37 protein-coding genes and 1 CRISPR repeat array (1 of these 38 running past the window's edge) are annotated in these 57,671 nt (G+C 66.5%); of the genes, 18 read left to right on the plus strand and 19 right to left on the minus strand.

Annotation, left to right across the window (positions count from 1 at the left end; all coding sequences use genetic code 11):
* Positions 1-718 precede the first annotated feature (718 nt).
* On the minus strand, positions 719-1,261 hold the full coding sequence (locus tag DB30_RS03220) for a hypothetical protein (RefSeq protein WP_052546490.1): 543 nt from the start codon (positions 1,259-1,261) through the stop codon (positions 719-721).
* A gap of 198 nt (positions 1,262-1,459) precedes the next feature.
* Here DB30_RS03220 and DB30_RS03225 point away from each other — a divergent pair, with 198 nt between their 5' ends.
* The 5 genes from DB30_RS03225 (at position 1,460) to DB30_RS03245 (ending at position 8,900) form a co-directional block, all read left to right on the plus strand.
* Positions 1,460-2,071 (plus strand): c-type cytochrome, encoded by a 612-nt coding sequence (locus DB30_RS03225; protein ID WP_146657943.1) that lies wholly within the window; start codon positions 1,460-1,462, stop codon positions 2,069-2,071.
* Positions 2,072-2,885: 814 nt separating this feature from the next.
* Positions 2,886-3,839, plus strand: coding sequence for a Yae1 family protein (locus DB30_RS03230; protein WP_240480152.1), 954 nt, complete (start codon positions 2,886-2,888; stop codon positions 3,837-3,839).
* Positions 3,840-4,002: 163 nt separating this feature from the next.
* Positions 4,003-4,491 carry a PaaI family thioesterase gene (locus tag DB30_RS03235; RefSeq protein WP_052546493.1) on the plus strand — a complete coding sequence of 163 codons (489 nt, stop codon included), beginning with the start codon at positions 4,003-4,005 and terminating at the stop codon, positions 4,489-4,491.
* A 93-nt stretch (positions 4,492-4,584) separates the two neighbouring features.
* On the plus strand, positions 4,585-5,709 hold the full coding sequence (locus DB30_RS03240) for an efflux RND transporter periplasmic adaptor subunit (protein ID WP_052546494.1): 1,125 nt from the start codon (positions 4,585-4,587) through the stop codon (positions 5,707-5,709).
* A complete protein-coding gene (locus tag DB30_RS03245; protein ID WP_052546495.1) occupies positions 5,706-8,900 on the plus strand; it encodes an efflux RND transporter permease subunit in 3,195 nt (1,064 codons plus the stop codon). The genes DB30_RS03240 and DB30_RS03245 overlap by 4 nt, the downstream gene beginning before the upstream one ends.
* A gap of 35 nt (positions 8,901-8,935) precedes the next feature.
* On the opposite strand, the gene DB30_RS41190 is transcribed toward DB30_RS03245, so the two are convergent.
* From DB30_RS41190 to DB30_RS03275, 6 genes are all read right to left on the minus strand, one after another.
* Positions 8,936-9,484: a hypothetical protein gene (locus DB30_RS41190; protein WP_052546496.1), complete on the minus strand. Its 549-nt coding sequence runs from the start codon at positions 9,482-9,484 to the stop codon at positions 8,936-8,938.
* A gap of 95 nt (positions 9,485-9,579) precedes the next feature.
* Positions 9,580-10,173 (minus strand): hypothetical protein, encoded by a 594-nt coding sequence (locus DB30_RS03255; protein WP_146657944.1) that lies wholly within the window; start codon positions 10,171-10,173, stop codon positions 9,580-9,582.
* Between the two features lie 103 nt (positions 10,174-10,276).
* Entirely contained in the window at positions 10,277-11,776 is a 1,500-nt protein-coding gene (locus DB30_RS41195; protein WP_052546498.1) for a hypothetical protein, read from the minus strand.
* A gap of 109 nt (positions 11,777-11,885) precedes the next feature.
* A complete protein-coding gene (locus DB30_RS03265; protein ID WP_052546499.1) occupies positions 11,886-12,626 on the minus strand; it encodes a transglutaminase family protein in 741 nt (246 codons plus the stop codon).
* Between the two features lies 1 nt (position 12,627).
* On the minus strand, positions 12,628-13,203 hold the full coding sequence (gene def, locus DB30_RS03270; RefSeq protein WP_052546500.1) for a peptide deformylase: 576 nt from the start codon (positions 13,201-13,203) through the stop codon (positions 12,628-12,630).
* Between the two features lie 89 nt (positions 13,204-13,292).
* Entirely contained in the window at positions 13,293-15,794 is a 2,502-nt protein-coding gene (locus DB30_RS03275; RefSeq protein WP_052546501.1) for a WD40 repeat domain-containing protein, read from the minus strand.
* A 434-nt stretch (positions 15,795-16,228) separates the two neighbouring features.
* Positions 16,229-24,975: a CRISPR direct-repeat array (repeat unit 36 nt; unit sequence GCTTCAACGGGGCCGCCCTCAATCGAGGGCGGAAAG).
* A 354-nt stretch (positions 24,976-25,329) separates the two neighbouring features.
* Between DB30_RS03275 and cas4g/cas1g the strand changes: the two genes are divergently transcribed.
* The 6 genes from cas4g/cas1g (at position 25,330) to csb2 (ending at position 34,482) form a co-directional block, all read left to right on the plus strand.
* Positions 25,330-27,057, plus strand: coding sequence for a CRISPR-associated endonuclease Cas4g/Cas1g (cas4g/cas1g, locus tag DB30_RS03285; RefSeq protein ID WP_146657946.1), 1,728 nt, complete (start codon positions 25,330-25,332; stop codon positions 27,055-27,057).
* A gap of 1 nt (position 27,058) precedes the next feature.
* Entirely contained in the window at positions 27,059-27,358 is a 300-nt protein-coding gene (gene cas2 / locus DB30_RS03290; RefSeq protein WP_052546503.1) for a CRISPR-associated endonuclease Cas2, read from the plus strand.
* Between the two features lie 63 nt (positions 27,359-27,421).
* On the plus strand, positions 27,422-29,770 hold the full coding sequence (gene cas3g, locus DB30_RS03295) for a type I-G CRISPR-associated helicase/endonuclease Cas3g (RefSeq protein WP_052546504.1): 2,349 nt from the start codon (positions 27,422-27,424) through the stop codon (positions 29,768-29,770).
* On the plus strand, positions 29,763-31,925 hold the full coding sequence (gene cas8g1, locus DB30_RS03300) for a type I-G CRISPR-associated protein Cas8g1/Csx17 (RefSeq protein WP_146657947.1): 2,163 nt from the start codon (positions 29,763-29,765) through the stop codon (positions 31,923-31,925). Before cas3g ends, cas8g1 begins: the two co-directional genes overlap by 8 nt.
* On the plus strand, positions 31,922-32,938 hold the full coding sequence (cas7g, locus tag DB30_RS03305; RefSeq protein WP_052546506.1) for a type I-G CRISPR-associated RAMP protein Csb1/Cas7g: 1,017 nt from the start codon (positions 31,922-31,924) through the stop codon (positions 32,936-32,938). The genes cas8g1 and cas7g overlap by 4 nt, the downstream gene beginning before the upstream one ends.
* Positions 32,939-32,946: 8 nt before the next feature.
* A complete protein-coding gene (gene csb2, locus DB30_RS03310) occupies positions 32,947-34,482 on the plus strand; it encodes a type I-G CRISPR-associated protein Csb2 (RefSeq protein ID WP_052546507.1) in 1,536 nt (511 codons plus the stop codon).
* Between the two features lie 12 nt (positions 34,483-34,494).
* Here csb2 and DB30_RS03315 read toward each other — a convergent pair whose 3' ends face one another.
* The 5 genes from DB30_RS03315 to DB30_RS03335 all read right to left on the minus strand — a co-directional run bounded on the left by DB30_RS03315 (position 34,495) and on the right by DB30_RS03335 (position 40,861).
* Complete coding sequence (locus tag DB30_RS03315; RefSeq protein ID WP_146657948.1) at positions 34,495-35,802, minus strand: hypothetical protein; 1,308 nt, start codon at positions 35,800-35,802, stop codon at positions 34,495-34,497.
* A 118-nt stretch (positions 35,803-35,920) separates the two neighbouring features.
* Positions 35,921-36,757: an SDR family NAD(P)-dependent oxidoreductase gene (locus DB30_RS03320; protein WP_052546509.1), complete on the minus strand. Its 837-nt coding sequence runs from the start codon at positions 36,755-36,757 to the stop codon at positions 35,921-35,923.
* A gap of 3 nt (positions 36,758-36,760) precedes the next feature.
* A complete protein-coding gene (locus DB30_RS03325) occupies positions 36,761-37,747 on the minus strand; it encodes an SGNH/GDSL hydrolase family protein (RefSeq protein ID WP_052546510.1) in 987 nt (328 codons plus the stop codon).
* 6 nt (positions 37,748-37,753) lie between these two features.
* Positions 37,754-39,670: an ABC transporter ATP-binding protein gene (locus DB30_RS03330; protein ID WP_240480154.1), complete on the minus strand. Its 1,917-nt coding sequence runs from the start codon at positions 39,668-39,670 to the stop codon at positions 37,754-37,756.
* A 60-nt stretch (positions 39,671-39,730) separates the two neighbouring features.
* Positions 39,731-40,861 (minus strand): MFS transporter, encoded by a 1,131-nt coding sequence (locus DB30_RS03335; RefSeq protein WP_052546511.1) that lies wholly within the window; start codon positions 40,859-40,861, stop codon positions 39,731-39,733.
* Between the two features lie 169 nt (positions 40,862-41,030).
* Between DB30_RS03335 and DB30_RS03340 the strand changes: the two genes are divergently transcribed.
* Complete coding sequence (locus DB30_RS03340) at positions 41,031-42,074, plus strand: hypothetical protein (RefSeq protein ID WP_165703607.1); 1,044 nt, start codon at positions 41,031-41,033, stop codon at positions 42,072-42,074.
* Here the strand turns inward: DB30_RS03340 and DB30_RS03345 are convergent.
* The 5 genes from DB30_RS03345 to DB30_RS03365 all read right to left on the minus strand — a co-directional run bounded on the left by DB30_RS03345 (position 42,071) and on the right by DB30_RS03365 (position 46,382).
* On the minus strand, positions 42,071-42,448 hold the full coding sequence (locus tag DB30_RS03345; protein ID WP_052546513.1) for a hypothetical protein: 378 nt from the start codon (positions 42,446-42,448) through the stop codon (positions 42,071-42,073). The two genes, DB30_RS03340 and DB30_RS03345, sit on opposite strands and share 4 nt — an antisense overlap.
* A gap of 56 nt (positions 42,449-42,504) precedes the next feature.
* Positions 42,505-43,413, minus strand: a complete 909-nt coding sequence (locus tag DB30_RS03350) for a PAS domain-containing protein (protein ID WP_165703608.1) — start codon at positions 43,411-43,413, stop codon at positions 42,505-42,507.
* Between the two features lie 76 nt (positions 43,414-43,489).
* Positions 43,490-44,350 (minus strand): hypothetical protein, encoded by an 861-nt coding sequence (locus tag DB30_RS03355; RefSeq protein ID WP_052546515.1) that lies wholly within the window; start codon positions 44,348-44,350, stop codon positions 43,490-43,492.
* Complete coding sequence (locus tag DB30_RS03360; protein ID WP_146657950.1) at positions 44,347-45,126, minus strand: hypothetical protein; 780 nt, start codon at positions 45,124-45,126, stop codon at positions 44,347-44,349. The genes DB30_RS03355 and DB30_RS03360 overlap by 4 nt, the downstream gene beginning before the upstream one ends.
* Positions 45,127-45,137: 11 nt before the next feature.
* A complete protein-coding gene (locus DB30_RS03365) occupies positions 45,138-46,382 on the minus strand; it encodes a retropepsin-like aspartic protease family protein (protein WP_052546517.1) in 1,245 nt (414 codons plus the stop codon).
* Positions 46,383-46,661: 279 nt separating this feature from the next.
* Here DB30_RS03365 and DB30_RS03370 point away from each other — a divergent pair, with 279 nt between their 5' ends.
* Positions 46,662-47,786 (plus strand): response regulator, encoded by a 1,125-nt coding sequence (locus DB30_RS03370; protein ID WP_052546518.1) that lies wholly within the window; start codon positions 46,662-46,664, stop codon positions 47,784-47,786.
* Here DB30_RS03370 and DB30_RS03375 read toward each other — a convergent pair.
* Positions 47,783-49,234 carry a sensor histidine kinase gene (locus DB30_RS03375; protein ID WP_052546519.1) on the minus strand — a complete coding sequence of 484 codons (1,452 nt, stop codon included), beginning with the start codon at positions 49,232-49,234 and terminating at the stop codon, positions 47,783-47,785. The two genes, DB30_RS03370 and DB30_RS03375, sit on opposite strands and share 4 nt — an antisense overlap.
* Before the next feature lie 260 nt (positions 49,235-49,494).
* Between DB30_RS03375 and DB30_RS03380 the strand changes: the two genes are divergently transcribed.
* The 5 genes from DB30_RS03380 to DB30_RS03400 all read left to right on the plus strand — a co-directional run bounded on the left by DB30_RS03380 (position 49,495) and on the right by DB30_RS03400 (position 57,450).
* The gene (locus DB30_RS03380) at positions 49,495-51,960 is read left to right on the plus strand and encodes a family 2 encapsulin nanocompartment cargo protein terpene cyclase (protein WP_165703610.1); all 2,466 of its coding nucleotides are present in this window, start codon (positions 49,495-49,497) and stop codon (positions 51,958-51,960) included.
* Between the two features lie 93 nt (positions 51,961-52,053).
* Complete coding sequence (locus DB30_RS03385; RefSeq protein ID WP_052546520.1) at positions 52,054-53,451, plus strand: family 2B encapsulin nanocompartment shell protein; 1,398 nt, start codon at positions 52,054-52,056, stop codon at positions 53,449-53,451.
* Positions 53,452-53,556: 105 nt separating this feature from the next.
* Entirely contained in the window at positions 53,557-54,924 is a 1,368-nt protein-coding gene (locus DB30_RS03390; protein ID WP_052546521.1) for a family 2B encapsulin nanocompartment shell protein, read from the plus strand.
* A 37-nt stretch (positions 54,925-54,961) separates the two neighbouring features.
* Positions 54,962-56,656: a mechanosensitive ion channel family protein gene (locus DB30_RS03395; protein ID WP_052546522.1), complete on the plus strand. Its 1,695-nt coding sequence runs from the start codon at positions 54,962-54,964 to the stop codon at positions 56,654-56,656.
* A gap of 155 nt (positions 56,657-56,811) precedes the next feature.
* Positions 56,812-57,450 (plus strand): response regulator transcription factor, encoded by a 639-nt coding sequence (locus DB30_RS03400; protein WP_276204326.1) that lies wholly within the window; start codon positions 56,812-56,814, stop codon positions 57,448-57,450.
* 79 nt (positions 57,451-57,529) lie between these two features.
* On the opposite strand, the gene DB30_RS03405 is transcribed toward DB30_RS03400, so the two are convergent.
* A protein-coding gene (locus DB30_RS03405) for a hypothetical protein (protein ID WP_052546523.1) crosses the window boundary here: on the minus strand, positions 57,530-57,671 show its 3' portion. 74 nt of this gene lie beyond the right edge of the window; the window shows 142 of its 216 coding nt (coding positions 75-216); its start codon lies off the right edge, out of view; the stop codon is at positions 57,530-57,532.

The following is a 57,671-nucleotide window of genomic DNA, read 5'->3' on the forward strand; positions in this document are numbered from 1 at the left end:
GAACGAGAGACCGAGCAGGCTCGCCCGGCGGCGGAGAGTTCTCGAGACAGAGGTTCTCGACATTCGCGCACAGTACTCCAACAGTGAATCGCCAGGAAATACGTGGTCACCGGGATGAGCCGAGAACGACCGACGAGGTGTTCCCGGAGGTCTTGACGAGCGAGTCAGAGGCTGGTGTTGGCGTAGCTTTCTCCCACCGACCGTGACCATGAAGCAGCACGCGACCGCGTCGATGCCTGGCGCGTCGCAGACTGGTGGGTCCAGAACGCCAAAGAGCTCGCTCGATGGGGTGGTTGGGTTGTGCGCGGCGTGTCGGTCGCTGGCGCTCCCTCGATGGGCTGGTTCTGCTGTGCGCGGGGGCATGTGGGCCCACACTGATCGGTACTAGTACCCTGCCGCAGTGAATTTGATGGTTTGAGGCGCCGGGCCTGGCGTCCCTGGCGCGAAGCGAGGAAGGAGTGTGTCGGGCACACTCGACTGACGAGCGACAAAGCCAGGGGCGTCAGGAACTAGCCTCAAACCATCAAATTCACTGCGGCAGGGTACTAGCGGCTATCAGACACCTTCGCGGCGCTGCGGAGGCGCTCGCCAAACCTCCGAAGCGATCGATCGCGCTCGCGGATCACCTGTGCAAGTTGGCAAGACCACCCTCGAGCCCCGCACACGCCATTGTCAACTGCAACACCCGGTCATACGCGTCGCAGACGGGTCTGTCAGTTTAACACACGCGTCTGCACGGCTCACAGAGGTGTCTGTCAAGCTCGGGAACGCGTGTGCGAGCGTCGCGAAGACCCATGTCAGCCGCCCACGGGAATCGGTTCGGATCCAAGACCGCGAAGCAGTCGTAGCCGGACCCACACCCACAGCCGCCAATGTTGACGATCCGATCATCGAGGAGCTTGCCCGATCCCTCGAGCTTCAGCGCACTCGCGAAGTTGGCGGGGACGGTTGCGATTGTCTGGCCGTCGCAGGTGCCGATGTCCGTGTCCGCAGGCGGGTCGAAGTCGCCCTCATAGCTGACCCAGTAGTAGGTGAGATCGAAGACGCCGAGCGAGGCGCCTGGCTCACCCGGGCTCGTGTCCGTGGGGTCCGTCGCGTCGGACGAGGTCGTGTCGGTCGAGGTCGTGTCATCTGTCGATGTCGAGCTCGTGTCGCTCGTGAGCCCGTCTGTCGAGGTGCCCGCCGACTCACTGTCGCCGTGGGCCGTGGCGCAGGCGAGCGGGACCCAAAAGACGAGCAAAGCGAGGGAGGCCGGCCGCATGTGACGAGCGTAAGCTGGTGGCTGCGATAGCTCTCAATGAGCCATGAACGCCGTTCTGTGGGACTTGGAGCCCGCGTGGGAGAACTGGAGAAACCACCAGGGTGGCTGCGACGTCCCCCCGGCGACGCCGTCCGTGATCGTTGCTTGTCCGCACGCGACGCGGCGGACTACCCTGGGACCCCCCACCGAGAAGAGAAGATGAACCGACTCGCACTCCGATCCCTGGTCCTCGCGGCCACCGCCCTCGTCTTGACCACCTCTGCCTGTGATTCGGGCGCCACCAAGGCCGATGGCAAGAAAGACGCCGCCGCAGCCGATGCAGGCAAGGCCGACGCAGACAAGGCCGCCGCCGACAAGGCGGCCGCCGACAAGGCCGCCGCTGACGCGGCCGCCGCGGCGGGCGAGACCACTGGCGCCGAGGGCGATGGGTCCGATGACGGCGGCGAGACTGGCGAAGCAGCTCCGGCCGCTGGCGAAGAGGGCGGCGATGCGCCCCCGGCCGACGACAAGCCGGCTGGCGACACCGCCGAGAAGAAACCACCCGCCGAGAAGGCGCCTGCCGTCGCGAAGATCGACGGCAAGCCGCTGTTCGAGAGCAAGTGCAAGTCCTGCCACGGTATTGATGGCGCGGGCGACACGACGATCGGCAAGAAGGTCGAAATTCCCTCGTTGGTCAAGACCAAGCTTGGCCAAGGGAAGATTGTCTCGATAATCACCAACGGCGTGCCCGACACGAAGATGAAGGGCTACAAGGACAAGCTCTCGAAGGAAGAGATCGACGCGGTCGCTACCTACGTGAAGAAGCTGTAGTCGGCGCTTGGACGAAGGCTGCGGAGGAGACACGCGTCGGCGGGCGCGTGTGGGCTCCGTGGCCACGTCGGCGCAGCTCTAGAACATGATGGCCGGGCGACGATTGCTTGCGTTTGCCTGACGCTGCCGATCCTCGTTGGGATCGACGGCGTCAGGCGAAGGCCCAAGAGCGAAGGAAGCTACATTTGGTTGTCGGAACCTCCTCGATGACGAACAGCTCATGGACTTGGAGAAGCCATCAACGCCGTCGAGTGTATGCGGCAGATCCCAGGCCCGGCGCAGCTCCACATCGAAGCCATTGCTTGCGATGGGGTGGTTGAAGCAGCTTGGTTCGGGGTGGCTCGGATCCGGGCCAGCCTCGTTTGTGAACATCATCCGAGCACGGTGGCCCAGATTCGAGCCACCCGTGTTTGCGAACATCACCCGAGTAGGGTGGCCCAGATCCGGGCCACCCTCGGTTTTATCTGCATCATTAGATCAGAGTGGCCCAGATCCGGGCCACCCTCGTTTTATCTGCATCATTAGATCAGAGTGGCCCGAATCCGGGCCATCCTCGTTGTGCCTACATCATTGGGCCAAAGTGGCCCGGATTCGGGCCACTCTCAGTCAATCGGCGAAGTGTCATTGAGGTAGGTGGCCCGAATCTGGGCCACTTTGTTCCTCGATCAATGGTGGCCCGAATTCGGGCCACTGCTGATCCTGCAAATTGCCCCCACTTCACTTGCATTCACACACCAAGGCGTGTCATCCAAGACACATGCCTAGTCCCATTCACCAAGGCCTGCTGTATCTGGTCAAGCGCCACCCCGAGCTCGTGTTTTCGCTCGCTCGCAACTTCGATGATCCGATCCCAGATTCCTGCAAAAACTTCGAGGCGGCCGCCAACGAGCTCCCCGAACCCGCGCGCCTCGACAACATCGTCTATGCAGACCACGTGGTCGCAGCCGTGCTCGAGCCCACCCAGACCCGCTCTGGGCGCCGAAAACCGGTCCGTGTCGCCGGTCTCGCCCTCGAGATCCAGACCTACGACGACAAGCGCAAGTACTACACCTGGCTCAGCTACGCCGCAGGTGTCCGCCGCCTGTTCGAGTGCCGCGGATGGACAATGGTGTTCGCGCCGGATCCCGGGGTTCGACGTCGCGCCCAGAATATGTTCTTGAAAGAACCCCGCGCATCACCGTGGTTTGTTGATCCAAGTATGTTGCCACCCATTACACAATGGCAACTTGCGCTCGCCGACATTCCCCTTGCCGTGCTCACATCAGTGTTTCAGGCACGATCAGAGCACGCTGTGCCTTGTGCATGTGCCACTCTCGAAGCGCTCGCCAAATCGGACCTGGATTTTGACGAACGTCGGATCTATCATGACCTCGTGCTCGCCAGTCTGAAACAAGAACAGCTCGATCGAATCCCGCAAGAGATTCGGGACATTGACGAAGCGGACCCGCTCGGCCCCATGGAGCTGACCGGCGCTTACTACGTCCGCGGCCATCGGGAAGGCCGCGACGCCGGCCTCGAAGAAGGCGTTCAAAAGGGTCGTGAAGAGGGGCTACAAGAAGGCGTCCAAAAAGGCGTCCAAAAAGGCCTGCAACTCAAAGCGCGCCAAGTACTACAGCGTGTGCTCCGCCGCCGTGGCCTCGAACTCGATGACCTTCGGCAACAGCAGATCGAACGCTGCACCGATCTCACGCTGCTCGAGCACTGGCTCGATCAAGCGTTGACCGCCCGCACACTCGCCGAGGTCTTCGACCCGCCCTCACCTGGCTGAGAGGCTGAGAGGCTGAGAGGCTGAGCGGCTTAGCTCACAGCGTTGGCCGGAGCACAGGCGCGTTGTTGGCGACACATCGGGCAACGACGAGGCGGTCGCACCCACGGTCGAGGCGCGGCCATGGCACCAGACCAGCTCACCAGAATGTCCTAAACTGCGTGCCGTGACCGAGCTACCTCAGCTTCCCGCTTCCACTGTCGACGAGCTCAACGCGATCCGTGGTGGCTTCAACCAGCTGATCGGCCTGCGCTTCGTGAGCGCCAGCTACGACGAGGTCGTCGCCGAGCTCGAGCTCGACTCGACCCATCTCCAACCGTACGGGCTCGTGCACGGCGGGGTGTACTCGTCAATGGTCGAGACGCTCGCGTCGGTTGGCGCGGCGCTCAACCTCGAGCCGCTGGGTCGGCACACGGTCGGGCTCGACAACCACACCTCGTTCTTGCGGGCTGTGCGGTCCGGTGCCTTGGTCGGTCGTGCCCGGCCGCTGGCTCGTGGTCGGCGCACCCAGGTGTGGGAGGTCAACATCACGCACGAGGGGGAGCTTGTCGCGACGGGTCGGGTGCGCCTGCTGGGGATTGAAAAGGGCAGCACGGTCGCAGGCGAAGTGGTGACGGTCACGTCCGGTAACGGCGCGCTTCCAAAGTCCATGTAACGTGGGTTGCAATGCCGCGTAGAGGGCGACACAACTGCCCCCGACGTGCCAAGCCTGCGAATTGCGCTGACTGCTACGCTGATCCTGCTTGCAATGACGAGCGCGGTCGGCTGCGGTGTAGATGAGACGCCCGCGACCCAACAAGAGCAGCCGCCTGCTCCCGTCGAGGTCGCGTCGGCTCGTTCTGGGCAGCTGGTCGACGAGTGGGTGTTCATCGGCGAGGTCCGCTCGTTGCGCTCGGCCCAGCTCGCGCTGGGGGCCGGCGGTGAGATCGTGATGATCGAGGTGCGCGAGGGCGATCGGGTCGAGGCCGGCGCGCTGTTGGTCGAGATCGACAAGCGCCAGGCCAGCGCGCAGCTCTCGGCCGCGGTGTCGAGCCGACGCGAGAGCGAGCGTGAGCTGGACCAGGCCCGCCGCGAGGCAGACCGCGCGACTGCGCTGGGCGACGAGATCGTCCCCAGCGAGGAGATCGAGCGGCAAGGTGCGCGCGCGGACACCCTCGAGGCTCGCAAGCGTCGACTGGCCGCAGAGATCCGCGCAGCCCAAGCGCAGCTGTCCGACTATAAGCTCGCGGCTCCGTTCGCGGGCGTCGTCTCGGCCCGCTACGCCGATCTCGGCCAATGGCTCAACGCTGGGGAGACGGTGCTCGAGTTGGTAGCGACCGACGATCTCGAGATCCTCGTCGACGTCCGCCCCGAGCTCGCGTCGCATCTTCAGGTAGGCACGGATGTCGTCCTGCGCCCGGCGGGTGGGTTGCTGGGTGTTGGCACCCACGGGCCCGCGACGGGTGCGGCCGAGGTGCTCGCGGTGGTTCCCTCGCTCGATCGTGGCACCCGTACGCTCAAGGTTCGGCTGCGGCCGAGTGAAGCGCGGGCATGGTTGCTGCCTGGCGCGCCCGTCGACGTGGGCTTCGCTGTCCAGCATCAGACCGGTGAGCCGGGTCCGGCCGCGGACGCGGTGATCGTGCCCCGCGATGCCCTGGTGCTCGGGGCGATCGACACGCGCGTCGTCGTCGTCGTTGAAGGCAGCACGAGGTCGGTCTCCGTCGAGATCCTGGCCAGCACCGCCGACGAGGCGTTGGTGCTTGGCGAGGGCTTGGCGGCCGGCGCGGTCGTCGTGACCCGCGGGAACGAGCGCCTGCGACCCGGACAGGCGGTGCGAGCGATCAACGCAGACGGCGGTGACGCGGGCGCGGCTGATGAAGGGCCGGCCTCGTGAGCGAGCCGTCCTCGTCACCCTCGGCCGCGCCCAGCGCGAACTCGCTGCTCGCAACCATCATCGGGCGGCCGGTGACCGTGAGCGTGGGCCTGATCTTGGTGGTCCTCGCCGGGCTGCTGTCGATCGCCCGACTGCCGATCCAGCTCACCCCCGACGTGATGATCCCCTCGGTCACGGTGACCACGAGCTGGCCGGGCTCGAGCCCCGCCGAGGTCGAGGCCGAGCTGCTCGAGGATCAAGAAGAGGCGCTCAAGTCCGTCGTTGGCCTGACGCGCATGGAGTCCGAGGCCAAGCCCGACCAGGCTCAGATCACGCTCGAGTTCGAGGTTGGCACGGATCTCGACGTCGCGTTGGTGCGGGTCTCGAACGCGCTGACCGAGGTCGCTTCGTATCCCGAGGCCGCGGATCAACCCGTGGTCGCAACAGCAAGCAGCTCGGGCCCGCCACTGTCGATCATCGCCATTCGGGCCCCACCTGGCGAGACCAACAAAGACAAGCAAGCGGTCGCGCAGTATCGGACCTGGGTCGAGGACGACATCCTGCCGCGCTTCGAACGGATCCCGGGCGTCGCCAGCATCCGTCACATTGGTGGGCGTGACACCGAAGTTCACATTGACCTCGACGCGGGCGAGCTCGCGGCGCGCAACATTCGGATCTCCACGGTCGCCGAGCGCGTGCGCGGTGAGCTGGTCGACGTGTCGGCTGGTGACGTCACGCTTGGCAAGCGCCGGCTGCTGGTCCGCACGCTCCTGACCCCCAGCGAGGCCAAGCAGCTCGAGCAGGTCGTGATCGGGGCCGGCGCAGGCGGGACCCCGATCCTACTGGGCGACGTGGCCAGCGTGACGGTCGCGCTGCGCAAGCCCTTCGGCGTGGCGATGACCGACGATCGTCCGTCCATGGTGTTGCTCTTGTTCCGCGAGGCCGGGTCCAACGTGCTCGAGGTCTCGCAGCAGATCCGCGACACCGTTGACGAGCTGCAGCTCGAGAAGATGGGCCCCGAGGGGCTCACGATCGAGGTCCTCGACGATCAGACGGACTACATTCAGGGCGCGCTGGGGCTGGTCCGCCAGAACCTGGTGATCGGCAGCGGCCTGGCGATCCTGGTCTTGTGGTTGTTCCTGCGCAGCGTTGGCTCGGCCGGGTTGATCGGCCTGTCGATCCCCGTGTGTGTGTTTGGGACCGCGCTGGGCATGGCGGTGCTCGGGCGCACCGTCAACGTGGTCTCGCTGGCCGGCACCGCGTTCGCGGTAGGCATGGTCGTCGACAACTCGATCGTGGTGCTCGAGAGCATCGAGACGTGGCGCGAGCGCGTCGACACCATGTCCGAGGCCGCGCTGCGCGGGGTGGGTGAGGTCTGGGGCGCGCTGGTGGCCAGCACCGCCACGACCGCCGCCGTGTTCATCCCGGTGATCCTGTGGCAGGACGAGGTTGGCGAGCTGCTGCGCGACGTGGCGGCGGCGATCTCGGTCGCGGTGGTGGTGTCGCTGGTGGTCTCGGTGTTGGCGATCCCCAGCTTGGCGGCGCGCTTCTTGAAGACCAAGGCCGAGCGCGCGCGCGCGGGCGGTGGCGAGCCGCCCACCACGGTGGACGAGACCGGCGGATTGGGCCAGCGCATGCGCGCGCTGGTCGGGCGCCAGGTCGCGTGGCTCACGGCCAACTCGATGCGCGCGCTCGCGGTGTTCGTGGCGGCCGTCGGCGCTTCGGTCACGCTGGGCCTGTTGTTGCTCCCGCCAATGGAGTACCTGCCAACCGGCAACCGCAACTTGGTGTTTGGCATCATCACGCCGCCGCCCGGCTACTCGATCCCGGAGGTCGAGCAGATCGGCGAGCAGTTTCAGACCACCATCCGCGAGCACATCAACGTCGAAAAGGACGGCGTCCCGGCGATCCGGCGCAGCTTCTTCGTGGGTGATCCCAACCAGGTCTTCTGCGGCGCGGCGGCGGTTGACGAGACCCGCGCGAACGAGCTGGCGGGCTTTTATCGGCAGGTCCAAGCCGGGGTGCCGGGCACCTACGCGTTCGCCAGCCAGGCCTCGCTGTTCGCCAACCGGCTCGGGGGCGGTCGCGCGGTCGAGGTCGATCTCTCGGGCTCGGATCTACGCGAGCTCGTGGGCGCTGGGCTGGCGTTGATGGGGGCGATCCGCGAGGACATCCCGGGTGTCCAGCTGCGGCCGATCCCCTCGCTCGAGCTTGGCGCCCCGGAGCTGCAGGTGACCCCCAACCGCGGTGAGACGGCGAGCCTGCGCATGGGCGGCGCCGAGCTTGGCCAGGCCGTCGACACCTTGGTCGATGGCTCGATCATCGGCGAGTGGGGCAAAGAAGGCGAGTCCAAGATCGACGTGGTCCTGCGTGCGCTGGTGGCTCGCGCGCCCGGCGGTGACGCGGATCAGCTGACACCGAACGAGCTCGCCGCGGCGCCGGTCACCACGCCGACGGGTCAGGTGGTCCCGCTCGGGACCCTCGCGCAGATCCACGAGCGGCTTGGGCCCACGCAGATCCGCCGGATCGAGCGCTCGCGCTCGATCACCTTGCAGGTCACCCCTCCTGAGGATCTCGCGCTCGAGTCCGCGATGCAGCTGATCCGCACGCGCGTGGACCAGATGCAGCAGAGCGAGGCGATACCCGCTGGCGTGGGCGTTAAATTGTCGGGCACGGCCGGCAAGCTCGAGCAGACCAAGGGCCGCTTCGCGGAGGTGTTGCTGCTCGCCGTGGTGATCTCGTATCTGCTGCTCGCGGCCTTGTTCGAGGACTTCATCGCGCCCCTGGCCGTGCTCGTGACCGTGCCCTTGGCCGGCGCGGGCGGGGTGTTTGGCCTGTTGATCGTCGATCGCTTCTTGGGTGATCAGCCCTTCGACTTGATGACCGCGATGGGCTTCCTGATCTTGATCGGGGTCGTGGTCAACAATGCGATCTTGGTCGTCGACGGCGCGCTGGCGCGACTGCGCGAGGGCAGCCCGCTCGCGCTCGCGGTCCCCGGCGCCGTCGAAGCGCGGGTCCGGCCGATCTTCATGAGCGCCCTGACGTCGCTGGCCGGGTTGGTGCCCATGGTCGTGTTCCCGGGCTCTGGCTCCGAGCTGTATCGCGGCGTTGGGGCGGTCGTGTTGGGCGGATTGGCGCTGTCGACGGTGCTCACGCTCTACGTGGTGCCGTGCGCGTTCAAGCTGGTGTGGCGTCTGCGAGGGGGTCGCTGAGGCCGTGCGCGACCGGGTGCTTGGCGATCAGCTGATCAGTCGCAGGCTTCTTTGACCATGTACATCATCTGACCGTCGTCGCCGCAAAACCAGTTGTCGCCGTTGTTGTCGCAGCAGCCCTCGTACGAGAGCTCGCCACATTCGTTGCCTTCGACCAACCCCGGGGGGCACACGATCGGGTGGTTGCCCCCGGGATCCTCACCGTTTCCGCCGCAGGCGTAGAAGGCCTCGGCTTCAACCCAACCACAGCTCGCTGGCGGGTCGCCGTCGCCGTCGCCAGTGGTTGGGTCTGGATCACCATCACCATCACCGTCGCCGTCGCCGTCGCCGTCGCCCGTAGTGGTTGGATCCGGGTCGCCATCGCCATCGCCGGGGTCACCGTCGCCGTCGCCGCTCATCGAGGTTGGCGTGTCGGAGTCCGAAGTCTCGGTCTCGTCCCCGTCGCCGTTGGTGTTGCTGCCGTTGTTGGTGAACGTCGCCGAGGTCGTCGTGAGCGAGGCGAACTGATCCGTGTCGTCCCCGGACACGCACGCGCCGAGCGAGAGGAGCAAAATTGAGGCAAGGGAAAGGTTGCGCTGGGTCATGTGAATCACGGTGATCGACGGGGAACCTAGCCCACGAGCGGCGCGCGACTCAAGCCAGCGCTGCGTTTGGCCCCATGAGCAGCTGAGCGCTGCGCTCAGAACACGACTTGCAGCCCCAAGCTGCCCCCCGCCTGCAGCCGCCCTGGCCGTTGGTCGAAGTAGTAGCTCGCGTCCGCCCGCAAGTAGAGCGACAGCCGAGGTGCCTTGCGAAACGGAAAGCGCAGGCCCAGCCCCGCTTGGGCGCCGTGACGCGACGCGATCTCGGTCGAGGCCATGCCATCGAACGAGAACCCGTGATCGCCGGATTTGCCACAGCCGCAGTCGAGGTCCGCGCCCCCGTCGAAGTTGGCCTCGACCAGGTGGGTGTAGCCAAGTGAGTAGCTTGGCCGCACCCACGAGAACATCCGCAGCTCGTGACGGACGCCCAAGAGCCCCTGCGCAGCCACGCCGACCGGGAGCGCGTGCGCCCCCGCCCCGAGCTCACCAGTGACGTACAGGCCTCGAACCACCCGCACGCCAAGTCCAAGCTGCAGCGAAGCACCGACCGCTGGCGCGGCGTCGAGGAACCGGCCGTAGACCCGCGGGCCAACGTGGATCTCCATGCGGCGATGGTCGAGATCCGCGAGCCGAGCTTCGGGGCCGACAGGAGGCGTGAGGAGTAGGCTAGCGAGCGCGAGTCCAGGCAGCATGAACCCTCGAACACCGAGGGCGCCGAGCTGCGTCACCTTGGGCCCAATGAATCTGCGCTGCCTGGCTCACGACACGCATGTCGGTGTGCTGCGGCTGTGATGCTCAGGGCACCGGCGCTGGCTCGGGCGAGTCTTCGCTGGGCGCGGTCGGCTCGGGTTCGGGCTCGGGTTCGGGCGCGGGCGGTTCGGGCTCGGGTTCGGGTTCGGGTTCGGGCTGCGGCTGCGGCTGCGGCGTGGGTGCAGCCTCCTCCAGCAGCTTCAGCGCCTCCGAGGGCAGCAGCTTCCCACCGTCGCGCAGCTCCCAGCTCTGCTCGCGCGCAGCCTGGGCCGCCAGCGCTTGCTTCTTCGAGTAGCGCATCGCCTTGCCAAACTCTTTGGCGACCATCTGCAGCACCACCCGCGCCGAGGTCTCGTTGAACTGATAGCGAAACACCAGCTGTCGCTTGTTTCGCTCGAGGGTCATGCCCGAGATGATCCCGCCCGCGACATCCCAAACGCCGACCTTCGTCAGATCCACCTCGAGCTGATCGGTCCAGTAGGTCTGCGCCTTCTCGGCGTGGTCGGTCTCCAAGAAGTCGAGCTTGATCACCAGCTCGGGGTTGTTGGCCGCCTCCCACATGAGCTCCGCGCGGCTGGGGATCTCAATCGGAAAGTCGGGGCCGACGCGGACCATGCCGCGGATGTCCTCGACCACCAGCTGAATCCCGGCCTTGGGCTCTGCGTAGGTGTAGCGCTTGATCTTCGCAATGTTGGCGACGAAGTTGCCCGAGGTGTTGCCCTTGCTGGCGTCGGGGCCGGCGATGACCTGCTCGACGAAGGCCTCGCGCAGATACAGCGCGACGTCGTCCCCGGGCAGCAACACGAACTGGCGATCGTCAGTGTTCTCGGCCTCGATGTCGGGGTTTTTGTAGCGCGGGTCGCCGACCCGCACCCCCTCTTCCTCGCGCCAGTCGACCACCAAGCCCTGCTTGGCGCACGCGCGATCGATGCCTGCCGCCATCTCGGCGTGGCCAAACTTGTACTGCACCGCGACGAAGGCCTGGGTCTGATCCGTGGCGTCGGGGCTGCCCATGACCACGTACTCGAAGTCCTCCCAGATGTTGAAGCCAGCGTCGTCGACCAGCAGCCGAAAGTCTCGCAGCGGCGCCATGATCTCTGTTGCCGCGTCACGAAACGGGAGCTTCTTGATCCGGCTGTTGGCCAGCACCAGCGTCCACGTGGCGTTGGGGGGCACGAGCGCCTTGATCTTCGAGGTCTTGTGCCCGAACTTGGGCTTGGGCTCCGGGTCGGGCTCGGGCTCGGGCAGCGAAGCCTCGGCGTCTGGATCTGGTGGTTGCTCGACCGGTGGCGGCGTTGCCTCTTCGGGCTCGGGTGGGTCTTCGGGCGGCGGCTCGGGCTCGTCATCGACCTCACCTTGGGCCTTGTCGGGCTCGATCTGCTTGACGTCGAACTCGATGAAGTCGATGTCGTAGTCGGGCAGCTCCTCGCTGAACTCGACCGGTTCGTGCTGGACGTTGAAGGCCCACACGAAGGCGACCACGAACACCGCGTGGGCGAGGAGCGACAGGGCGCCGGACAGGCTGTATCGGGTCTGCTCGCGCACGAAGGTCAGCAGAATAGCAAACCGCCACGTTCGCGCCCGGGCACCCGCTCACACCCGGGGTTTTCGCGCCAATTGGCGCGAGGAGTTGACCCAGCGGGGCCACGCCGGATCAGTTCAGGAGGTGGCGCTGGGGTGGGTGCTGCTCGAGCATCTCGCGGATCTGCGGGACCTCGGGGTGCAGGGCGGCGAGCAGCTCGAGGGTATCCGCGACCCGCTCGAGCTCGTCGGCCATGCCGAAGTGGCGGCGCAGGTTCTCCAGCATGCGCGTCAGGATCAGCCGGGAGTGGCATGGACGCAGGTGCACGTGGAGCTCGGGCGAGTCGGGCTCCACGTGGTGACCGACGACGCTGGTGAACAACGCGGCGAGCTCGTCGAGCAGCAACCGCCGGCCGCCGCGGAAGGGATCCCACACCTGGGGCTCGGCCCCGGCTTCTTCGGGCTGCAGCCCAACTAAAAAGTGGCCAGGGAAGCTCAGCCCGTGCAGCTCGACCCCGCAGCGCTCGGCGAGGTGGATCGCCAGCACCGACAAGCTGATCGGCAGACCCAGGCGGCGCTCGAGCACCCGATCCATCAGGCTGTTGCGTGGGTCCTCGTAGCTGCGAATGTTGCCGCGGAACCGGTTGCGGCGCAGAAACTCGAGCACGCCCTCGGTGACATCGACGGCGCCCGCTCGGCCGGCGCAGTGATCCACGACCGCGTGCTCGATCTCGGTCTGGGCCACGCGGGCTTCGGCCCAGGTGTCGCCGTCTTGCAGCGCGGCCGCGTAGAGCATCGCCGAGTCGAACAGCGGCACTGCGGCCTCCGAAGGACCGACCAAGTCGGTGAAGCGGTGGAGTAGATCGACGCGCAACTCAGGCTCCCCAGCGTTCTACGATCTGCTTGACGCGCTCGCGGACCGCGGCCTCGTAGTATTGATGGAAGGTGTCCCAGGTGCACAGCGTGGTCGGATCTTCCACGCGATCGACGAACAGCTTGCCCCACAGGTGATCGACCTCGTGCTGGAAGGTGCCCGCGCTGATCCCACGGACCTCGAAGTCGAGCGGCTGGCCTTCGCGGTCGAGGGCGCGCACACGCAGCTGGGCGTGGCGCCGCACCACCCCACGCAAGTTGGGGACCGACAGGCAGCCCTCGAAATTTTCAAACGTGTCGTCCCCGAGCGGCTCGAGCTTGGGGTTGATCAACACCGTCAGCGGGATGTTGGGCTTGTAGGGGTAGCGGGGGTTGTCCTTGACCTCGATCGCGCACGCTTGAACGGGCTCGAACACCTGGTTGGCCGCGAGCCCGGCCCCCTTGGCGTGGCGCATGGTGGCGATTAGATCGTCGATGAAGCCCTGAAATTCGGGGGTCTTCAGCTCTTCAGCAGAGACCTCGCGTGCGTGCTGGCGCAGCACTGGTTCGCCGATCTGGGCGATGGGTCGGATCGTCACGCGCCGAGTCTAGCAGGGGTTCTTGGCGCGTCGCGCTTGATTTGACCAAGGGTCGGCGTGGGAAGCGGCGCACCTCGCTGCGTCGTTCTCTATTTGCTGGTGTCGGGGCTCGCTTCGGGTTCCGTCGTGGCTGGCATGGCTGGCATGTCCGGCATGTCCGGTGGTGGCTGGCTTGGTGCGCCACAGTTCGCGCCCGCGAAGAATTGCGCGAAGAACTCGGGACCACGCTCGAGCGGCCAGCGCTCGACGGTCTCGGCAGCGAGCACCCCCGCAGACGTGCCGTCGAGGATCCGGCACACAGGCATGGCCGTGCCGGGTCGCCACACCGCGACGAGATCCTCGGTGCGCAGCGCCTGCTCGGACGAGCCGACCCAGCGCGCGAGGGCGGTGGTGTCGGCCACGTAGAGATCGACTGTGGCGTCATCGACGAGCCGGTGGATCGTCAAGCCGCGATCGTCGAGCTCGACGAACACGCCCGCGCCCCCGTCTTGTGCGGTGCCACCGAGCACGGCCAGCTCCCACACGCGACCGCCCTCACCCGCGTGGATCGGCACCGCCTCGGTCGCGTGGCGATCGAGGCGCGCGATCGATCCGTCCAAGAACCCGATGACGAGGGTTGGGTCGGCGTCGCGCAGTGGCACCCACGCGAGCGTTGTCGCGGCGCCGGGGAGCTCGATCGAGGTCACCGTACCGGCGGTGTCGATCCGCTCGAGGGTGCCGCCGCCAAATGGCTGCACGACCGCGAGGGTGCCGTCGTTGGCGATCGCGGCCAGGGTCCCGGCGTCGACCGTCTGACCGGCCTGCGGCGCGGCGGCCTGCACGACTGGCTTGCGCGCGTGCAGATCCACGATGTGTCGCTCGAAGCTCGAGACGTGGGCCGACCACAGCCCGTTGGCGGAGAAGCGAGGCGCGCCAGCGAGGGCGTCGGGGCCCGCGGTCCAGCCCAGCGAGGCGCCCGGCGCCAGCCAGCTCTGCGCCGCCGCCCCGGGGGCCCACGCGAGCACGAGCGAGCCATCTGGGCTGAGGCCGATGTCCAGGCTGGTGGCGTCGTCCGAGATGCCCAGCACCTGCGCGGCCCCGTCGGGCACCCGGAGCACGCGGACCAGCGCCTGCGAAGTCTCGCCGTAGCTCGTCGCGCTGGTCGTCAGGATCTGCGCCTGCGCGTCGAGCTGGATCATGAAGGGATACACAGGTGGGCCGGGCACGGGCTGCTCACCCTCCTGCGGCTGAGATGGCAGCACCTGCCACGGGGCCTCGACGCGGATCGATCGGTGGCCGGCGGCGTCCAGCGACCACAGCCGATAGCTGGTCCGCGGCTCGAGCGTGGCGGTGACGAGCTGCGCGCTGCCGCTGGCGCCAGCGAGCAGATCCGGGTGCTCTTCAGCGGGGGCCATCCAGCCAGCCTCGGCGGGTCGGGCCCAGGCCACGACCGCGAGGTTGCCCAGGCCGTCGCCGATCGCGGCGTGGTGATGATCGATCGCCAGCTCGCGGTTCTCGCCCGCTCGCCAGCCTCGCTCGGGGGGCTGTTCGGCCCAGCCCGGGAAGTGATCCAGGATCAGCACCTCTTCCTTGGGCCCCAGCGCAAAGTCGCCGGTTGGCAGGTTGGGCTGGGCGGTGCTCGCTGGCGTGGGGTTGCCGCTGGCGTCGGTCCAAAACGCCCATGGCTTGACCAGCGCGAGCGGGTAGTGGGCTTGGTCTTCCAGCCGGCGGCCGATCAGCCCGGCGTTGTTGCGGTCGTAGATCTCTCGGTAGATCACGCCCCCGCGCGAGACCACGCCCAGGTCGCTGTCGATCGGCGCGCTCGGGACCAGCTGGCGCGCGCGCTGCTGGCTGGGCTGCCAGACTTCTACGTAGTCCGCGGCCGCGCCGGGAAAATCGAGGGCGGCCGCGGCTCGCAGCGCCGCTTGCTCTTCCGGCGGGACCGCCTGCATGCCGCCGTCGTCGAAGCTCGCCAGCGGGTGCGTGGCGATGCCCTCGCGCAGCGCCCACTGGCGCAGCTCGGCCGCGGCGATCACACCGCCGCTTGGCGACAACGCCAGCCCCGTGACGAACGCGTGGCCGACCATCGACCAGACCAGCTGGGGCTGTGGCTCGCGGGTCCACATTTGGATGTGATGGCCGTCGCTGACCACCAGGTGCGGACCGGCGACGGCCATCGCCGTGATCGGGCTGCTTGGGCCGTTTGGGTTGCCCAGCGTGAACGCGCGCGATGGCTGGGTCGCGTGGGCCGGCCACTCGAGCACGCGGCCGTCGAAGCCCGCCGTGTACCAGACGCCGTCGGGCGCGACTTGGAGCGCGGCGAGGCCACCCGGGTGCGCGCGCGAGGCCGCGAGCAGCTTGCCGTTGGCCCAGATCCGAACCCAGCCGTCGGCGTCGCCGCTGGCGAGGCGCCACTGCTCGTCGGCGCGAGGGGGGAGGAGGGCGAGATCGACGATCGCGGCGCTGTGGAAGGGGAGGGCGATCTCGGTTGGGCGTAGGGTTGGGGTGGTGGTGGCGAGGGTGGGGGCGCTGGTCTGGGTCGCCGTGACGGTGGGCGTGCAGCCCAGCGAGGTGAGCGTGAGGGCGAGGAGCAGACGGCGGGGGCGGGGCACGGATCGAGACTAGCTCCAAATCAGCGCTGAGATTGGCAAAGCTGAATGATTTTGGGCTGGTACGAGCCGCCAGGAGCCACACGGGCTGTGCCTTCGAGCCGGAGCTGCGGCCGCGCTCGCGTTCGCCGAGGCGGAGGTCCACGACCCCTCGGCCTGCCCAGCGGATCCTCGAGGTGCTCGAGGCCGCCGAGGGACCGTCCAAGCGACGGGCTCAGGACGAGTGCCGCATGCGCTCGGCCTCGGTTGGCGACGCGCTCACCGAGTTCGTCGACGGTGGGGCCGTGGTCGAGACCGAGCTTGAGTATCGGGGCGCGCGCTGACGGTTCCACGTGCGGGGTTTCGGTGAGTTCCCTGGGAGTCGTGGGGGCACGGGAAACGGAAACATCGATTGGCTTGGAGACGACATCAAATAGCTCGCTCGCTCTCACCTGCGAGCTTCAACGGGGCCGCCCTCCATCGAGGGCGGAAAGGTGGCGAAGGCCATGAAGGCGAAGAAGCAGTGCTGCTTCAACGGGGCCGCCCTCAATCGAGGGCGGAAAGGTCATCTTCGCCCGAGAGGGAGTCGAGCGAGCCAACGCTTCAACGGGGCCGCCCTCAATCGAGGGCGGAAAGATGGAGGCTGCGGAGCAAGACTGGAGTCAGGTGGCGCGCTTCAACGGGGCCGCCCTCAATCGAGGGCGGAAAGCCGTTGCCGGGTCGCTGTCTTGGGGCTCGCCGAGCAAGCTTCAACAAGACCGCCCTCAATCGAGGGCGGAAAGGGGGGCCAAGATCAGGCTCAAGGCTGGCGGGGTGCTTCAACGGGGCCGCCCTCAATCGAGGGCGGAAAGCCGGTCATCCCCTCGAGCTCACAGCCGCGGCAGCCGCCGTGCTTCAACGGGGCCGCCCTCAATCGAGGGCGGAAAGCCGGTCATCCCCTCGAGCTCACAGCCGCGGCAGCCGCCGTGCTTCAACGGGGCCGCCCTCAATCGAGGGCGGAAAGATAGTGACGATCCACGACAAGCACGAGGCACTGCAATGGGCTTCAACGGGGCCGCCCTCAATCGAGGGCGGAAAGCCGTGCTCGCGCCGAGTGAGCGCGGCGGCGGCATCGTCATTGCTTCAACGGGGCCGCCCTCAATCGAGGGCGGAAAGCTGGTCCAGCGGGATAGCCAAGGTCTCGACCGCGAGCGCCCAGCTTCAACGGGGCCGCCCTCAATCGAGGGCGGAAAGCCACTCGCGGTAGCCTCCGAGCGATGGGGATGACGCTTCAACGGGGCCGCCCTCAATCGAGGGCGGAAAGACTCGTGGAGTTTCCCAATGTCGGCCTCTACTCCGCTTCAACGGGGCCGCCCTCAATCGAGGGCGGAAAGGGGCGGGCTCGTGTCCGACTATGACCTCGCGCTCACGGGCTTCAACGGGGCCGCCCTCAATCGAGGGCGGAAAGTCGAGTGCGCGCCGCTCGGGGTGCTCGGTGGGATCGCGGCTTCAACGGGGCCGCCCTCAATCGAGGGCGGAAAGGAATGAGCCCGACCATGGGAGGCGGCAAGTCGATATCGTCGCTTCAACGGGGCCGCCCTCAATCGAGGGCGGAAAGGCGTGCATGACCGCCGAGCAAGCGGCCGGGCTCCGGCTTCAACGGGGCCGCCCTCAATCGAGGGCGGAAAGCGGCGGCCACCTGTGGGCGCAACGGCGAAGCGACTCGCCGCTTCAACGGGGCCGCCCTCAATCGAGGGCGGAAAGGCGGTCAGCGGCCGAGTGCTGTGGGTAATCGAGGCGCTTCAACGGGGCCGCCCTCAATCGAGGGCGGAAAGCCGGCCGCGTCTACAAGCGAGGCGACGAGATCCCACGCTTCAACGGGGCCGCCCTCAATCGAGGGCGGAAAGGCCAGGCTGCGCAGCGGGAGACCGCCACGCCGCGAGCTTCAACGGGGCCGCCCTCAATCGAGGGCGGAAAGCCAAAATCGTCCTGCGTGGCCTCGTCGGCGCCGTCGCTTCAACGGGGCCGCCCTCAATCGAGGGCGGAAAGAGATCCTCGAGCGAGCGCGATCGATGAACTGGTTGTTCGCTTCAACGGGGCCGCCCTCAATCGAGGGCGGAAAGCAGCGTGCGCCCGTACTTGCGCGCGGCTCCTGGCCTCGCTTCAACGGGGCCGCCCTCAATCGAGGGCGGAAAGACGGCTCACCCATGGCTGAGCCCGTACAAACTCTGGGCCCATCGCTTCAACGGGGCCGCCCTCAATCGAGGGCGGAAAGATCGCCGAGGAACCTCGACCGCGGCCACTCCACCGCCCCGCTTCAACGGGGCCGCCCTCAATCGAGGGCGGAAAGGGTGCTCGCTGCTCGCGTGGGTCCGACAGTGGGGTGCTTCAACGGGGCCGCCCTCAATCGAGGGCGGAAAGCGCTCGGGGCCTGACCGGCCAGGCCGTATGGCTCGCTTCAACGGGGCCGCCCTCAATCGAGGGCGGAAAGAAACGAGCGCCGCAGCGCCTCCCGCTCCGCGGTTGAGCGGCTTCAACGGGGCCGCCCTCAATCGAGGGCGGAAAGGACAAGCGGGTCCGGCACGGCGTCCACCTGCTCGGGCGTGCTTCAACGGGGCCGCCCTCAATCGAGGGCGGAAAGATAGCGGTGCTGAGCGGTCATGTTGCGGGCCTGTTCGTGCGGCTTCAACGGGGCCGCCCTCAATCGAGGGCGGAAAGATGGAGAGGCCACGACGGGCATGCGCGACATCGTCTGGCTTCAACGGGGCCGCCCTCAATCGAGGGCGGAAAGGGCAACGATCCGCAACCGTCCGGGATCGAGCTCATGTACGGCTTCAACGGGGCCGCCCTCAATCGAGGGCGGAAAGTGCCTCACTGTCTTGGTCCGACCCGTCGAGATTCGCTTCAACGGGGCCGCCCTCAATCGAGGGCGGAAAGGCGATCCCGGGCTCGTGTGTGATGGGGGCACGTGCGCAGCTTCAACGGGGCCGCCCTCAATCGAGGGCGGAAAGGTACGACCGCGGTGGCCGACGGATCCAAGGTGGTCGCTTCAACGGGGCCGCCCTCAATCGAGGGCGGAAAGGCCTTGCTTGAAGTCGCGTACTGGATCGAAGACGGCGAAGCTTCAACGGGGCCGCCCTCAATCGAGGGCGGAAAGAGGCAACGACGCGACGGCTCTCGAGGATTCGCGACATGCTTCAACGGGGCCGCCCTCAATCGAGGGCGGAAAGCCCGGCACGAACGGCGCGCGCGGTGGCGGTGGGATGCTTCAACGGGGCCGCCCTCAATCGAGGGCGGAAAGTATGAACTCGCTGGCCACACTCGACGCCCTCGACGTCGCTTCAACGGGGCCGCCCTCAATCGAGGGCGGAAAGAAACCAGGCCGCGTGGCCGCCGTCCGCGTCAGTGTAGCTTCAACGGGGCCGCCCTCAATCGAGGGCGGAAAGGCGCTGATCAGGGCCTTCCTCACCTGGATCTTTGGCGCTTCAACGGGGCCGCCCTCAATCGAGGGCGGAAAGCCGCGGTCGGGATCCGGGCGTGCCGGCGAGCGTCTGGCTTCAACGGGGCCGCCCTCAATCGAGGGCGGAAAGCGAGAAGCCCTGTCTGTGTGAGCCGGGGGACGGCTACGTGCTTCAACGGGGCCGCCCTCAATCGAGGGCGGAAAGGGGTGTGGCCTCGATCGAAAATCGTTCCGTGGCCAGAAGCTTCAACGGGGCCGCCCTCAATCGAGGGCGGAAAGACCTCGCAGAGCTGTCGTAGGCAGGCGCGCCGAGTGCCGTGCTTCAACGGGGCCGCCCTCAATCGAGGGCGGAAAGGGGGCCTGACCCGGCGAAGTACGCGGGCGTTACCGCGCTTCAACGGGGCCGCCCTCAATCGAGGGCGGAAAGCCTGGTCCGGCTTGTCGTCGTCACCAGCGTCGTCATCCTCGCTTCAACGGGGCCGCCCTCAATCGAGGGCGGAAAGCCTGGTCCGGCTTGTCGTCGTCACCAGCGTCGTCATCCTCGCTTCAACGGGGCCGCCCTCAATCGAGGGCGGAAAGCCTGGTCCGGCTTGTCGTCGTCACCAGCGTCGTCATCCTCGCTTCAACGGGGCCGCCCTCAATCGAGGGCGGAAAGCCTGGTCCGGCTTGTCGTCGTCACCAGCGTCGTCATCCTCGCTTCAACGGGGCCGCCCTCAATCGAGGGCGGAAAGGCCTCGCGGCTCCGCTGACCGTGCCCGAGGTGCTGCGCTTCAACGGGGCCGCCCTCAATCGAGGGCGGAAAGGATCCCGGCGTCTGACAGCCGCGCGCCGCCGGTCAGCTTCAACGGGGCCGCCCTCAATCGAGGGCGGAAAGCGGGTCCAGGGCGTTGTCCACCGGCGACTGGCTGGCTTCAACGGGGCCGCCCTCAATCGAGGGCGGAAAGCGGTAGTGCTCGCCACGGTACACGACGTCCACGTGCAAGCTTCAACGGGGCCGCCCTCAATCGAGGGCGGAAAGCGGCAATCCCTATCACCCAAGCCCAGACGGACCACAGGGCTTCAACGGGGCCGCCCTCAATCGAGGGCGGAAAGTGCCGGGCTTCGTGAGAGCTTCGTCAGTGAGCGCGGCTTCAACGGGGCCGCCCTCAATCGAGGGCGGAAAGGGAAAAGCTGTGCGTGGTCCCCCCGGTCTGCCACGGCCGCTTCAACGGGGCCGCCCTCAATCGAGGGCGGAAAGCCAGTTAGTGGTGACGATGCGTACCGTGGACCGTGCGGCTTCAACGGGGCCGCCCTCAATCGAGGGCGGAAAGGAGCCTCGGGTCGCTCCGGGGACCGGTTCGTTTCGTCGCTTCAACGGGGCCGCCCTCAATCGAGGGCGGAAAGGGCCACCAGTGTTCCCACCGGGACTCCAGCATCTCGAACTGCTTCAACGGGGCCGCCCTCAATCGAGGGCGGAAAGCGGGATCCGCGACGTCGAGAACGGCGTCGTCTACCTGCTTCAACGGGGCCGCCCTCAATCGAGGGCGGAAAGGAGGACGGCGCGATCGCCAAGTACCACGAGGCGTGTAGCACGCTTCAACGGGGCCGCCCTCAATCGAGGGCGGAAAGGAGAACCAGACCGGCATCACGCCGGTCCGACCGTCGAAGCTTCAACGGGGCCGCCCTCAATCGAGGGCGGAAAGTGCCCGATCCCGCGGTCCAGTCGATACGATCGCGCGAGGTGCTTCAACGGGGCCGCCCTCAATCGAGGGCGGAAAGCGAGGCCATGCTGGTCACGCGAGCGGCACCACTCTAGCTTCAACGGGGCCGCCCTCAATCGAGGGCGGAAAGGAGCGGTGGCGGAAGATCTGCCGATGGTGGGGCCGCGCTTCAACGGGGCCGCCCTCAATCGAGGGCGGAAAGGCGTCGGCCTGCGCGGCGCCCCAGCTCCCGGGCTCAAGCTTCAACGGGGCCGCCCTCAATCGAGGGCGGAAAGGACACACGCCGGCTGCGATGGCGAGGTGCATCGGCTCAGTCGCTTCAACGGGGCCGCCCTCAATCGAGGGCGGAAAGAGGCCGTGGACCCTCGCCACCTCGGGCTGATCCTCGGGCAGCTGCTTCAACGGGGCCGCCCTCAATCGAGGGCGGAAAGCAGAGCAGAAAGCAAGCTCGCAGCCAAACTATTTTGCTTTGCTTCAACGGGGCCGCCCTCAATCGAGGGCGGAAAGTGACCTTTACGAAGCGTTCAAAGCCAAGGGCTATTACAAGCTTCAACGGGGCCGCCCTCAATCGAGGGCGGAAAGTAGCGGGGACGTTGCCCCGGTCGGGGTGCGTGTAGATGCTTCAACGGGGCCGCCCTCAATCGAGGGCGGAAAGCTGGTAGCTTGCCCACTGCTCGGGCGACATCATCTTGCAGCTTCAACGGGGCCGCCCTCAATCGAGGGCGGAAAGTCGAGCGGCTCGAGAAGCTGGCGCGCGAGCGGTCGGGCTCGCTTCAACGGGGCCGCCCTCAATCGAGGGCGGAAAGCCTGCGCAGCGGGCGAATCATACTGTTGCTTGTCGCCGCTTCAACGGGGCCGCCCTCAATCGAGGGCGGAAAGAGCACCACCCGGCGTGGGCGCGTTGCAGTAGGTACGCGAGCTTCAACGGGGCCGCCCTCAATCGAGGGCGGAAAGCTCCGACAGCAGGATCAGAGGCTGGCCAACCGTCCCAGCTTCAACGGGGCCGCCCTCAATCGAGGGCGGAAAGCCATGGTCTGCCGCCGCGAGCAGACGCACCGCAGCGCTTCAACGGGGCCGCCCTCAATCGAGGGCGGAAAGGACTTGCGCGCGGGGCTGCTCGAGGCCAGCACCGCGACGTGCTTCAACGGGGCCGCCCTCAATCGAGGGCGGAAAGATCCCGTCGGGCTCCACCCAGTACACGGGGCCGTCGAGCTTCAACGGGGCCGCCCTCAATCGAGGGCGGAAAGAGCTCGAGAAGAACTCGCGGAGTTCCTCGCGCCTCACATGGCTTCAACGGGGCCGCCCTCAATCGAGGGCGGAAAGACATGAACAGCGGGCGCCGTGTGCCACCTGGTGTTGACCTGGGCTTCAACGGGGCCGCCCTCAATCGAGGGCGGAAAGCCACGCTGCACCAACGACGGACCCGAGCTGGTACCTGCTTCAACGGGGCCGCCCTCAATCGAGGGCGGAAAGAGCCTGGGTCTCGACGTCGTCGCGGCGCCAAGCGGGCTGCTTCAACGGGGCCGCCCTCAATCGAGGGCGGAAAGTGGTCTGCCGTCCGTCATGCACTGGGTCGATACGGCGATGCTTCAACGGGGCCGCCCTCAATCGAGGGCGGAAAGACCCTGCCTAACGGATCGATCAAGGCGCTCACGCTCGTGGACGTGCTTCAACGGGGCCGCCCTCAATCGAGGGCGGAAAGAATGACTAGGTACTTCATGGTGCTCCTAGCAAATGCTTCAACGGGGCCGCCCTCAATCGAGGGCGGAAAGAGGAAGCGCGAGGTAGCGGCACAAAAGCGGCTAGCCGCTTCAACGGGGCCGCCCTCAATCGAGGGCGGAAAGCGAGCGGAAGATGCCGCGCCCGCGCATGGCCGCGCTGCTTCAACGGGGCCGCCCTCAATCGAGGGCGGAAAGCTCGAGCAGCTGCGCGCCGCCGCCCGCGTCGGTCGGCTTCAACGGGGCCGCCCTCAATCGAGGGCGGAAAGGGGACGGGCAACGGCCGCACGCTCGAGGTCACGGCGGATCTGCTTCAACGGGGCCGCCCTCAATCGAGGGCGGAAAGGGGCTGGCGCAAGCACGTCTATGGCCATGGGCTGTGGACAGCTTCAACGGGGCCGCCCTCAATCGAGGGCGGAAAGCCTGCTGGCGAACCGCACTTAGCAACACGTTTTCGTGCTTCAACGGGGCCGCCCTCAATCGAGGGCGGAAAGGACCGACCCTGCTCGATACGTTCCACGTCACGGTGGCCCCCGCTTCAACGGGGCCGCCCTCAATCGAGGGCGGAAAGTCGGCGTCGTGCGCTGCTGCATCCACTGGCCGGCTGGGCTTCAACGGGGCCGCCCTCAATCGAGGGCGGAAAGTTCACCTTCCATGCAACAACTGGGAGACCTGCTCTGTGGGCTTCAACGGGGCCGCCCTCAATCGAGGGCGGAAAGAACGTCTGGCGGGGATCGATCCCCGCGGGGATGAGGCTTCAACGGGGCCGCCCTCAATCGAGGGCGGAAAGGCCTCGACGTACGCTCGTCCTGGAACCAATGCCCTCTAGATGCTTCAACGGGGCCGCCCTCAATCGAGGGCGGAAAGGTGAGGGGCGAAACCCGCGGGTCAGGCTGCCCAAGCCGCTTCAACGGGGCCGCCCTCAATCGAGGGCGGAAAGGTTACCTCATCGTCGATCTCGACGCCCTCACGCGCGCTTCAACGGGGCCGCCCTCAATCGAGGGCGGAAAGAAACCGGTCGATCTTGGTCGCCACCCTGTAGGGGTGCTTCAACGGGGCCGCCCTCAATCGAGGGCGGAAAGGCGTTCACCCTGCTGGCGCCAGCGGCCGCGCCCCCGCGGCTTCAACGGGGCCGCCCTCAATCGAGGGCGGAAAGGACTCGCTCGTCGTGCGACTCGACGGCACGGGCGATCAAGCGCTTCAACGGGGCCGCCCTCAATCGAGGGCGGAAAGAAGCAACTCAACAACGAGTACGTCGCGCGCCAACAGGTCAGGGCTTCAACGGGGCCGCCCTCAATCGAGGGCGGAAAGTCGCGTCGAGCGCCTGCATGGGCCGCGGCAGGGCGTTCGCTTCAACGGGGCCGCCCTCAATCGAGGGCGGAAAGCACATGGGTGCGCTGTCACAAGTCAGCAACAGGCCCGGACGCTTCAACGGGGCCGCCCTCAATCGAGGGCGGAAAGCTCGTCTGGCCGGTGGGTCAGGGTTCGAGTGTGGGGGTGCTTCAACGGGGCCGCCCTCAATCGAGGGCGGAAAGGCGCGTTGAACTGCTGCAAGAACGATTGAAAGCCGCTTCAACGGGGCCGCCCTCAATCGAGGGCGGAAAGGCGGACCCATCAACATCATTGCAAGGCGACGCAATGTTGCTTCAACGGGGCCGCCCTCAATCGAGGGCGGAAAGCCGTACACCCGTCCAGCTCAGGCCCGCTCGCGTCTCGACCGCTTCAACGGGGCCGCCCTCAATCGAGGGCGGAAAGGACCGGGCTCGAGTTCCCGTGGCGGGGGCGGGTGTTCTGGCTTCAACGGGGCCGCCCTCAATCGAGGGCGGAAAGCAACCCGCCCACCGGGTCTGTCTGCGACCCCTTCGATTCGCTTCAACGGGGCCGCCCTCAATCGAGGGCGGAAAGGACAGCCCATTCTGCGCCGCCACGTCAGCAAGCGCGGGGCGCTTCAACGGGGCCGCCCTCAATCGAGGGCGGAAAGTCGGTGGGCACGGATCAGCGTGCACCTGACCACGTCGCTTCAACGGGGCCGCCCTCAATCGAGGGCGGAAAGACCTCGTGCGCCGCATCACCGTCGCCCCCGAGGTCGTCGCTTCAACGGGGCCGCCCTCAATCGAGGGCGGAAAGGGCTGCTCGTGCACGCGCTCGGGGCGGGCGCTCGCAAGCTTCAACGGGGCCGCCCTCAATCGAGGGCGGAAAGGGGATGCTTGGCCGACCTGTCCCCACTGTACATGGCCAAGCTTCAACGGGGCCGCCCTCAATCGAGGGCGGAAAGAGACCAGGATCGACGGGTCGCGCTCGCCGTTCGGGTCGCTTCAACGGGGCCGCCCTCAATCGAGGGCGGAAAGAGTTCGCTCGCAACCTACCAGAATCACGGGCTTTTTGACAACCTCCTGCACGCAGGGCGATTTCGCTCGCCTCGCGGAGGCCATCTTGTTCAACTTTCCAATTTTGAAACAGCGTCCCCGCCCCCCTTGCATCCCGAATTCCGCACTTTGCACGCAAGACCGGGGTTTCATTGCGTCAGACCCCGCGTGCAGCGACTTCAACCTTCTAACCTGAACACAAACCCAGGTCAATCTGAACGCAAATCCAGGTCGATGAAAATCCCCAAACAATCATGAACCAACCGCCACCCATCGTCACAAGCTCCAACCACATCCCCCCCAGCAAACCCCTGAACTCCAACCGCCCCGCCACTCATGCAATCCCCACAATTCACCGCCGCCCACGCCGACGCTGACCTACTCCCGGTGCGCATGTGCAACGAACTCGTCTATTGCGAGCGCCTCTTCCACCTCGAGCACGTCCAGGGCATATTCGTCGATTCGGCCGACACAATCAACGGCCGGGCAGAGCACGAGCGCGCGGAACAAAACCGCGGCCGCCGGCGCAGGTCCTCAAAAACGGCAGACGAACTCCCACCGTGGCCGAATGCCCCAAGAAGCCTCGAATTCATCTCAAACGAATGGGGCATTCGCGGCAAGATCGACTTCCTCGAGGTCGAAGACGAACAGGCAATAGTCGTCGAAACCAAACATGGAAAGCCTCCCAAGCCTGGCCCCCAGAAGTGGCAGGGACTCGAGCTTCCAGAGGGCGCGTGGCCAGCCGACACTGCCCAGATCGGCCTATACCTGGCGATGCTCCGCGAGTATGGTCTCGACGCCCAAGTGGGTCGCATCTACTACCGCGCCTCGCGTTCCACCGTCTCGATCGAGTGGTCAAACGAGCTCGAGACCTTTCTTCACGCCGTGCTCCGGCGCGCCCAAGAAGTCGGCGAGCTGACAACACCACCCGAACCGCTGCGTGATAGCCCCAAGTGCCCCGGTTGCTCGCTGCACGAGGTCTGCCTCCCCGACGAGCATTTCTCGTTGCAGGAGCACCAGCCCCCAACGCGTCGGCTCCCGATCGCCCGCGACGATCGCTATGTCGTACACGTCACCACGCCAGGCTCAAAGGTGTGCAAAGACGGCAACGCGCTACGCATCGAACCGCGCGAGGGCGAGCCCACGCGCGTGTTACTCAAGGACATCTCCCATGTGTCGGTGTTCGGCCCGTCGCAGATCACGGCGCAGTGCTTTGGCGGCCTGCTCCGCGATGGCATCGGCGTTTCTCACCACACCACCACGGGCACGCTGCTCGGTGTGAGTGCGCCAATTGCCACGCGCAACGTCGGCCTGCGTCGCGCCCAATACCGGGCCGCCGACGACCCCACCAAGTGCATCGAGGTCGCCCGCGCGCTGGTGGTCGCCAAACTTCGCAACCAACGCACGGTGCTGCGCCGGCAACTTCGGCAGCCCGGCGCTGGTGAGGCCGCACTACGTGAGGCGGTCGAGCACATGACACTGTCGGTCCGCTGGGCCGAGCGAGCCGCGACCCTAGATGTGCTACGCGGCTACGAGGGCGACGCCGCCCGGAGCTACTTCGGCGCGCTGCCTTCGACGCTGCCCGAAGACTGGCGGGCGGATTTGGCGGGGCGCTCGCGCCGGCCCCCTCGGGATCGGGTCAATGCCATGCTCAGCTTCGCGTACTCGCTGCTGACCCGCGAAGCGATCGCGGCGATCGGCCGCGTGGGGCTGGATCCGATGCTCGGCTTCTTTCACTCGATGGTCCCCGGTCGCCCTGCCCTCGCTCTCGACCTGATCGAGCCGTTTCGCCCGGCGTGGTCAGACACCGCGGTGCTCCGGTTGATCAGCACCAGTGGAATCGATCGACGAGACTTTACGGTCATTCCGGCTGCGGTCTACTTGAACAACGCCGGGCGAAAGAAGCTCATCGGCGCGCACGAGCGGCGCGCTCGTGAAGAGACGAGCCATCCGCGCTTCGACTACCGCATGTCCTACCGCCGAATACTCGAGCTCGAGGTGCGCGTGCTCAGCAAGTTCCTGGCAGGTGAAATCGACGAGTACGTCCCGATCTGGACCCGTTGAGATGCCACGGCACTATCTCGTCACCTATGACATCAGCAACGACCTGCGCCTACGAAGGGTCCACGCAATTGTGCGTGACTTTGGTCAGCCCGTTCAGTACTCGGTGTTTCTTGCCCGGCTGAGCGACGCCCAGAAGGCCGAGCTCACGCGCCGACTCGGCCACACGATCCACCACGAGGAGGATCAGGTGCTGCTCTTCGACCTCGGTCGCGCTCATGGCCAACACGAGATTGAGCTTCCCTCCCACGAAGTGATCGGACGATCACTCGAATGCGACACCCGTCGTGTCGTCGTGCTCTAGATTTTTCTATCGACAGTCCTTCAGAGACCCTGTACTCTCTCCGAATCGACAGGCGCACCAATCATGCAGTTCAGAAAATTCTTCGAGCAGGCGACAGGCAACGCTCCCTATCCTTACCAAGAGGAGTTGGCCACTGGCGACCAACTCCCGCACCTGCTCGAGGTCCCGACTGGCGCCGGGAAGACCGCTGCGGCCGTGCTGAGCTGGCTGTGGCGTCGCATACACGGCAACGCAAAGATCCGCAGCGCGACAGGCCGCCGGCTCATATTCTGCCTGCCCATGCGCTCCTTGGTCGAGCAGACCCAGCGCGCAACCCAAGAGTGGTTGGCAGCCCTGGGTCTCGAACTCGACGTCCACGTGCTCATGGGCGGCGCGATCGCACGCGATTGGGACGACGCGCCCGAACGTGACTCGATCATTATTGGCACACAGGATCAGCTGCTTTCTCGCGCGTTGAACCGCGGCTATGCAATGAGTCGGTTCCGCTGGCCCATCCAGTTTGGCTGGCTAAACAACGATTGCGTATGGGTCATGGACGAGGTCCAACTCATGGGCTCAGGGCTCTCGACCAGCGCACAATTGCATGCGATGCGCCAGCAATTTGGCGCATTCGGGCCATGTCACACCATGTGGATGAGCGCGACGTTGGCCCGCGGATCCCTTGACACGGTGGATCTGCGCCGAATTACACTGCGGGAGCAGGGGCTCGGTGCGGCAGATCGCAAGGCGCTGAGCAAGCGCTTGAAGGCCAAAAAGCCGCTCGAGCTGCTGCCCACGGATCCCAAGAAGCCGCTGTCAACGGCCAAGCAGCTGCTGGCGTTGCACAAAGCGGGCTCGTTGACGGTGGTCGTCGTCAATCGGGTCACCCGCGCCCGGGAGCTGGCCCAGGCGTTGAGCAAGGCGGCCAATGGCACTCTCGAGGTCACCCTCATTCACTCGCGCTTCCGCCCACACGAGCGAAGCGAGGCGCAGCGCAAGGCGCTGCAGCCGGGCTGGTCGGGCATCCTGGTCGCCACCCAAGCGATTGAAGCAGGCGTCGACATCGACGCTCGGATCCTCGTGACCGAGCTAGCTTCATGGCCATCGCTGGTCCAGCGCTTCGGTCGGTGCAATCGGGCCGGCGCGCGCAAGGACGCTCAGGTCCTATGGATGGACGTGGCCAGCAAAGACGCCGCCCCCTACACGGCCGAGGCGCTCGACCTGGGCCGCGGGCGCCTGCGCGAGCTCGACGACGTCGGGCCGGAGTCACTGACCAAGGTTGGCATCGACGACGCTCGCCCGGCGCTGCCAGTGATACGCCGCAAAGATCTCTACTCGCTGTTTGACACCCAGTCTGATCTAGCCGGGCACGATATCGACGTGAGCGCCTTTGTGCGCGCGACCGAACATGACGCCGATGTTCAAGTGCTGTGGCGGACCTGGGAGGGGGCTCATCCGCCCGACGACGCCGCCGCACCCAGGCGCGAAGAGCTATGCCGCGTACCGATCGGCCAGCTCGATACATTGATCAGCACCAAGGCGCCCGCGTGGCGCTGGTCCAGCCTGCGCGCCACTTGGGAGCGGGTCACCTCGAAACGAGACCTGTACCCGGGGCTCACGTTGTTGATGCCCGTGCAAAGTGGGGGCTACAGCGCCGCGTTTGGTTGGACCGGCGACAAGCGGGACATTCCCCCAGAAGTGCCGCTCCCGTCCGACGCCGAGCGATCCGACGCTGACGAGGGGGATCCCTGGACCTACAAGCTCCACGAGTATGTCGAGCTGTCGGTGCACTCCGACGACGTGGTCGGGGTCGTCGCCGAGCTGCAAGCGGGCCTGGGTGAGCTCGCCCTGCCCTGGTCAGAGCTGACACGCGCGGCTCGCTGGCATGATCTGGGCAAGGCCCACGCCGCGTTCCAGAGCATGCTGACGCAAAAGCTCGAACCTGACGATGAAAGGCGCGACAAGGTTTGGGCGAAGAGTGATTGGGTTCATTCGGGTAGGTGTGAACGTCCGCACTTTCGCCACGAGCTGGCCAGCGCGCTGGCGTTCCTCGACCAGGGCGGCAGCGATCTCGAGGTCTATTTGGTGGCGGCGCATCACGGCAAAGTTCGAATGGCGGTCCGGTCCCGGCCGGGCGAGCCCGCGCCCAAGGGCGAACCCAACCGGCGCTACGCCCTGGGCGTGTGGGATCGAGATCCGCTTCCACGGGTGGAGCTTGGCTCGGGCGTGGTCTCGACCGCGTGTGAGCTCGACCTGTCGGGCATGGAGCTAGGCTGGCAAGACGGCGCGCCCAGCTGGACCGAGCGGAGCTTGAGCTTGCTCGACGAGCACGGTCCGTTTCGCTTGGCCTACCTCGAAGCGCTGGTGCGAATCGCCGATTGGCGGGGGACTCGCAAGCGCGCCAACTCGAAGGGACGGGGCGGCCATGCCTGACGTAAAATTGCCAGGACTACGGCCTGAGCCAATTGCGCAGTACCTAAGTGCTCTAGGCGTGCTCCGGTTGGTAGCCGAGCAGGCAGACACGTCGGCGAGGGGGCGCTGGGTAGACGGCTTTTTTGTCCTCAGCAGTGATTTCGAGCCAGAACTGCTCGTCGACTTTCTTCTTAACGACTATAAGCCGACTCCAATTGTCGCCCCTTGGAACAACGGGAGCGGTTTTCACGCTTCGGGAACCAAGGAAAGGGCTGTCAAGCGGATCTCCGCTTCTACCAGCACTCGGTTTGCCGCCTATCGAGCCGCAATAACGATCGCGGCTCAGGTACTTGCCGAGATGGGTGGCCCATTGGCGGTCGCGAACAAGAGCAGCAAGGCTCAACTGATCGGCAGGTTGAGGTCGGAGTTGCCGGATGACGCGACTGCTTGGATGGATGCTGCACTCGTGCTCACTGACAGCGGGAGTCGATTTTCGCCTCTTTTGTGCAGCGGCGGAAATGATGGAAATTTCGAGTTCTCACTGACGTTCATGAAGCGGATTGTAGAGCTTCTTCTGAGTGACAAGGCGACGACGGCTGACGCTGTGCGAGGTTGTCTCATGGGCACACCGTCAATCGGGGGCAAGAACGAGCCTGTGGGCCAGTTTTGCCCCGCGAATGCCGGGGGCGCGAATATCTCGACGGGGTTCAAGGGCAACGGACTGCGAGTAAATCCGTGGAGCTACGTGCTCATGATCGAGGGCGTGCTGATGCTAGCGAGTGCTGCAACGCGACGCCTTGATGCAAACTCTGGCTCCGGACTTTCGTTTCCGTTTGCCACGAGGAACGCCGCAGCAGGGTACCCGTCAGCCGCACATGAAGACCACAACGACGAACAGTGGTTGCCGTTGTGGCATCGACCCGCATCGTGCCCGGAAGTGCGCCACCTCTTCGCAGAGGGCCGTGCCAAGGTGAGGTCCTCCCGACAACGACGAGATGCGGTGGACAGCGTCGATTTCGCTCGTGCGATTTCAACTCTCGGTGTCGACCGTGGCGTCGATGAGTTTGTCCGGTACGGCTTTCAAAAGCGGTTTGGCAGGATGTTCTTCGCGGTGCCGCTTGGCCGGTGGACGGTCAGCAACTCGAAGGGCGCCGATCTGCTCGCGGAGATCGATCCCTGGCTCAATCGCCTACGCGGCTTCGTCGGCTCGGGCAAAGCTCCGGCTTCGGTCGCCAGCGCGACGCGGCGGCTGGAGGGCGCAATCATGGAGGCCTGCCAGCGCGACGAATGGGCGACGACGCTCGAGATCCTGATCGCCCTCGGTGAAGTGGAATCCACACTCGGCCGCGCAAAAGATCGGTGGCTCCGTCCGCTGCCTCCACTCTCGAAGGCCTGGTTCTACCGGACCTGCAACGACCCCAGCCCGGAGTATCGCCTCGCGGCCAGCCTGGCGTCCGCGGGGATCCGCCCGCGCCAGCGCCCGATCGCGCTCGACAAGCATCGGCGCTGGGACTGGGCTTCGCCGGGCTCGAAGACGATGACCTGGGTCGACACCGCCAGCCTGGTGGAAAACTTGCTGTCGCTCCTGCGTCGGCGCGAGGTCGAAGATCAACAACGCAAGGGTCGCGCGCCCCACCGCGACGCGGCCGATCTGGGGATCACACGAGATTCGCCAAACGTCGGGCACCCGCGTTGCTGGGCCTCGCTGGCCGACGTCACCGCGTTCATCGATGGGCCAGAGGTGAGTGGCATCGATGAGCAGCGGCTCGAGGCGCTGATGAGCGGCCTGAGCCTGATCGACTGGGCGCGCGTAAATCCGCGACCCCCGCGATCCGAGTACGCCGTCCCCCCGGCTGGGTTTTCGCTGTTGGCGCTCGCCCACGGCCTCGAAGACCCCGCCCGCGCGGGCCACCTGCTCCCGGCGACGTCGGGGATGTTGGCAAACGCCGCCGCCGGGCGTCTCGACGTTGCCTCACGCCTGGCGATCCAGCGTCTGCGCGCGAGCGGTCTGCCCTTTGCGCTGGACCGGCTGGGCGACGACCGAGCTCGCGCGCGCAGGATCGCGGCCGCGTTGGCGTTTCCGCTCGCGCCCGAGTCACTCGGGCGCCTGAAGCGAATGTTGTTCCCCCGAGTTTCTCAGAACACCGACTACGAACAAGAGGATGTGCAGCAGTGACCCAATTCGAACTCCCCCATGCTTCGAGGCTTCTGATTCGCGCCCGTTTGGCGCCGCTTCAAGGCTCACGGTTTCAACCGACCGGCTTTCCCGATCTGGGCGCAGCCCGCTACCGCCTGCACGACGGCACCGAGATGCTGCTCGTAGAGTCGAATCAGTCAATGGCGAATCGCATGGAGAGCGTGTGCTGGGACGAGGAGGCCCAGGATGTGGTGGCGCCCCTCAAAGGGCTCCCCTACGTGCAGGTGTACGAGGGCGACAACCCGATCACCAACAGCCTGCTCGAAGCCCATCGGCTGAACTCGGTCTATATCGTGAAGAGTGACTTTCGGCCCGCGCTCGAAGCCGCGATTGGCTACGATAAGAATGCGGACACGCCTTTGGACCGTTCGCGGCTGGTGAAGGCGATCTGCAAGTACGACCCCAACGCGCTGCTGCATGGCGTGTTTCTAGCGAGCATCGCGGGCGTGCTGCGAGTTCCCCGGGCGTTCAGCGGCTTCATCGAGGCTCGCAACGTTCACGAGGCACCCAGCGGGGGCGTGAAAAACGACAGCGTCCGCGCGGGCAAGGGCGACAGTGACCGAACGGCGGCCGAAGGCTACGGCAACGTCCCCTACCATCGGGTGGAGTTTACCGCCGAGGAGATTGACGCGTTCTTCAACCTCGACATTGCACAACTTCGCAGCTACCGCTTGCCCGCTGCGACCACGCGGCTGCTCTATGCGCTGGCCGTCTACAAGATCCGGGCGGTCCTCGATCGGGGCCTGCGCTTGCGCACCGCCTGCGACCTGCAAGTGACGGACGTACAGGTCACGCGGCCCGAGGGCGCGACGCTGCCCAGCGAAGACGAAGCGACGGCGGCGATCCGCAAGCTGCTGCCCGCTGCCGCAAAGGAGGGCGTGTTCGCCAATCCGCCGGTCACCCGCGCCAACTTCTCGGCGAAGGGCGGCAAGACCGAGGCGTCCACGTCCAAGAAGGCGTCGGCCAAGAAACCAAGCGCGAAGAAGAAGTAGGACCCGCCATGATCGGTCTTCGCCTCACCTTCACCGCTGGTCGCTATCACGCGACCGGCTGGGATCATCACGTCAATGAAGGCGTCGCGGAGTGGCCGCCTGCGCCGTGGCGGATCCTTCGAGCGCTGGTCGCCGCGAGCTATCGCTTGGCGGACCACGAGCGCGGGGGCGTGTCCGAGCTGCTCGAGCGGCTCACGCCATTGCCTGTATACCGGCTCCCCGCCGCGTCCACGGCTCACCTGCGTCACTACATGCCGACGGACAACAAGCCGGTGAAGGTGCTCGACACCTTTGTCGCCGTGGGCGATGGCGCGCGTGCGCCCGCGGAAGTGTTGGTCTGGTGGCCGGGGCTAGAGCTGACGGATCCCGAGCGCGAGCTGCTTGGGCGGCTGCTCCAGCATGTCGCGTATCTGGGCCGCGCCGAGAGTTGGGTCGAGATCGCGGTCGCCGATGTTGACGAGAGCCAGACACCCAACGCTCGACCGCAGGCGTTCGACGAGCCCGCAAACGTGCAGACGGTTCGCCTGTTGACGGTTCAGTCGACAGAGGAGCTCGCCGCCTGGCGCGAGCGCTGGTTGGAGGCCGTCCCCGCCAAGGGCAAGGGCAAGTCTCCCACGCCGCCAGCGTCAGTCTGGGACGTGCTCAACGTGAGCACGGCCGAGCTCCAGCGAGAGCGGTGGTCCCAGGCGCCCGGCTCATGCTGGGTCGACTATCGCCTGGAGGAGCCTCCACGTGTGCGCCCACGCGCTCGCCGGGCCAAGCAAACCGGGCCAAGCGGCGCGGTGTTCTTGCTCGAGAGCGCGGTCAGGCCGTCAGCCGATCAGACCCTGGTGATCGCGGAGCGCATGCGCTCGACCGTGATGGCGCTCGCCAACAAGCGAACCGGCGCGGTCCCTTGGCAATTCTCAGGCAAGGACCACAATGATGCTCCGCTCACGGGCCACGAGCATGCGTACTTCCTGCCGCTCGCGCGCCGAGATCGAGACGGGCGAGAGCTGATCGATCGTGTGTTAATCTGGGCGCGCGATGGCTTCGCGCCAGACACTTGGGCGAGCCTGCAGCAGCTGGCGGCGAGCGGCCGGCGACTGCGGGGACAGGCTGACGAGCATCCCCTCGAGCTGATCCTCGCGGGCTACGGTGGGTTCGACCAACTGCGTGCGTTGCTGCCCGTCAACGCCGCGCATCCGCTCGAGGGTTCGTGGCTTGGGCCGTCGCGGACCTGGGTCAGCGCCACGCCCTTTGTCCCCCCAAGGTTTACGAAGTCACGGCGCAATCAACTGATCGACACGCCCGAGGACCAGCTGCGGTGGCTGCTCCGCGAGGTCTTGGGGGTCCCGGAGCACGAGGTCAGCGAGATCGAGACCGAAGAATCCAAGGACACATTTGGCTGGAGCCGCTTTGTTCGCGTGCGAAAAAAAGATCGCTCTCGGACCGCAGCGCGGGCTGGTTCGGGCTTTCGGATCACCTTCACCAAACCGGTATGCGGTCCGATCGCGCTGGGCTACGGCGCTCACTTCGGCCTCGGCCTGTTTCGACCGGCGTAGCGCCCAATCAACTCAGTAGTTGATCCAAGCAGCCGCGGTCCAGTCGTCGCCGCTGGGATCCACCGCCCCAACATAGCTCGTCCCGCCGCAGCCGGTCCCGTCGCCGCTCACGTCCCCGCTCGGGACCACGTTGGGGCTACCCCAAGCAATACTGCCCAACCCGGGATCCGCGTCGAGGTTGGCGCGCGCGGGATCCTGCACCCACGCGGTCCACCCGGCGCTGTCGAGGCTATCAGCACCCGAGACGTGCTGATCCCCGCCCAGGATCCCAAAGAAGATGTTGTTGGCGATATCGACATTCCCGCCGTCAGCCTCGACGAAGGTCGCCTCGTCCGCGAGGTTGGTAGCCTCGTTGGTGGTGTTGGTGAAGATGTTGGCGTACCAGCTGCCGTGGGTGCCCTCTTTGATCGTGATCCCCTTGCTCTTGCCACCGCCGGCACCGGATCCGATGCAGGTCGTGTTGCAGATCGTCGGCGAGGTCTTGGGGGTCGCGTCGAAGTCGCTGCTTTGGTTGGAGACCTCGAAGCAGTTGTCGCCGGTCGAACCACTCTGATGGATCAGCATGTGCTGCGCGGTGCCGGCAAAGCCCTGGTCCATGTCGATCGAGTCGTCCGCGGCGCCCGTGACCACGATGTGGTCGAGGTCGAACGCGCCACCAAACATCTCGATGCCGTCGTCGAGGCCCATGTGCGACTGCACGTAGCTGACCTTGGTCGCGGTCCCGCACGCATAGAAGGTGATGCCGTTGAGCTCGTTGCCCTCGGAGATCGCAAAGCCGGCATACTCGACGCGGACGTAGCGGAGCGAGCCGCAGTCGTGGGCGGGGTTGGTGCCGCCGTAGGTCGGCGGGATCGGGAAGCCCTCGGCCATGCCCACGCCGCCCTGCAGGTTGGTCGTGGCCTCGCCAAGCAGGACCAGGCCGCCCCAGTCACCCGCGGCGGGGTTCTCGTCGTCAAACGAGGTGAACACGATCGGCGCGTCGGCGGTGCCTTCGGCGACGATCCGGGCGTCCTTCTCGATGACCAGCGCCGAGCCAGCGCTGCCCCGGATCAATGTCCCCGGCTCGATCGTCAAGGTCGCGCCGTTGACGAACACGAGGGTGTCCGCGGCGAGCACGTAGGTCTTGTCCGCGGTCCAGGTGGTGTCCTCGGAGATGTCCTCGCTGATCGTGACGGTGCTGTCGCCGTCGGTGTCGGTGTCGGTGTCGCCGTCGCCGTTGGTGTCCGTGTCTCCATCAGCGGTGCCGTCATCCGTGCACGCGCCAAGCAGCAACAAAGAGCACAACGAGCCAGTGGTCAGGAACGAAGAAATTCGCGTCATAGTTGGGCAGTAGCTACCCCGCGATTGTGACGAACCACGATCGTGTTTGCGAAGTTCATGTGACGTTCGCTGCCAGGCGACCCGAAAAAATTGCCTGGAGCTAGCGCGGCGGCCGTGTCTAGCGCGGCGAGAGCGGCTCGACCCCAAGCAGCGCGCAGGTGCGCTCATACAGCCGGGCGCAGACCTGAGCGTCATGCGCGATCGGGTGCACGCTGTCGATCTGCTTGCGCTTGAAGTACCCCCCGGCGTGGGGGCGCAGCTCCGCGGCCGGCAGCAGCGCCAGGTAGATCGAGGTTGCGGCGCCGTCGTCGAGCGAGTCGCGGCCTTGCATCTTGAACCCGTCAACGAGCAGCTTGGTGGAGATCACGCCAGGGTGCAGCGAGACCGCGATTGGCCCGCTGTCGCCGAGCCGCCGGGCGAGCTCGATCGTGAACAACACCATCGCGAGCTTGGACTGCGCGTAGGCGGCCCGGTCGTTGAAGCCCCCGTCGAAGTTGAAGTCGTCCCAGCGCAGCTCGCCCTGCTTGTGGACCATCGAGCTGACGTTGATGCAGCGCGCGGTTGGCGAGCGGCGCAGGCTGGGCAGCAGCAGCTGGCACAGCAGCGCGGGCGTGAGGTGGTTGATCGCCCACGTCAGCTCGTGGCCCTGCGGGCTGCGAGCGGCCTCGGTCATGAACACACCAGCGTTGTTGAGCAGCACGTCGAGCGGGCGATCACCGAGGGTGTCCTCGAGCGCGGTCGCGAGCTCGCGGACCGCCTGAAGATCCGAGAGCTCGGCCGCCAGCGACTGCACCCGACCGTGACCAGGGATCGCCTCGAGCGCGGCGATGACGGGCTCGAGCTTGGCCTGCGTGCGGCCGTGGATGATGAGATCGGCGCCGGTCGCCGCGAGTGATTCCGCGGTCCTGCGTCCAATGCCGTCAGTCGCGCCAGTGATGAAGATCGTGGAGGTCATGAGTCAGGGCGAGGGGTCTTCGAAGCCGGTGCTGATGTCGGCCAGCAGCTGCAGCCACTCGACCTCGTCGGGGGGCAGCTGCTCCGGCGCGTAGTCCGTGCTCGTGCAGGGCAGGTTCGAGATCTTGCCGAACATCACGCAGCCCGCCAAGTAGCTGCCGGCCAGCGAGGGGTGGCTGCCATCGCCAACATACAGCTGGATCGGCGGATCGACCCACCACGCCATCCACCACGCGTCACCCACGGGCGCGACCTCGGTGTCGCTGGCGAGGGCCGCGTTGACGTAGCCTTCAGCGAGCGCCTGGTGCATCTGCGTGAGATCCATGCCGAGCTGCATGAGATCCGCGTTGCCCTCTTCGCGCGGCCAGGTCTGGAACAGCAAGACCCGTGCGTCACCGGCCATGGCCACCTGCTGCGTGAACTCGATGACGGCCTGCTCGAAGCTTGGGTAGTCGAGGATCGGCTCGACGCTCTGGCCCTGCAGCACGACGACGTCCCAGTCGCCCGCGAGCGCGTCGAGGACGGCGGGGTTCTGGAGGTGATCGATCACGCGCGCGCCTCCGACGGTGATCGAGTCGCTGATCACCGGCGCGAGCGAGCTGGCGCTGAGTGCCTCGACGATCCCCGGTAGATCGTTGGCCGCCGTGTAGCTGTTGCCGACGAACAGCACATGGACCGGCTGCGGGTCGCCATCGCCGTCGCCGTCGCCATCACCTGAGTCGCCATCGCCGTCACCTGGGTCGCCATCGCCGTCCCCTGGGTCGCCATCGCCGTCGCCATCCCCGGGGTCACCATCGCCGTCACCCGAGTCGCCGTCGCCGTCGCCCGGGTCGCCGTCCCCTGGGTCGCCATCACCCGGTTCGCCATCGCCATCGCCATCGCCATCGCCGCTGCCGGTCTCGCCGGAGGTCTGCGCGCCGCTGCCGTCAACGACGACGCAACCGGGCAGCGCGAGCAGCCCAACGAGAGTCAACGTGCAAAACAAGCGCATTCGCGGTCAACGATACCCCTCCGCCTGCAGCGTGAACAGCCTGGCGTAGCGCTTGTCGTTGGCCATCAGCTGCTCGTGGTCGCCCTCTTCAATGACCTTCCCGTGGTCGAGCACGACGATGTGGTCAGCCGAGCGCACGGTCGAGAACCGGTGCGAGATCAAGATCGCCATGCGATCCGCGGTCAAATTGCGGACATGCTCGAACACGGTGGCCTCGGCCTCGGCGTCCATCGCCGCGGTTGGTTCGTCGAGCACCAAGATGTCGGCGGCGGTCCGCATGAAGGCCCGCGAGAGGGCGACCTTTTGCCACTGGCCGCCGGACAGCTCGCGCCCGTCCTTGAACCATCGGCCCAGCTGCGTGCGGTAGCCGTCGGGCATGTCGGCCACGAAGGTGTCGGCCATGCCCAGCTGCGACGCTTCGCGCCAGCGGTCCTCGTCGTCAAAATAGTCGACGTCGCCGGCACCCACGTTCTCGCCCAGCAGCATTTGATAGCGGGCGAAGTCTTGAAAGATCACGCCCACGCGCGCGCGCAGCTTGGCGGGATCCCACGCCGACAGCTCGAGACCATCGAGGGTGATGCGGCCTTGGCTGGGCTCGTACAGCCGCGTCAGCAGCTTGATCATCGTGGTCTTGCCCGAGCCGTTCTCGCCGACCAACGCCAGCGACTGGCCCGGAACCAGATGCAGCGTGACGTCGTCGATCGCGGGCGTGGTCGCGCCTGGGTAGGTGAAGCTCACGCCCTCAAAGCGCACGCCGTCGCCAGGCTTGGGCCCAGCGGTCTGAACCCCCGGCTCGCTGCCGACCGGCTGATCCAGGTACTCATAGAGGTTGGACAGGTACAGGTTGTCCTCGTACATGCCGCCGATCGCCGACAAGCTGGCCGCGACCGCCGACTGGCCCTGGCGAAACACCAGCAGGTACATGGTCATCTCGCCCAGGCTGATGTGGCCGCGCACGGTCTCGACGGCGATCCACGCGTAGGCGCCGTAGAACGCGGCGGTCCCGAGCAGGCCCAGGGTGAAGCTCCAAAACCCGCGGCGCAGGGTCAGGCCGCGATCCTCGGCGAACACCAGCGTGAAGATCTCACGGTAGCGCTGCAGCAGCAGCGGTCCGAGGCCGTAGAGCTTGACCTCTTTGGCGTAGTCCTCGCGCGCGAGCACGGTCTCCAGATACATCTGCTTGCGGGTCTCGGGGGAGCGCCAGCGAAACAGGCGAAACGCCTCGCCCGAGAACTTCGTCTCGACCAAGAACGCCGGCAGCCCGCCAAGCACCAAGACCAGCACCGCCCAGGGTGAGAACGCGAGCAGCAAGATCGCGTAGCTGATCAGCGAGATCGCGTTCTGGACCAAGCCAAAGGTGCGGTTGACCAGGCTCAGTGGGCGCGACGACGCCTCGCGTCGGGCCTGGGTCAGCTTGTCGTAGAACTCGGAGTCCTCGAAGTGGACCAGCTGCAAGGTCAGCGCCTTCTCGAGGATCATGACGTTGACCCGGTGGCCAAGCATCGCCCGCAGCAGCGACTGGCACACGCTCAAGCCCTTTTGCGAGGCGGCGAGCACGACCATGACCCCGCCCTCGAGGGCGACCCAGCCAAGCACCAGCGCAAACGCGGGCGCGGCCCCGGCTTGGACGGCGGCCGAAGCGGCGACGACGGCGTCGACGATCTCGCGTCCGATCCACGCCCCGGCCGCAGGCATCAGGCCGGCGATCAAGGTCAGCGCTGCGATCAGGATCGTGAGCAGCTTCGAGCTGGTCCAGACCAGCTCGACGGCGCGGCGGCTGTACTGAAACACGCCGAGGAATTGTTTGGTGACCGAGCCCTTGGAGTTCCGGGCCGCGGCGTTGGCTTCGGCGCCGTGCGGCGAGGGGCGGGCGTGCTTGCTGTCGTGGGCGACCATGAGCGGGAGCGGGGGAGCGTCGCCCATCATGGGGCTGTGCGTCGATGGCCGCACCCCCCCGAAACGAGGGGGGCTGGTCTGTGGCGCTCAGCCCCGAGTTCGCGTCCGGACCGCACGGAGCACCGCTCCCGCGATCACCAGATCCACGAGGATGATCCACAGCGGCCCCCGAGGTCCGAGCGCCAGCGCGTAGCCGAGGGCCCACGGAACCGACATCGCCCCGAGGCTCGCGCCGACGAAGAAGGTGCTGGTCACGGCGCCGTCGAGGCGCATGTGCTGACTTGCGAGCGACAAGGTCGCGGGGAACATCGACGCGAGCGAGAGCCCGAGCGCGACGGTTCCGATCCACATCGCGGTCTCGCCGGGGATCAGGACCAGGCACGACACGCTTGCGATCGCGCCGAGTAGATCGATCGTCAGCAGCGTCTGCGGCCGGACCCGGGCCGCGAGCGGGATCGTCAGTACTCGGGCCAGGGTGAACGCGGCCCAGAAGCTCGACACCAGCTTGGTCGCGGCGTCCTGGTCGAAGCCGCTTCGGGTCGCGACGGTGAACGACCAGCCCGCGAAGCCAGCCTCGGCGCCCTGGCACAGCACGAACCACGCGACCAGCAGCCCGATCAGGCGGCTGTCGGCGCGCGCGGGCGAGCTCGGCTCGGTCGTGACGGGCTCGGTTTGGGTTGGACTCCGCGTTGAAGATACGCCCACGGCGAACGGCACGATCGCCAGCGCCAACCACCAATATCCCCACGCGACCGAGCTCGACGCCCCGACCACGAGCGGCGCGAGCAGGGCCCCGACGCCATAGCAGCAGTGCAGCGCGCTCATGTAGGGGGCAATGCGGGCGCCTTGGACCCGCGCGAGCATCATGTTGTTGCCGACGTCGAGGACGCCCTGCGCGGACCCGAGCAGCAGGAACAGGCCGACCAAGCCGATCCGGGTCGGCACCAGCGGAACCGCCGCGAGGCCGGCCGCGATCACCAGCAGCGCTCCCACGAGGATCGGATGCGCGGTCCGGCGATCGTAGATCCGCCCGACGACCAGCGACGCGAGCAGATACCCGAGCGAGCGGGCCGCGAACAAGATGCCGAGCGCGTCGGGATCGCTGCGGGTCTGGGCCGCGAGCGCGGGCAAGGTCGGGCCAAGCACTCCCGACATCAAGCCGAGCGCCACGTGGCCGCCAAAGTATCCGGTTGTCTGGCGCGCCGCCTGGCCCCGCATGTTCGGGGCGGAGCATCGCCGGTTCGCTACCGGCGGTCTAGGAGCCCGCCGGCTTCTGAGGATCTCCACGGTACCGGTGTTGCGGTCGCCGGTGTTGCGCGCCAGCGCGACGGCATCGCGGATCAGCGCTGCCTGGTCACCCCACACCTGAGGTATGACGCCGAGCAAGATGGCCGCACGAGAGCTACATGGTACGTGGACGCCGCTGCCCTTGGTCCAGACTGCAGGCAAGCGAATCAAGGGCAGCGACCTGGCGCTCGGCGAGGCCGGTGCGTTCTTGGGGGTCTGTGAGGAGGGGCTGGCGCCGTGGGTTCGGCTCGGGCGCTGGGAGGCTGGGGCCTGGACTTGGAGCGCGCCGTGGACCGTGCCCCCGCGGCCGGACAATGCGGGGGCGCCGGATCGATGGGTAGGCCAGATCGACGAGGTCGGGTCGGTGTGGCTGGCGATCGACCGTCTCGATCCGATGCGCATTGCGATCAACCGGACCGAGTATCAAGGCGGCAGCTACGGCGTGGTCGTTGGGCGGTGGGGCGGCGTGTTTGATCAGATCGAGTCGCCCACCGACTCGGACATTCGCTTTGGGCAGCCGATCGTGCTTCGCGGTGATGAGCTGTGGTCCAACGACATGAGCGCTCTGTGGCACTTTCGGCGGGTCGCGGGCAGCTGGCGGGGTGTGTCGACGGACTGCACGCCGCAATTTTCTGGGGGCGCCGACGAGCTCGGGTGGATCGCCGATGTCGCCAGCGATGGGCGCTGGGTGGTGCAGGATGTGTGGACGCTCGTCGCGGTGTTCGAGCGCCGACCCGTGCGCGGCGGGGGTGAGCGGTTTGCCTGGACGCGGACGTTGGCGTCGAAGACCAGCGTGAAGGGCATGGCGCAGACACCAAACGGGCTGGTCGTCGTGCATGAAGACCGCGACGGCGTCGCGCTGGAGATCGTGTTGCACGATGAGGACCTCCGGCCGATCCAGCGATGGACGCTGGACGAGGCGTTCACGGCGAGCTCTGCGGTTGTGGCGGGGCATCGAGTGGTGCTGCATCGCCAGGATGCGCTGCTGGTATTCGACCTGTATACGGGTTCGGTCACGCACCAGTTGATGATCCCGAAGGAGCTGGTCAAGGTTGGGCGGTATGCGCTCAACGCTAGCGTGCGGATCTTTGGGGACGTGGTGTGTGTGATGTCGGATTGGGAGATCGGGGTCTATGAGCTTTAGTCGCGCTTCATGAAGCCGTAGCCGTTGTTGATCAGCGGCATCACCTGCCCCCTCCAGTAGCGTTCGACCTGCACGCCCGCCGGCAGACACCGACCGATTACATCATCGATCCGAAGTCGGAGGTGTTCGGACTCGACCTTGTCGAGGCACGTCCGCAGCTTCAGCCCGGGCGTCCGCCCCAGCGTGAGAAGCCGCGCACGAACGGCTGTTTCCGCTTGGGCGCGCTCGTTGTCGTCGCTAGCGAGGTCGATGAGCTCGTCGATGTCGTCGGCGCTGAGGTAGAGCGTCAGCGATTCGATCCGAACGAGCGCCTCGTGGCGAATCTGCTCGAGATCACCCCAGTTGATCCACAGCGAGCGAAGCCGCGAGAGCATCAACTCGGAAGGCTCCCAGCCGTCGAGGCTACAATTTCGTGATCTTCCTGGGAAGCTCAGGGCAGCACGCGAATGCTCGCGCGCACCAACAGCCGCTCGGGATTGGGCAGCGCGACCAAGTTCACGCCGCAGCGCGCGAGCTCGTCGTCGGCCATTCGGTGGGTCCACTCGTAGGCTCGGGCCACGCCGGCCCCCGCTTCGGCAAGCAGCTCTGTGATGCGTAGATCCGAGCGCTGGCCATCTGGCTGCATTTCGGGGTTGAGCTGCCGCAGCTCCGCGCCCAGCAGCTGCCCCGGCGGCCAGCCAAACAAGCGCGCGGCGTGGGCGTTGCTGTCAACGATGCGCTGGGTGCCGACGTCGATGATCAGCAAGGCTTCGGAGGTGCTCCGAAACAGCGCGCGGTGGCGTGCCTCGCCGTGGTCGAGGTGCTCGAGGTACACGAAGCGCGTCACGGCGTCGGCCATGCGCGCGCCAAACCGGGCGAACAGGCGCGGCTCGTAGGTGAACGAGCGCGCGCGCTTGCAGTCGTGAACACCCATGAACCACGCCGGGCCCAGGCGCGGCTGGACGACGGTGAGCATCATCGAGCGGACGCCCTGCTTGGTCGCGGCCAAGCTGTTGGGCGGGATCGCGTGGGCGTTGGGTCCGGCGGCGAACACCTGCATGGTGTCGCGGGCGGTCGCGATGACGCCGTCAATGAACGGATCCTCGTCGAACACGGACTCGAGAATCTCGGCCTCTTTGGCGCGGGAGTAGACAATTGGCCCCGACGGGGCGCCGCGCGAGATCGGGATGAAGAAGCTCAGGAAGGCGCGGTCGCAGCCAAAGATGTCGAGGAAGCTCGCCACCGCGTCATGCAACATTGGAGCGATTCCCTCGCCGTCTTCGATGATCGCGTCGACGGTCTCGATCGCGGCGAGGATCGACTCGGCCTCGGAGGGCAGGATGGTGTCGAGATCGTTCATGAGCCAGGCGTGGGTGGCGAGCGGGAGCATAACAGCCCCCGCTGACCCCCGCTTTACCCGCAGCGAGGCGTTGGGCTCACTCGGGACCCGCGGCCTTCTTGAAGTCTTTGCAGCGCGAGTCGGCGGCGAGCAGCGACGGCACCTCGCGGATGTAGTCGTTGGCGCCGTTGGCCGCGTAGAGATCTTCGGCCTGCTGGGCGTGGAGGCACACACCGTCCTTGTCGCGCTGGTACTTGGCGACCGCGGCCAGGCCCTCGTGCGCGGCGCCATCGAGCAGCGGCGCGGTCCCGTCGATCGCGGCTTCGTACGCAGCCTTGGCCTGGTCGAGCCGCTCGGGGTGCTTGATCTGCGTGTCTTCTTCGCCCTCGCCAAACGCCTGGTTGAGGTGAGCCTCGGCCAACATCAGGTTGTTGAGGCTCTTGTACGGCCCGCCAAGCGCGAGCGCGGCCTCGAGCGCGGCCTGGCCAGCGGCGGCCTCGTGAACGCGGACCTGGTAGGTTGCCTGGGCGATCGCGGCGAGCTGCTGGACTTCGACGTCACCAAGGCGCTCACCATCCGCCACCGCTTGCTGTGCAGCGGCCTTGGCGTCTTCGGGGACCGCTTCGGCGGCGGCCAGAGCCATCAGCGCGCCGGCCATCGCGTGGGCGCGAACTTGGGTGTCGGCGGTCATGGTGTCACGCAGCTCGGCGGCCGAGGACGCGACCGCCTCGTACTCACCCTGCAAGTAGCGCTGGTAGAGCGCGGAGATGGCGGCCGGGTCGGGATCCTGGGGGGGCAGCGGCTCGAGCTCGGGCGGCGCCTCTTCGGGTTCGACGTCGCCGTCGCCAGTCGCAGCCTCGTCGGGTTGGACGGTTGGTTCTTTCTTGCAGGCCGGCGCGACGGCCAGGGCAGCGAGGGTGAGCAGGGAGATCAGCGTGGTCGGGAGTCGCGTGTTCATGATGTCTGTGAGTCTGGTTCGGGGTCGTTGGAGTCGATGGCAGGCTCGGCCTGGCTCGCGGGTTCGGCCTGCTTGGCGTGCTTGGCGTGCTTGGCATGCTTGGCATGCTCGGGTCGCTCGATCACCCGCACTTGGATCTGCCCAAGCCCGCCCAGCATGCCACGCAGGGCCTGCCCACCTACGGTCTGGGGCTGTTCGAACAGCAGCAGCTCACCCACGACCTCAACGCGATCGCCGAGGTACAGCCCGATCGTGTCGTGGGGTCCGTGGTCTTCACGCGGGGCGATCACCCGCGCGGCCTCGAGCTGCTCGAGGCCGATCACGCCGCTGTCGTCGGCCAGCACGATCATCTCGGCGGCGATCGCTGTGGCGCGCGCCGACTTTGCGCGGTTTTGATAGACGCAGGCGTGCTCGCCGGTTCCGAGCGCGCCGTCGCCCTGCCGCAGGGTGCCGACGAGGTGGATCTCGCCGGCCTTCGCGGCGGCGATCGTGCTGATCGGCAGCCGCTCGAGCTTGGCGACGTGCAGGTTGAAGTCGGGCTTGCGACGGATCCCGCGGCGGCCCTTTTTCTTGCGCATCACCGCGTTGGTCATGACCATGACCCCAACCGCGAGGGTGATCAGCAGCGCGACCTTGGCCCACGGCGCGTCGAGCAGCCAGTTGATGTCTTGATCGCCGTCGGGCACGCGCTGCCCACCGAGCTCGGGCGGGGCCCACGCCACGCCCAGCGTCATCGCGCGCGCCGCGATCCAGGATCCAACCATTGCGAGCTGCATGGGCATCATGGCTACCAATACGCCTCGACCAGCATCAGCGTGAACTCCACCGAGCCGGTGTCCTGCCCGTCCTCGACGACCTCGCCGACGAGCAGTGAGCGACCGACCTCACCGGGCTCGATCCGCTCGACCCGCTCGCCGTACAGCTGTGGGCCGTCCTTGAAGTCGACTCGCGGCATCGCGCCCTCGATTGCGACCGGGCCGTTGTTGGTCATGGTCACGACCCAGCGGATCCGGCCCAGCCAGATCTCTGGCCGGCCCTCCACCGCTAGATCCAGCATCGGCCCGATGTCGTACGCGCGGTTGGGCCGGCCCTCGTGGATGCGCGGCAGCAGGCGCATGCGGCTGCTCTGGTAGTCCATCTGGACCAAGAACTCGCGCATGACGTTGAGCCCAAGCAGCCCGCCAGTGCGCTCCGTGGCACACGAGTCGCAAACCGAGACCAGCAAGCCGGGGATCCGCACGTCGCCAAGGATCAGCGCGGGCAAGTGGACCATCCGCGACTCTCGCAGGCCGCTCGCGGTGTTGAACTCGAGGCTGGGCGCGTCGTCGGGGATCTCGATGCCGAGCTCGCGCGCGGTCGCGGACGTCAGCGTGGTGTACGAGGCACCGGTGTCGAACAGGTAGTCGAGCTGCTTGGTCCGGCCACTGGGACCCTCGAGCTCGAGCGACAAGAAGATCGCGGCGCCCTGCTCGGTGAACGGCACGATGATGTGGCCGTCGAGGGCAACCCGGGTGTTTTCGAGCAGTGGCTCGGGGAACTTGGCGCCGTCGGGGTCGATGTTGTCGGCGGCCTCGTGGCCGAACGCGCTGAGCTTTCGCGTGGCGGAGTGGGTGTCGCCGAGCTGGCCTTGGACCACCCACTCGCAGCTGCGCAAGGTCGTGCCGACCCGATCAGGCACGAGCAAGATCGCGATTGCGAGCGCGCTGGCGTTCCAGACCCCTGGCAGCCACGCCATCGCGACCTTGATGCGCTTGGGTTGAGCGTGGTGCTTCCAGGCGGCGAGCGCCAGCGGCAGCCCAAGCGTGAGCACGAGCGCCAGCAGCCACAGCCAGGTCGCGTGCCAGCCTTGATTGGCGATGCGCGACAGCGAGAACATCGTGAGCAGCGCGACCACGGTGATCGCGAGCGAGACCAAGCTCAGCATCACCCATCCGAGCGCGGCCACGACCGTGTCGAGGGTCGAGTCGGGGCTGGCGTTGCGCTGGGTTGGGGGCGAGGACCGGGGATCTGCCCCCAGTGGTGTGTTGGGCACGCTCAAGTGGCGGCAATGTAGCAGCTCAGTCCGCCCGTGGCTGCCCGCCTAGCGGCAACTCCACGGATGCGGCCCACGGGCCGCTTTGTCCACGTGTGGCCCACGGACGGCTGTGTCGACGTGCGGTCTTCGGACCACTCACAGTCGGTCCCGCCAACGCCGCGGCCTCGTCAACGACCCAGCGCGCCCTGTCGCCAGCGACGGAGCCAGAAATGTGACCTGCAACTCTGAACGTTGGTTGGCGGGCGCAGTGCTTGCGCCTAAGATCCAAGCATCACGATGTCGGGGCCCCCGAGTGCCAAGCCGCCGATCTTCAAGATCGGGTTCGAATCCTACGACGACTTCTTGGTCGAGTATGGCGATCACCTTCGCAAGGGGGTGCTGATGTTGCCCGCTGCGATGGGGCTGGGGCCAGGGCAAGACGTGCGCATCAAGCTGGTGCTGCCCAACCACAAGGTGCTGTATCTCAAGGGCTGCACGCGCGACCACGACACCGGCAGCTACGCGGCGCTGGGGCCCAAGGCTGGCGCCGACGAGATCCAAGTTCAGCTCGCAAGCTTCTCGGCCGAGCAGAGCCAGGCGCTAGAGAGCTGCGTCAGCGGGGCGCTCGCCACGGATCCCAAGGCGGTCGCGCCGGAGGAGTCAGGCCCGATCAACCTGTTGCTGGTCGACGACTCGGTCGGCGTGCGGATCGAGCTTGGCGACGCGCTGCGGGATCGCGGGCTGCGGGTGCGGGTCGCCGAGAACGGCTTGGTCGCGATCGCGGCCGCGCTCAAGCGCCCCCCCGAGATCATCCTGTCCGACGTGGAGATGCCGGTCATGGACGGCTGGACCTTCTTGCGCATGACCCGTGCGCGGCAGCGGCTGGCCCACATCCCGTTCGTGTTCTTCACCCGCCTGACCGATGACCTCTCGCGCCTCCAGGCCTATCGCATGGGTGTAGAGGACTTCTTGTCCAAGGACACGGGCGCAGATGAAGTGCTCGCGCGCCTGCATGGGGTGCTGGCGCGGCACAAGAACCGCCCCCAGCCCGTAGCCGCGAGCGCGCTCGGGCAGACCGGCCAGGGTCTGCGCGGCGACCTCGAGCACGTCAAGCTTGGCAGCCTGATGTCGTTCCTCGAGTCGGAGAAGCGCAGCGGTCGGCTGTTGCTCGACAACGGCCGTGATCAGGCGGTGCTCGAGATCAACCGGGGCTCGCTCGCGGGCGTCGAGAACTTGGGCAACTACTCGCACGCGCACGATCGCGTGTTCGAGCTGCTCGAGTGGCAGACCGGAAACTTCGAGTTCGCCCAGGCCGACGACAGCGACATGCCCGAGCCAGCCGGCGAGCTGACCCAGCTGACGTACCTGTTGATGGAGCACGCGCGCCGGGCCGACGAGGCCGCGAACCCCAACAACGGCTAGGAGGACGTCGGCACCAGCAGGCGAAACAGGGCGCCGGGTCCCTCGCTGTCCAGATACTCCAGCGATCCCTCCATGCTCTCGGCGAGCCCCTGCGAGATCGCCAGCCCCAGCCCGGTGCCCTCGCCGGCGCTGCGGGTGGTGAAGAAGGGCTCGAACAGGCGGGGGCGGACGTCATCGGGGACGCCCGGGCCATTGTCGCGAACATCAACGGCCAGCGCATCGGCGAGCGCCCGCACGCGGACCCGGACCTTGGGCGGATCCTCGTCGCCTTCGCGAGCCGCCCGCGCGCCGTTGAGCACCAAGTTGATCAGGATCTGCTCGACCAAGGCCGGGTCGGCGAAGGCCTCGAGCTCGGGATCCCCCGCGACCTCGAGCGTGACGCCTGCACAGCGCGGGTCGGCCCGCAGCAACGTGACGACCTCCTGCGCGCGCGCGACCAGTGAGAACGCCAGGGTCGCCTTCTTGGCTGGCTTGGAGTAGTCGAGCAGCTGGGCGACGATCGCCTGAATTCGCTGGGTCTGGGCCTGCACGCGGACCAGTAGATCGCTGGCGTCGGCGCCGATCTGGGGCTCGCCAAGCAGCAGCTCCGTGTAGCCAACGATCGCCGCGAGCGGGTTGCCGACCTCGTGCGCGACACCGGCGGCGAGCCGGCCGATCGCCGCGAGCCGCTCGGCTCGTTGCAGGCGTTCGTGAGCGCTCGCGAGTGTTGATTGCTGTTCGCGAAGCGACGCGGTCATGTCGTTGAACGCGAGCGCGAGCTCGGCGAGCTCGGCGGGGCCTTCGGTCGGGGCCTCGACGTCGAGCTCACCCTTCGCGACCCGCGCGACCGCGGCCTCGAGCGCCCGCGTGGGCCGCAGCACCTGCAGCTCCACGAGCAGGCCGCCCAGCACCAACAACAGCACACCCACGCCGACCGCGACGATCAACATCTCGCGCCAGTCGTGGCTGCGGGCCCAGGGCGAGTGCTCGGCGATCATGCGCAGGGTCACGCGCTGGCCGTCGCGGGTGGGGATCGGCTCGTCGATGATCAACATCTGATAGCGATCGAGCAGCTGATCATCCACGCGCGAGCCCAGCTGGATCGGCGGAGCTGGCAGCGCTTCGAACCCCGCGTGGACCCCCACGCTGGCGAGCTGCTCGAGCTCGTCATCGGCGCGGATCCGGTGGATCTCGTAAGATACGCCCAGCTGCGCGGCCGAGTCGTGCAGCAGCTCCTCGAGTGACTCGCGCTGAAGGTCGCCGTTGCGAAACGAGCGGGCCGCGAGCATGGCCAGCCCGCGGGCGTGGCTCTGCAGCCGCTCGATCTCCTGTTGATCATGGCGCCGCTGGCCCAGCCACTCCGCTGTGAACGACAGCGAGACCACGGCCATCACCAGCACGATCGTGAGCATCGCGATCAGCTCGACACGCAGGCTGTAGCGGCGCTTGCCGGGGGCTGGGTCCGCCACGACACCTTTATATGCCCCCGGGGCCGAGCCTGCCATTTCGGCCCCGGGGCATCGGTGCGTCCGAGGTGCGAGACCGCCCCTCGCCTCGCAGATTTCTTGCGGCCTCGACCGTCATGGGTATGCGGTTTTCACGCAACCGCATGAGAGCCTGCCAAATTCGAGCCTTCTAGATGGAGGGCCAACTTCAGCGCCGTTGTCAATATCAACAAAATACCAACTAGCTCCCCAAGCGCGGATGCGATAGCAGCGCGCCCGGACTCATGCTGCCTTTTGAACTCCCCGACTTCTACATGCCGTATCCGGCGCGCTTGAATCCGCACTTGGAGGGAGCACGGACGCACTCCAAAGCATGGGCCTACGAGATGGGGATTCTCGTCGCCCCGGGCAGCGACGATCCGCCGATCTGGGATGAGCGCGTATTTGATGCCCACGACTACGCGTTGCTCTGCGCCTACACCCACCCAGACGCGACCGGGCCCGACTTGGACTTGGTCACGGATTGGTATGTATGGGTGTTCTATTTCGATGATCACTTCCTCGAGATCTACAAGCGCACCAGGAACTACGCGGGGGCCAAAGCCTATCTTGCCAGGCTGTCGGCGTTCATGCCGCTCGATGTCTCGACGGTCGACGAGGCGCCAACCAACCCCGTCGAGCGTGGCTTGTTGGATCTGTGGGCACGCACGGCCCCGAGCATGTCAGAGGCGTGGCGAGAGCGCTTCATCGAGGCGACGACGCACCTGCTCGATGAGTCGCTGTGGGAGCTCGCCAACATTCAAGAGAATCGGGTGTCCAACCCGATTGAGTACATTGCCCTGCGTCGCAAGGTTGGGGGCGCGCCCTGGTCGGCCGGCTTGGTCGAGTATGTCGTGCGCGGTGAGGTCCCCGCGGCGGTCGCGGACAGCCGGTCAATGTGTGTATTGCGGGACTCGTTCTCGGACGCCGTTCACCTGCGCAATGACATCTTCTCTTACCAGCGCGAAGTTCAGGACGAGGGCGAGAACGCCAACTGCATCTTGGTCGTCGAGCGATTCCTGGGCGTTGACACCCAGACCGCCGCCAACCTCACCAACGACCTCTTGACCTCGCGCCTGCAGCAGTTCGAGAACACTGCATTGCTCGAGGTGCCCCCGCTCGCCGACGAGCACGCGCTTGGCCCCCTCGAGCGCCTGGACATCTTCAAGTACGTCAAGGGCCTGCAAGACTGGCAGTCCGGTGGCCACGAGTGGCACATGCGCTCTAGCCGGTACATGAACGAGCGGGCCGGCACCGCGGCGACGGAGAGCGGCCTCCCCAGTGAGCTTGGCGCCCTCTACAACGTCGCCGCGCGCATGGGCCTGACCCCCGGCGCGCTCGGTCTGAGTCGGGTCAAGAGCTACACCCACGTGCCGTTCAAGCCGGTCGGGCCGGTGGCCCTGCCCAACTTCTACATGCCGTTCACCACCTGGGTGAGCCCGCACCTCGACGACGCGCGGCGCAGCTCCAAGGAGTGGGCCCGTCGAATGGGCATGCTGATCGCAATCCCGGGTGTTCCGCATGCGCACATCTGGGATGACCACAAGTTCGACGTCGCCGACGTCGCGCTGTGCGGCGCCATGATCCACCCGGAGGCGAGCGCCGAGCAGCTCGATCTAACGAGCTGCTGGCTGGTGTGGGGCACCTACGCCGACGACTACTTCCCGATGATGTTTGGCAACGCCCGCAACATGGCGGGCGCCAAGCTGTTCAACGGGCGGCTCGCCTCGTTCATGCCGCTCGACGGCGCCCCGATGCCAATTCCCACGAACCCGGTCGAGGTCGGGCTCGCGGATCTGTGGGTTCGGACGGCGGGGCCAATGACCGAGATCGGGCGTCGGATGTTCCGCAAGGCGGTCCTCGACATGATCGAGAGCTGGCTGTGGGAGCTCGCCAACCAGATGCAGAGCCGGGTCCCGGATCCCGTTGACTACATCGAGATGCGTCGCAAGACCTTTGGGTCGGACCTGACCATGAGCTTGTCGCGGCTGGCGCTCGGGGACCAGATCCCGCTCGAGCTGCTGGCGACTCGCACGATGCGCGAGCTCGAGAACTCCGCGGCCGACTTTGCCTGCTTTACCAACGACATCTTCTCGTACCAAAAGGAGATGGAGTTCGAGGGTGAGCTCAACAATTGTGTGCTGGTCGTCGAGCACTTCTTGGGCTGCGACTCGGTCCGCGCGGTCGAGGTCGTCAATGATCTGATGACCGCGCGCGCCCAGCAGTTCGAGCGGATTGTCTCGACCGAGATCCCGGCATTGGTCGAGGACTTCGAGCTCGACTCGAGCGCCAGCGCCAAGCTCGATGGCTACATCGAGGGCCTGCAGCAATGGATGGCGGGGGTTCTGCGCTGGCACGCCGCCGTTGACCGCTACAAAGAGCCAGAGCTGCGCGCGAGCTCGCCGGCGCACGGGTTCCTCGAGCGCTTGGCGGGCAACAGCGCCCCGGGGGCGCTCCACCGCCCGGCCATGGGCAGCACGCCCCGCACGCCCAGCTTGCCCAGCACCGCGAGCCAGCCCGCAGCCCCGGCCGCCAACGCGAAGCTCCCACCAACGGGCCCCACGGGCCTCGGGACCTCCGCGGCCCGGCTGCTCGAGATGTTCGAGGCGCACGCGCAAGAGCGCGCGCGCGCTGGCGCTCCGACGCCGCCAGCCATCACCCAAGGCCCAGGCGGCCTGGGCACTTCTGGGTCTCGGATTGGCTCCGCCTAGCCTCGACCCACGTCCAAATCCAAGCGCTCGTCGAGCGCTTGGCTACATTTTCACCTGTTCGACCAAGACCTGATCCCGAAGAGAACCACTCAAATGGCAAATACGGAAGAGACCAACCAACATACGAGCTTGGATACGTCGGCCGCCCGCAACCTGGCGACCACGACCAAGTCAACCCCGCAGATGCAAGGCATCAGCTCGCGGTGGCTGCTCAAGCTGCTGCATTGGGTCGATGTGCAAGGCGGCGTGTATCGCGTGAACCGACGGCTGAGCTACGCCGTGGGTGACGGCCGGGTGACATTCACCAACATCGGGGCCAAGGTCCAGGTCGTGCCGCAAGAGCTGTGCGAGCTGCCGGTGCTCCGCGGCTTCGACAACCTCGAGGTGCTGCAGGCCCTGGCCGACCGCTTCGTTCAGCGGGATCTGAAGCCGGGCGACGTCATCGTGGAATTGGGCAAGCCGGCCGACTCGGTGTGTCTCATCGCCCACGGCAAGGTCAACATGATCGGCGCCGGTAAATACGGCGACATGACCGTGTTGGACACGCTGGCCGACGGCGATCACTTCAGCTACGAAGCGCTGCTCGAGGACCAAGACTACTGGCAGTTCACGGCCAAGGCGGTCACGACCTGCACGGTCCTGACGCTCCAGCAGCAGGTGTTTGACGACATGATCGCGCAGTCCGACGCGCTGCGGGCCCACGTCGAGGGGTTCAAGGCCCGGGCCGCGCTGCCGCAGGACAACGAGGGCGAGGCCGCGATCGAGATGGCGGCCGGGCACAAGGGCGAGTACGTGCTGCCGGGCGCGTTCGTCGACTACGAGCTCAAGCCCCGCGAGTACGAGCTGAGCGTGGCGCAGACCGTGCTTCAGGTCCACACCCGGGTCGCGGATCTGTTCAACAACCCAATGAACCAGACCGAGCAGCAGCTGCGTCTCACGATCGAGGCGCTGCGCGAGCGGCAAGAGTACGAGATGATCAACAACCGCGAGATCGGGTTGTTGCACAACACCGATCTGGATCAGCGGATCCACACCCGCAACGGTCCGCCCACGCCCGATGACATGGACGAGCTGCTGGCGCTCGTCGACAAGGAGCCCGGCTTCTTTCTGGCCCACCCCCGCGCGATCGCGGCGTTTGGTCAAGAGTGCAGCCGGCGTGGCGTGTACCCGATGAGCACCGACGTTGGCGGCCACAAGGTCCCCGCGTGGCGCGGCGTGCCGATCTTCCCATGTGCGAAGATCCCGATCTCCGAGACCCGCACCAGCTCGATCTTGCTGATGCGCACCGGCGCCGACAACCAGGGCGTCGTTGGCCTGCACCAGACGGGGATCCCCGATGAGTACCAGCCCGGCCTGAACGTGCGGTTCATGGGTATCAACGAGAAGGCGATCATGCAGTACCTGGTCAGCGCGTACTACTCGGTCGCCGTGCTGGTCCCCGACGCCATGGCGATGCTCGAGAGCGTCGAGCTGGGCCGCTCGGGCGACTAGCCTGGGCTTCCACATACACCCTCGGGCGCCGGTCTTCCGGGCCGGCTGCTCGCGGGGTGTATGTGGTCCTGCGTCTGCCACCATCCACTCAGGAGAATAGAACTGATGAATAGGGCCACGAGTCTTTCCACGGAGGCCGCTCGCAAGTTATCGAGCGTCACCAAGTCGGTTCCGCAGATGCAGGGAATCAGCCCGCGGTGGCTGCTGCAGCTGCTCCCCTGGGTGGACGTCCCGGGCGGCGTGTACCGCGTCAACCGTCGACTCAGCCACGTGGCGGGCGACGGGCGCATCGAATTTACTGATGTCGGCGGATCGGTGCGGGTGATCCCGCACGAGCTGTGCGAGCTGCCGTGCTTGCAGGGCTTCGAGGACGCCGAGATCTTGGAGGCGCTCGCCGATCGCTTCGTGCAGCGCGAGCACGCGGCAGGCGAGGTCATCGCAGAGGTCGGCGAGCCGGCCGAGCGCTTGTTCTTGCTCGCTCGCGGGCGAGCCAGCAGGACCCGGCTTGGCAAGTATGGAGACACCCTCGATCTCGGCGCGCTAGGCGACGGTGATCACTTTGGCGACGACGGGCTGCTGCAGTCCGGGCAAGCCTGGGCGTTCACGGTCCGGGCCGAGACGCCCTGCACCGTGCTCACGCTCGAGCGCAGCGCGTTCGAGGGGATGCTGCGCGAGGTGACGGCGCTGCGTGATCACGTCGACGCGTTCGTCGACAGCATGCGCAAGCCCCAAGACAAACACGGGCAGGCCGCGATCGAGTTCTCCGCCGGTCACCGCGGCGAGGTGGCGCTGCCGCACACCTTCGTGAACTACGAGCGGCGGCCTCGCGAGTACGAGCTCTCGGTCGCGCAGACGATCTTGAAGGTCCATACCCGCGTCGACGATCTCTACAACGGGTCGATGAATCAGACCGAGCAGCAGCTGCGCCTCACCATCGAGGCGCTGCGCGAGCGGCAGGAGCACGAGCTCATCAATAACCCCGACTTTGGCTTGCTCCACAACGTCGTGGGCAAGCAGCGGCTTCAGACCCGCAACGGCGCGCCAACTCCGGACGACCTCGACGAGCTGCTGTGTCGCCGCCGCCGCACCCAATTTTTCCTCGCCCAACCCCGCACGATCGCGGCGTTTGGGCAGGAGTGCACGCGTCGCGGCCTGTATCCCGAGACGACGGAGGTCGCGGGCAAGACGGTTCATGCGTGGCGCGGGGTCCCGCTGCTGCCGTGCGACAAGATCCCGATCACGGACGCGCGCACGACCTCGATCCTGGCGATGCGGACCGGTGAGGAGCATCAAGGGGTCATTGGGCTGCATCAGACCGGGATCCCCCACGAGTACGAGCCCAGCCTCAATGTCAGGTTCATGGGCATTAACGAGCGGGCTGTCATCAGCTACCTCGTGAGCGCATACTACTCTGTAGCGATCTTGGTTCCTGACGCGCTCGGCGTCCTCGAGAACGTTGAACTTGGCCGCTGACGCGGCTTGGCCATTCGCCCGGATCGCTGACTGACCCATGGAAACGCTCCGATTCAGTGACAGCCCCGAGCTGAACAACGCGTGGCTCGTCGGTCTGGCGGTCGCGCTCTTGCTGGTCATCGCGTGGTGCGGGTTGGTGCTGTCCAGCACCCTATTTCGCTGGGCCGTGAGCGCGAGCGGCGTCAGCAGCCTCGAGCCGCTGTCGGACTGGATCCACAAGCGCGCGCGGATCGCCGCGGTCGCGCTGTCGTTGCTGGTCGCGGTCGCGGGCGCGGGGCTGCTGGGGTTCACGCTGTGGCGCGGGATTGATCTGCTGCCCTACTTCGACGGGCTGTGGTCCGCGCTGACCCCAGAGTTGATGACGGCGATCGGGCGCAGCTTTGGGCTTCTGATCGCGCTGGGGGTTGGGTACTTCACGTTGGAGCGGGCCAGCCGCGGCCTGCTTCGCAAGGTCTCGCAGCTGCTGCAGGCCCGCAATTTGAGCGAGGAGGATCGGGTCCACGCCGACAGGCTCGAGGGCCAGCTGCCTTCGGCGATCAACCTGTCGATCGCCTATGCAACGGTCTCGCTCTCGCTCGAGGCCCTGCGGCTGCCCGTTGGGCTGGGTTGGTTCATCACGACCACGCTGTACGTGCTGATGCTGATCAGCGCCGGGCGAGCGCTGGTGTACTTCATCTACGTGGTCTCGGGGCAGCTGATGGAGCACAAGCCCGAGTCCGGCAAGGCGCGGCTGCTCGAGGAGTACTACCTCACGCTGCGGCGGCTGCTGCCGGTCGGGCAGATGAGCCTGGCGGCGATCATTCACGTCGGCGTTGCCACGCTCATCATCCAGCGCTTCGAGACCTTGGAGGCGTTTGCCCCCTATGGGCCGGTGCTCATCCGCATCATTGCGATCTTCTTCGCGGCCAGCTTGATCGTGGAGTTCAGCGGGGTGCTGATCTCGAAGGCGCTGGCGCCGACCTTGGTGCGCGAAGACGAGAACAACCGCCGGCGCAGCACATTTGTGGAGCTGCTGCAGAACATCGCGAAGTACATCATCTACTTTTGCGTGAGCATGATCGTGCTTCGCGATCTTGGCGTTGATCCCACGCCGATCCTGGCCGGCGCCGGGATTCTGGGTCTGGCCGTCGGCCTGGGCGCGCAGACGCTCGTGCGCGACATGCTCAACGGGATCTTCTTGCTGTTTGAAGATCAGATCCTCAAGGGTGACTACATTCGCGTCAATGACACGGAAGGCGTCGTGGAAGAGATCACCCCGCGGGTCACGCGGATCCGCGATCGCTTCGGCCGGCTTCACATTCTCGCCAATGGTGAGATCAACAATGTCATCAACTACAGTCGGGGCTGGACGCTGGCCGTGGTCGAGGTCTCGGTGGCCTACGAGGCCGACGTCGACAAGGTCCTCGCAGTGCTCGACGAGGTCTGCGCGCAAGTCCACGCCGACGTCCCCGAGCGGGTCGTTGACGCACCCAAGGTCATGGGTATCGAGAGTCTCGACGAGAGCTGGATGCGGGTTCGCATCGAGGCCAAGGTTCACCCTGGCAACCACTTCGACGTCAAGCGCCTGCTCAACCGGATGTTGTTTGACGCGTTCTTGGCTCACGACCTCGAGATTCCCTACCCCAAGGCCATTGAGCTGTCGGGTCCTCCGTTCTTGGAGCCGGCTCCAGATCCGAGCGAGGATCACGCTGGACCCAAGCTGTCAAATGACAACCTCGTAACAAAGCGATAGTGAACGGGAGTCACAATTAGGTTCGCAGGTTGAACTGTGCTCGTAGAGTGGCGCCTTTAGCCACGTTGTTTACAATGCTGTCGCGCCTTCTCGCTTCGAACCGAGGGTGAGTCTCAGCGCAGATCGGGCACATCCTGCAACCGAGCGAGCGACAGTTGATAGATCTACAGCCGCACACGAGTGAATCTCCGGGCTATTGGCCCACGGTCCACCTAGTCGGAAGTGATGCGTTCGCGCAGGCGAGCATTGCGGGCATGTTGGGGTCTAGCTACGCTGTACAGGGCTATACGAGCCCGCTCGAGTTTCTAAAACAGGCAGTAGATGCAGAGCCCGGCTGCGTCCTGCTCGAGCTGCGCATGCCCGAGATGAGCGGAATCGAGTTTCAGGCGCGACTTAGCGACCCCGAGCCGCCGCTCCCTATTGTATTCATCAGTGATTGTTCCGACGTGCCCTCGGCGGTCCGGGCCATCAAGGCGGGAGCCCAGGACTTTCTGGTCAAGCCCGTGGATGCGGATGCACTGCGCGGGGCGGTTGGTTCTGCGGTGGCGATCGACCGCGCCAGGCGGTCTGCGCAGGACGAGCGCAAACAAGCCCTCGACCGCTACGCCACGTTGTCTGCGCAGGAGCGCCGGGTCTGTCGGCTGGTGAGCGAGGGCCTGCTCAACAAGCAGATCGCGTGGGAGCTTCACCTCGCCGAACAGACGGTGCGTGTCTATCGCAGTCGGGCGATGCGAAAGCTGAAGGTCGACAATGTGGCCCACCTCGTCCGGCTATTGGTCTGCATTGATCTGTGACTGTCATCAACATGGCAGCAGGTGACATGTGGTCACATATCATGACATTGCGGCTCACTAAACACAGTTGGAGTCGAGTTCAGCCGACGACCCGCAGCCGCTTGGAGCGGATTGCGCTGTCGTGGCGGGCGCCTTCGCGAGCGGGGGCGAGCGTGTTGTGGTCACAGCGTGCGCACCCGGGCTGCGCGCCCCGAGGCTTGCCGATCCGCAGCCAGTGAACC

This window comes from Enhygromyxa salina, from assembly GCF_000737335.2.
GTDB classification, from domain to species: domain Bacteria; phylum Myxococcota_A; class Polyangia; order Nannocystales; family Nannocystaceae; genus Plesiocystis; species Plesiocystis salina_C.

What these genes read in the sequence shown, in the direction of transcription:
- DB30_RS03390 (WP_052546521.1), top strand. Translation starts at nt 53,557, where the DNA reads ATGAATAGGGCCACGAGTCTTTCCACGGAGGCCGCTCGCAAGTTATCG.
- csb2 (WP_052546507.1), top strand. Translation starts at nt 32,947, where the DNA reads ATGATCGGTCTTCGCCTCACCTTCACCGCTGGTCGCTATCACGCGACC.
- DB30_RS03320 (WP_052546509.1), bottom strand. Translation starts at nt 36,757, where the DNA reads ATGACCTCCACGATCTTCATCACTGGCGCGACTGACGGCATTGGACGC.
- DB30_RS03335 (WP_052546511.1), bottom strand. Translation starts at nt 40,861, where the DNA reads ATGCGGGGCCAGGCGGCGCGCCAGACAACCGGATACTTTGGCGGCCAC.
- DB30_RS03340 (WP_165703607.1), top strand. Translation starts at nt 41,031, where the DNA reads ATGGCCGCACGAGAGCTACATGGTACGTGGACGCCGCTGCCCTTGGTC.
- DB30_RS03220 (WP_052546490.1), bottom strand. Translation starts at nt 1,261, where the DNA reads ATGCGGCCGGCCTCCCTCGCTTTGCTCGTCTTTTGGGTCCCGCTCGCC.
- cas4g/cas1g (WP_146657946.1), top strand. Translation starts at nt 25,330, where the DNA reads ATGCAATCCCCACAATTCACCGCCGCCCACGCCGACGCTGACCTACTC.
- DB30_RS03325 (WP_052546510.1), bottom strand. Translation starts at nt 37,747, where the DNA reads ATGCGCTTGTTTTGCACGTTGACTCTCGTTGGGCTGCTCGCGCTGCCC.
- DB30_RS03350 (WP_165703608.1), bottom strand. Translation starts at nt 43,413, where the DNA reads ATGAACGATCTCGACACCATCCTGCCCTCCGAGGCCGAGTCGATCCTC.
- DB30_RS03385 (WP_052546520.1), top strand. Translation starts at nt 52,054, where the DNA reads ATGGCAAATACGGAAGAGACCAACCAACATACGAGCTTGGATACGTCG.
- DB30_RS41190 (WP_052546496.1), bottom strand. Translation starts at nt 9,484, where the DNA reads ATGACCCAGCGCAACCTTTCCCTTGCCTCAATTTTGCTCCTCTCGCTC.
- DB30_RS03355 (WP_052546515.1), bottom strand. Translation starts at nt 44,350, where the DNA reads ATGAACACGCGACTCCCGACCACGCTGATCTCCCTGCTCACCCTCGCT.
- DB30_RS03315 (WP_146657948.1), bottom strand. Translation starts at nt 35,802, where the DNA reads ATGACGCGAATTTCTTCGTTCCTGACCACTGGCTCGTTGTGCTCTTTG.
- DB30_RS03255 (WP_146657944.1), bottom strand. Translation starts at nt 10,173, where the DNA reads ATGCTGCCTGGACTCGCGCTCGCTAGCCTACTCCTCACGCCTCCTGTC.
- DB30_RS03225 (WP_146657943.1), top strand. Translation starts at nt 1,460, where the DNA reads ATGAACCGACTCGCACTCCGATCCCTGGTCCTCGCGGCCACCGCCCTC.
- DB30_RS03370 (WP_052546518.1), top strand. Translation starts at nt 46,662, where the DNA reads ATGTCGGGGCCCCCGAGTGCCAAGCCGCCGATCTTCAAGATCGGGTTC.
- DB30_RS03345 (WP_052546513.1), bottom strand. Translation starts at nt 42,448, where the DNA reads ATGCTCTCGCGGCTTCGCTCGCTGTGGATCAACTGGGGTGATCTCGAG.
- DB30_RS03380 (WP_165703610.1), top strand. Translation starts at nt 49,495, where the DNA reads ATGCTGCCTTTTGAACTCCCCGACTTCTACATGCCGTATCCGGCGCGC.
- cas3g (WP_052546504.1), top strand. Translation starts at nt 27,422, where the DNA reads ATGCAGTTCAGAAAATTCTTCGAGCAGGCGACAGGCAACGCTCCCTAT.
- DB30_RS03360 (WP_146657950.1), bottom strand. Translation starts at nt 45,126, where the DNA reads ATGCAGCTCGCAATGGTTGGATCCTGGATCGCGGCGCGCGCGATGACG.
- DB30_RS03330 (WP_240480154.1), bottom strand. Translation starts at nt 39,670, where the DNA reads ATGGGCGACGCTCCCCCGCTCCCGCTCATGGTCGCCCACGACAGCAAG.
- cas2 (WP_052546503.1), top strand. Translation starts at nt 27,059, where the DNA reads ATGCCACGGCACTATCTCGTCACCTATGACATCAGCAACGACCTGCGC.
- cas8g1 (WP_146657947.1), top strand. Translation starts at nt 29,763, where the DNA reads ATGCCTGACGTAAAATTGCCAGGACTACGGCCTGAGCCAATTGCGCAG.
- DB30_RS03240 (WP_052546494.1), top strand. Translation starts at nt 4,585, where the DNA reads ATGACGAGCGCGGTCGGCTGCGGTGTAGATGAGACGCCCGCGACCCAA.
- DB30_RS03395 (WP_052546522.1), top strand. Translation starts at nt 54,962, where the DNA reads ATGGAAACGCTCCGATTCAGTGACAGCCCCGAGCTGAACAACGCGTGG.